49 protein-coding genes (1 of these 49 running past the window's edge) are annotated in these 57,671 nt (G+C 64.1%); 30 read left to right on the top strand and 19 right to left on the bottom strand.

Translation table 11 applies throughout. The features are described 5' to 3' along the window. The 4 genes from alr to argF all read right to left on the bottom strand — a co-directional run. Window positions 1–64, bottom strand: partial view of an alanine racemase gene (gene alr / locus ABF648_RS01640; RefSeq protein ID WP_415630551.1) — the 5' end (the start) only. The gene continues 1,151 nt to the left of window position 1, outside the view; the window shows 64 of its 1,215 coding nt (coding positions 1–64); the start codon lies at window positions 62–64; its stop codon lies beyond the left edge, outside the window. Window positions 65–113: 49 nt separating this feature from the next. Further along, a complete protein-coding gene (locus ABF648_RS01635; RefSeq protein WP_415630550.1) occupies window positions 114–740 on the bottom strand; it encodes a DUF4203 domain-containing protein in 627 nt (208 codons plus the stop codon). Between the two features lie 179 nt (window positions 741–919). Then, window positions 920–1,525: a mismatch-specific DNA-glycosylase gene (locus ABF648_RS01630; protein WP_415630549.1), complete on the bottom strand. Its 606-nt coding sequence runs from the start codon at window positions 1,523–1,525 to the stop codon at window positions 920–922. 4 nt (window positions 1,526–1,529) lie between these two features. Next, window positions 1,530–2,552 (bottom strand): ornithine carbamoyltransferase, encoded by a 1,023-nt coding sequence (gene argF / locus ABF648_RS01625; RefSeq protein WP_415630548.1) that lies wholly within the window; start codon window positions 2,550–2,552, stop codon window positions 1,530–1,532. 71 nt (window positions 2,553–2,623) lie between these two features. Here argF and ABF648_RS01620 point away from each other — a divergent pair, with 71 nt between their 5' ends. The 5 genes from ABF648_RS01620 to ABF648_RS01600 all read left to right on the top strand — a co-directional run bounded on the left by ABF648_RS01620 (window position 2,624) and on the right by ABF648_RS01600 (window position 6,418). After that, entirely contained in the window at window positions 2,624–2,998 is a 375-nt protein-coding gene (locus ABF648_RS01620) for a phage holin family protein (RefSeq protein WP_415630547.1), read from the top strand. Next, on the top strand, window positions 2,995–3,468 hold the full coding sequence (locus ABF648_RS01615) for a low molecular weight protein-tyrosine-phosphatase (RefSeq protein ID WP_415630546.1): 474 nt from the start codon (window positions 2,995–2,997) through the stop codon (window positions 3,466–3,468). The genes ABF648_RS01620 and ABF648_RS01615 overlap by 4 nt, the downstream gene beginning before the upstream one ends. 81 nt (window positions 3,469–3,549) lie before the next feature. Continuing rightward, entirely contained in the window at window positions 3,550–4,296 is a 747-nt protein-coding gene (locus tag ABF648_RS01610) for a hypothetical protein (RefSeq protein WP_415630545.1), read from the top strand. A 17-nt stretch (window positions 4,297–4,313) separates the two neighbouring features. Continuing rightward, the gene (locus tag ABF648_RS01605) at window positions 4,314–5,000 is read left to right on the top strand and encodes a response regulator transcription factor (RefSeq protein ID WP_415630544.1); all 687 of its coding nucleotides are present in this window, start codon (window positions 4,314–4,316) and stop codon (window positions 4,998–5,000) included. Continuing rightward, window positions 4,997–6,418, top strand: coding sequence for a sensor histidine kinase (locus ABF648_RS01600; protein ID WP_415630543.1), 1,422 nt, complete (start codon window positions 4,997–4,999; stop codon window positions 6,416–6,418). Before ABF648_RS01605 ends, ABF648_RS01600 begins: the two co-directional genes overlap by 4 nt. A gap of 138 nt (window positions 6,419–6,556) precedes the next feature. Here the strand turns inward: ABF648_RS01600 and ABF648_RS01595 are convergent, their stop codons facing one another. Beyond that, on the bottom strand, window positions 6,557–7,411 hold the full coding sequence (locus ABF648_RS01595; RefSeq protein WP_415630542.1) for a CHAD domain-containing protein: 855 nt from the start codon (window positions 7,409–7,411) through the stop codon (window positions 6,557–6,559). Window positions 7,412–7,597: 186 nt separating this feature from the next. On the opposite strand from ABF648_RS01595, the gene modA reads away from it, so the two are divergent. From modA to ABF648_RS01580, 3 genes are read left to right on the top strand one after another with little or no spacing between them, the layout of a single operon-like run. Continuing rightward, entirely contained in the window at window positions 7,598–8,434 is an 837-nt protein-coding gene (gene modA, locus ABF648_RS01590) for a molybdate ABC transporter substrate-binding protein (protein ID WP_415630541.1), read from the top strand. A gap of 3 nt (window positions 8,435–8,437) precedes the next feature. Further along, a complete protein-coding gene (locus ABF648_RS01585) occupies window positions 8,438–9,343 on the top strand; it encodes an ABC transporter permease (protein WP_415630540.1) in 906 nt (301 codons plus the stop codon). Further along, the gene (locus ABF648_RS01580; protein WP_415630539.1) at window positions 9,340–10,425 is read left to right on the top strand and encodes a sulfate/molybdate ABC transporter ATP-binding protein; all 1,086 of its coding nucleotides are present in this window, start codon (window positions 9,340–9,342) and stop codon (window positions 10,423–10,425) included. Before ABF648_RS01585 ends, ABF648_RS01580 begins: the two co-directional genes overlap by 4 nt. A 49-nt stretch (window positions 10,426–10,474) precedes the next feature. On the opposite strand, the gene ABF648_RS01575 is transcribed toward ABF648_RS01580, so the two are convergent. After that, window positions 10,475–10,636 carry a hypothetical protein gene (locus ABF648_RS01575; RefSeq protein ID WP_415630538.1) on the bottom strand — a complete coding sequence of 54 codons (162 nt, stop codon included), beginning with the start codon at window positions 10,634–10,636 and terminating at the stop codon, window positions 10,475–10,477. Window positions 10,637–10,948: 312 nt separating this feature from the next. On the opposite strand from ABF648_RS01575, the gene ABF648_RS01570 reads away from it, so the two are divergent. Together ABF648_RS01570 and ABF648_RS01565 are read left to right on the top strand one after the other, a co-directional pair. Then, window positions 10,949–11,344 (top strand): PTS lactose/cellobiose transporter subunit IIA, encoded by a 396-nt coding sequence (locus tag ABF648_RS01570; RefSeq protein ID WP_415630537.1) that lies wholly within the window; start codon window positions 10,949–10,951, stop codon window positions 11,342–11,344. A 2-nt stretch (window positions 11,345–11,346) separates the two neighbouring features. Beyond that, a complete protein-coding gene (locus tag ABF648_RS01565) occupies window positions 11,347–11,661 on the top strand; it encodes a PTS sugar transporter subunit IIB (protein ID WP_415630536.1) in 315 nt (104 codons plus the stop codon). A 149-nt stretch (window positions 11,662–11,810) separates the two neighbouring features. Here ABF648_RS01565 and amrS read toward each other — a convergent pair whose 3' ends face one another. From amrS to amrB, 3 genes are read right to left on the bottom strand one after another with little or no spacing between them, the layout of a single operon-like run. After that, complete coding sequence (amrS, locus tag ABF648_RS01560) at window positions 11,811–12,890, bottom strand: AmmeMemoRadiSam system radical SAM enzyme (RefSeq protein WP_415630535.1); 1,080 nt, start codon at window positions 12,888–12,890, stop codon at window positions 11,811–11,813. Then, complete coding sequence (gene amrA, locus ABF648_RS01555; RefSeq protein ID WP_415630534.1) at window positions 12,890–13,582, bottom strand: AmmeMemoRadiSam system protein A; 693 nt, start codon at window positions 13,580–13,582, stop codon at window positions 12,890–12,892. The genes amrS and amrA overlap by 1 nt, the downstream gene beginning before the upstream one ends. Further along, window positions 13,579–14,376 carry an AmmeMemoRadiSam system protein B gene (gene amrB / locus ABF648_RS01550; RefSeq protein WP_415630533.1) on the bottom strand — a complete coding sequence of 266 codons (798 nt, stop codon included), beginning with the start codon at window positions 14,374–14,376 and terminating at the stop codon, window positions 13,579–13,581. The genes amrA and amrB overlap by 4 nt, the downstream gene beginning before the upstream one ends. Before the next feature lie 342 nt (window positions 14,377–14,718). On the opposite strand from amrB, the gene malQ reads away from it, so the two are divergent. Together malQ and ABF648_RS01540 are read left to right on the top strand one after the other, a co-directional pair. Further along, window positions 14,719–16,659, top strand: coding sequence for a 4-alpha-glucanotransferase (gene malQ, locus ABF648_RS01545; RefSeq protein ID WP_415630532.1), 1,941 nt, complete (start codon window positions 14,719–14,721; stop codon window positions 16,657–16,659). An 80-nt stretch (window positions 16,660–16,739) separates the two neighbouring features. Next, window positions 16,740–17,636 (top strand): SDR family oxidoreductase, encoded by an 897-nt coding sequence (locus ABF648_RS01540; protein WP_415630531.1) that lies wholly within the window; start codon window positions 16,740–16,742, stop codon window positions 17,634–17,636. 76 nt (window positions 17,637–17,712) lie between these two features. Here ABF648_RS01540 and ABF648_RS01535 read toward each other — a convergent pair whose 3' ends face one another. The 6 genes from ABF648_RS01535 to ABF648_RS01510 all read right to left on the bottom strand — a co-directional run bounded on the left by ABF648_RS01535 (window position 17,713) and on the right by ABF648_RS01510 (window position 24,788). Beyond that, on the bottom strand, window positions 17,713–19,122 hold the full coding sequence (locus ABF648_RS01535) for an NAD(P)(+) transhydrogenase (Re/Si-specific) subunit beta (RefSeq protein ID WP_415630530.1): 1,410 nt from the start codon (window positions 19,120–19,122) through the stop codon (window positions 17,713–17,715). A 6-nt stretch (window positions 19,123–19,128) separates the two neighbouring features. Next, window positions 19,129–20,673 (bottom strand): Re/Si-specific NAD(P)(+) transhydrogenase subunit alpha, encoded by a 1,545-nt coding sequence (locus ABF648_RS01530; protein ID WP_415630529.1) that lies wholly within the window; start codon window positions 20,671–20,673, stop codon window positions 19,129–19,131. A gap of 378 nt (window positions 20,674–21,051) precedes the next feature. Then, the gene (locus ABF648_RS01525) at window positions 21,052–22,077 is read right to left on the bottom strand and encodes a sulfate/molybdate ABC transporter ATP-binding protein (protein WP_415630528.1); all 1,026 of its coding nucleotides are present in this window, start codon (window positions 22,075–22,077) and stop codon (window positions 21,052–21,054) included. After that, the gene (locus ABF648_RS01520) at window positions 22,074–22,883 is read right to left on the bottom strand and encodes a sulfate ABC transporter permease (protein ID WP_415630527.1); all 810 of its coding nucleotides are present in this window, start codon (window positions 22,881–22,883) and stop codon (window positions 22,074–22,076) included. Before ABF648_RS01520 ends, ABF648_RS01525 begins: the two co-directional genes overlap by 4 nt. Then, entirely contained in the window at window positions 22,873–23,760 is an 888-nt protein-coding gene (locus tag ABF648_RS01515; protein WP_415630526.1) for an ABC transporter permease, read from the bottom strand. Before ABF648_RS01515 ends, ABF648_RS01520 begins: the two co-directional genes overlap by 11 nt. After that, window positions 23,757–24,788, bottom strand: coding sequence for an extracellular solute-binding protein (locus tag ABF648_RS01510; protein WP_415630525.1), 1,032 nt, complete (start codon window positions 24,786–24,788; stop codon window positions 23,757–23,759). The genes ABF648_RS01515 and ABF648_RS01510 overlap by 4 nt, the downstream gene beginning before the upstream one ends. 820 nt (window positions 24,789–25,608) lie before the next feature. Between ABF648_RS01510 and ABF648_RS01505 the strand changes: the two genes are divergently transcribed. From ABF648_RS01505 to ABF648_RS01490, 4 genes are read left to right on the top strand one after another with little or no spacing between them, the layout of a single operon-like run. Beyond that, window positions 25,609–27,288 (top strand): nitrite/sulfite reductase, encoded by a 1,680-nt coding sequence (locus ABF648_RS01505; RefSeq protein ID WP_415630524.1) that lies wholly within the window; start codon window positions 25,609–25,611, stop codon window positions 27,286–27,288. Then, the gene (locus tag ABF648_RS01500; RefSeq protein WP_415630523.1) at window positions 27,285–28,172 is read left to right on the top strand and encodes a phosphoadenylyl-sulfate reductase; all 888 of its coding nucleotides are present in this window, start codon (window positions 27,285–27,287) and stop codon (window positions 28,170–28,172) included. Before ABF648_RS01505 ends, ABF648_RS01500 begins: the two co-directional genes overlap by 4 nt. Continuing rightward, on the top strand, window positions 28,154–29,083 hold the full coding sequence (gene cysD, locus ABF648_RS01495; protein ID WP_415630522.1) for a sulfate adenylyltransferase subunit CysD: 930 nt from the start codon (window positions 28,154–28,156) through the stop codon (window positions 29,081–29,083). The genes ABF648_RS01500 and cysD overlap by 19 nt, the downstream gene beginning before the upstream one ends. Further along, window positions 29,083–30,435: a sulfate adenylyltransferase subunit 1 gene (locus ABF648_RS01490; RefSeq protein WP_415630521.1), complete on the top strand. Its 1,353-nt coding sequence runs from the start codon at window positions 29,083–29,085 to the stop codon at window positions 30,433–30,435. The genes cysD and ABF648_RS01490 overlap by 1 nt, the downstream gene beginning before the upstream one ends. 107 nt (window positions 30,436–30,542) lie before the next feature. Here the strand turns inward: ABF648_RS01490 and rpiB are convergent, their stop codons facing one another. The 3 genes from rpiB to ABF648_RS01475 form a co-directional block, all read right to left on the bottom strand. Further along, entirely contained in the window at window positions 30,543–31,019 is a 477-nt protein-coding gene (gene rpiB / locus ABF648_RS01485) for a ribose 5-phosphate isomerase B (protein WP_415630520.1), read from the bottom strand. An 86-nt stretch (window positions 31,020–31,105) separates the two neighbouring features. Next, window positions 31,106–31,948, bottom strand: coding sequence for a class I SAM-dependent methyltransferase (locus tag ABF648_RS01480; protein ID WP_415630519.1), 843 nt, complete (start codon window positions 31,946–31,948; stop codon window positions 31,106–31,108). A gap of 21 nt (window positions 31,949–31,969) precedes the next feature. Then, entirely contained in the window at window positions 31,970–32,737 is a 768-nt protein-coding gene (locus tag ABF648_RS01475) for a VIT family protein (RefSeq protein WP_415630518.1), read from the bottom strand. Window positions 32,738–33,473: 736 nt separating this feature from the next. On the opposite strand from ABF648_RS01475, the gene ABF648_RS01470 reads away from it, so the two are divergent. The 6 genes from ABF648_RS01470 to ABF648_RS01445 all read left to right on the top strand — a co-directional run bounded on the left by ABF648_RS01470 (window position 33,474) and on the right by ABF648_RS01445 (window position 43,075). Next, window positions 33,474–34,925, top strand: coding sequence for a hypothetical protein (locus tag ABF648_RS01470; protein ID WP_415630517.1), 1,452 nt, complete (start codon window positions 33,474–33,476; stop codon window positions 34,923–34,925). A gap of 48 nt (window positions 34,926–34,973) precedes the next feature. Further along, window positions 34,974–36,773: a GT4 family glycosyltransferase PelF gene (gene pelF / locus ABF648_RS01465; RefSeq protein WP_415630516.1), complete on the top strand. Its 1,800-nt coding sequence runs from the start codon at window positions 34,974–34,976 to the stop codon at window positions 36,771–36,773. Continuing rightward, window positions 36,770–37,852, top strand: coding sequence for a putative glycoside hydrolase (locus tag ABF648_RS01460; protein ID WP_415630515.1), 1,083 nt, complete (start codon window positions 36,770–36,772; stop codon window positions 37,850–37,852). Before pelF ends, ABF648_RS01460 begins: the two co-directional genes overlap by 4 nt. A gap of 273 nt (window positions 37,853–38,125) precedes the next feature. Continuing rightward, window positions 38,126–39,937 carry a DUF4832 domain-containing protein gene (locus ABF648_RS01455; protein WP_415630514.1) on the top strand — a complete coding sequence of 604 codons (1,812 nt, stop codon included), beginning with the start codon at window positions 38,126–38,128 and terminating at the stop codon, window positions 39,935–39,937. 67 nt (window positions 39,938–40,004) lie between these two features. Next, window positions 40,005–41,438, top strand: a complete 1,434-nt coding sequence (locus tag ABF648_RS01450; protein ID WP_415630513.1) for a DUF4832 domain-containing protein — start codon at window positions 40,005–40,007, stop codon at window positions 41,436–41,438. A gap of 71 nt (window positions 41,439–41,509) precedes the next feature. Further along, window positions 41,510–43,075, top strand: a complete 1,566-nt coding sequence (locus tag ABF648_RS01445; protein WP_415630512.1) for an FAD-binding protein — start codon at window positions 41,510–41,512, stop codon at window positions 43,073–43,075. 28 nt (window positions 43,076–43,103) lie between these two features. Here ABF648_RS01445 and ABF648_RS01440 read toward each other — a convergent pair whose 3' ends face one another. Beyond that, complete coding sequence (locus ABF648_RS01440; protein ID WP_415630511.1) at window positions 43,104–47,600, bottom strand: acyl-CoA dehydratase activase-related protein; 4,497 nt, start codon at window positions 47,598–47,600, stop codon at window positions 43,104–43,106. A 266-nt stretch (window positions 47,601–47,866) separates the two neighbouring features. On the opposite strand from ABF648_RS01440, the gene ABF648_RS01435 reads away from it, so the two are divergent. The 8 genes from ABF648_RS01435 to ABF648_RS01400 all read left to right on the top strand — a co-directional run bounded on the left by ABF648_RS01435 (window position 47,867) and on the right by ABF648_RS01400 (window position 57,488). Then, a complete protein-coding gene (locus ABF648_RS01435) occupies window positions 47,867–49,123 on the top strand; it encodes a cation:proton antiporter (RefSeq protein WP_415630510.1) in 1,257 nt (418 codons plus the stop codon). Window positions 49,124–49,606: 483 nt separating this feature from the next. Beyond that, window positions 49,607–50,980, top strand: coding sequence for an MFS transporter (locus ABF648_RS01430; RefSeq protein ID WP_415630509.1), 1,374 nt, complete (start codon window positions 49,607–49,609; stop codon window positions 50,978–50,980). 75 nt (window positions 50,981–51,055) lie between these two features. Then, complete coding sequence (locus ABF648_RS01425) at window positions 51,056–52,588, top strand: nitrilase-related carbon-nitrogen hydrolase (RefSeq protein ID WP_415630508.1); 1,533 nt, start codon at window positions 51,056–51,058, stop codon at window positions 52,586–52,588. Window position 52,589: 1 nt separating this feature from the next. Continuing rightward, a complete protein-coding gene (locus ABF648_RS01420; protein WP_415630507.1) occupies window positions 52,590–53,291 on the top strand; it encodes a DUF2848 family protein in 702 nt (233 codons plus the stop codon). An 18-nt stretch (window positions 53,292–53,309) separates the two neighbouring features. After that, a complete protein-coding gene (locus tag ABF648_RS01415) occupies window positions 53,310–54,782 on the top strand; it encodes a 4-hydroxyphenylacetate 3-hydroxylase family protein (RefSeq protein ID WP_415630506.1) in 1,473 nt (490 codons plus the stop codon). A gap of 5 nt (window positions 54,783–54,787) precedes the next feature. Then, window positions 54,788–55,135, top strand: coding sequence for a cupin domain-containing protein (locus ABF648_RS01410; RefSeq protein ID WP_415630505.1), 348 nt, complete (start codon window positions 54,788–54,790; stop codon window positions 55,133–55,135). Between the two features lie 6 nt (window positions 55,136–55,141). Next, window positions 55,142–55,663 (top strand): flavin reductase family protein, encoded by a 522-nt coding sequence (locus ABF648_RS01405; protein WP_415630504.1) that lies wholly within the window; start codon window positions 55,142–55,144, stop codon window positions 55,661–55,663. A 427-nt stretch (window positions 55,664–56,090) separates the two neighbouring features. Continuing rightward, window positions 56,091–57,488, top strand: coding sequence for an MFS transporter (locus tag ABF648_RS01400; RefSeq protein ID WP_415630503.1), 1,398 nt, complete (start codon window positions 56,091–56,093; stop codon window positions 57,486–57,488). Window positions 57,489–57,671 lie beyond the last annotated feature (183 nt).

Here is a 57,671-nt window from a genome sequence, read left to right as displayed (position 1 = left end):
TGATGACCCTGGCATTGTGCCGGACCGCATCGAGATCGATGGTCAGGTGCGTGGCGTACAGCATGCGCTCATTCTCCTCCTCACGCGCCCACGGCTCGGTTCCCGCGGGGTGGTCAGCGGCTCCACTGGCTCCGCGCTGACGACCTGGCACCCAGCCTGAGATATCGCGATTGGACGACGATGCCGACCAGACCAAGACCAATCCCAAGAATCCACCACCAGCTCACCAGACGTAGCGAAGAACTCGCAGGAGTCAGCCCCTCGACGACAAGATTTCCGGTCAGCACCCGCACGGCGAAGACGATCAGATCCGCGCCGGCCAGCGAGGTCGCAATGATGATGATCAGGCCGGGAAGATCCAGGGCAATGGCCAGGACGAGCATCACCAGGGCGCCCAGGCATCCGACAGCGATCACTGCCCATTGCTGATCCACCCGCAGGGCGGTCATCAGCAGGGTGCCCATGGCATAGCCGGTGCCAGCCAGGCCGAGGGCGATACCTACTCGGTAGAAGGTGAAAGCCAGCGCGCCCAGCAGGAGGCAACCGATGATCCCACCGATCCAGCCACCGGGGCCGGCGAGGAATTCGGTCTGCGTCAGCTCTGACACCATGCCGGCACCTATCGAGAAGCCGATGAGTGCGCCCAGCGCACTGATGGCGATTCTCATCGCTGGGTATCCGCGCATCACCAGGATGATGCCCACGAGCAGGGACAGGATTCCAACCACGGTGTTGTCCATGTCCACTCCTGAGTTGTGCGCTGTCGAAGACATCGCTGAAAGAACGGCGACGTTGTCCATTATGGCTGCCGGTCCGCAGCAGGAGAGGACGCTTGCATGACACGCACTGTCGGGGCACCGGCAGAATCCGCACTGCCGAGTCACCGGTGAGGGCAGGGGTGGCCCGGCGCCCAGCCCGCTCAGTCAGCCGTCCCAGCTGAGCAAGACAGCACTCCCGCGGCCTGCGCGGCGAGGACGTACGCAGCCGCCAGGCTGGCCACCGTCTCGTGGGCGTTCAGGCCGCTCGGATTGGGGAGCACGAACACCCGGCTGGAACCACTCGCCTCATCCCAGCCGACCTGCTCGGGCTGCTCCCCCACTGCAGCCCTGGGCCTGGCGAAACCGAGCCGGTAGGCGCCCACCCCGAGCACGGCCACCACTGCGGGCTTTCGGTGGGCGATCAGCCGGGTGAGATCCCGAGCACCGGCCCTGACCTCGTCTCGGCCCAGTTCGTCGGCGCGGGCCGTGGCCCGGTGCACGAAATTGCTGATGCCCAGACCCTGTGCCTCGAACTCTGCCGCAGCGTCCGCCGGCCAGCCCGTGGAGGCGTCGATGACATGGGAGACGATACCGGCCTGGGCGAGCGCCGGGTAGAAGCGGTTCCCGGGACGTGCGAAGTGCGCCCCGGCCGCTGCCGACCACAGACTCGGGTTGATCCCGACGAACAGCAGACCCAGGTGCTGCGGCAGCAGGTCGGGCAGAGTGGCACCTCGGTACTGCTCCAGCTCCTGTCTGGTGAAGCCCATGGTCTCAGCCGCGCCGCCCAAGCGTTGCCACCATGACCGCCTTGATGGTGTGCATGCGGTTCTCGGCCTCGTCGAAGATCACCTGGGCGTTCGCCTCGAAGACCTCGTCGGTGATCTCCAGGGCGGTCATGCCGGTGAGTTCATGGATCTGGCGTCCCACCGATGTGCCGAGGTCGTGGAAGGCGGGTAGGCAGTGCATCACCTTGACATCGGGATTTCCGGTGCGGGCCAGCAGCTCCGAGTTCACCTGGTAGGGGCGCAGCAGGTCGATGCGCTCAGTCCAGACGCTCTTGTCCTCCCCCATCGACACCCACACATCGGTGTAGAGGTAGTCCGCATCCTGCACTGCATCCAGGGAGTCGGTGACGGTGATGTGGGCGCCGGTCTGCTCGGCGATCTTCCGGGCCGTCTGCTGCACCTCGGCGGCGCACTGCAAGGATGCCGGCGAGACGATGCGCACATCCATCCCGGACAGCGCTGCGGACACCAGGGTGGAATTCCCCTCGTTGAAACGGGCATCACCCACATAGGCGATCGACAGCTCAGGTAGCGGCTTGCCGGAGTGCTCGCGCATGGTGAGCTGGTCGGCGAGCATCTGAGTGGGGTGCCACTCGTCGGTGAGGCCGTTCCACACCGGGACGCCGGCATTGGCGGCGAGCTCCTCGACGCGCTCCTGGCCGAAGCCGCGGTATTCGATGCCGTCGAACATCCGCCCGAGCACCCGTGCGGTGTCGGCGATGGATTCCTTGTGCCCGAGTTGGGAACCGGAGGGGTCGAGATAGGTGACATGGGCGCCCTGGTCATGGGCGCCCACCTCGAAGGCGCAGCGAGTACGGGTGGAGGTCTTCTCGAAGATCAGGGCGATGTTGAGGCCCGTCAGGGTCTGCTGCTCGGCGCCGGCGCGCTTGGCGGCCTTGAGCTCGGCCGCGAGGTCGAGCAGTCCGGCCCATTCCTGGGGCGCGAAGTCGGCTTCCTTCAGGAAGCTGCGGCCCTGCAGGTCGGGCAGTGCGGCCAAATCAAACGACATCAAATCCTCCATCGACGACAAGGCAGACAGCCTACCGACTTTCCGCCGGACCGAGCTGGCAGTCTGGACGCATGTTCGCACGAACCCTCGTCAATGCCCTTGCAGTGGCCATCGCCACCTGGCTGATATCGGGCATCATCCTTGCGCCCTGGGATCCTCCGGCCAAGCAGGCACTCAGCCTCGTGATCGTCGCGCTGGTGCTCGGCTTTCTCAATTCCTTCGTCAAGCCGATTCTGCACTTGCTCGGATCCTGCCTGATCGTGATCACCTTCGGCCTGTTCCTGTGGGCCATCAACGCGGCGCTGCTCATGCTCACCAGCTCGCTGTGCGGCGTGCTGGGTGTGGGCTGGCAGGTGCTCAACTGGAATTCCGCCTTCGGCGGCTCGCTGATCATCTCGGTGGTCGCGATGGTTCTCGGGCGCTTCCTGCCTGCGAGCATCCGATGAGCACACCGAGCGGGCGGCCCTGGATTGTCTTCGTCTGCTGGGGCAACATCTGCCGCTCCACGATGGCCGAGCAGGTGATGCGGGCGAAGCTCGCTGACGTGGGGCTCGGGGCGAGTGTCGGCTCGGCCGGGGTGAGCAGGGAGGAGCAGGGCAGCCGGCTCGACTCTCGCGCCGCGCAGTGCCTCAGGGCGCACGGCTACGAGATCGGCGATCACCGGGCGCACAAGATCACCTCCGAGGAGCTGTCCGCCGATCTGCTCATCGCCATGGAGGGCATGCACTCCGCACGGCTGCTCTCGATGGGCGCGGACGACTCCAGGGTGCACCTGCTGACCGACTTCATCCCCGGACGCGAGGGCGCTGCCACGCCTGATCCCTGGTACGGCGGACGCGCAGAGTTCGAGGCCACCCTCGCAACGATCGAAGCGGCCGCACCCGGCATCGTGGCGGCTGTGCGCGAGCTGGCCTGACCGGCGGCCCTGGACGCGCTGCAGAATCATTGCCGGGCGCAGCCCCCGACCATGCAAGTACATCCTGGGTAGGCTGGCTCCATGACTCTCTTTCTGGTGGGAGGCGGCCCCTCACAGGCGACGGGGCCGGTGGTCGACCATTTCGTGGCCGCTGCGAAGCAGCGCGGCAACCGCGTCGCCATCGCGATCCTCGGAACGCAGTCAGAGGCGGGCGGCTACCTGAATTTGTACGCAGACCCGATCGTCCAACGCTGGCCCGAGGTCCTCATCGAACCCGTCTGGCTCGTCGACGAGGACGAAGGCCAGATCGTGTGGCCGGCCAATCCTGAGGAGCTGGCCGGGCTGGTGGTCGCCGCGGGGTGGGCACCCGGCTATTTGGACGCCCTCATGCCGCACAAGGACACCATCACCCGGTTGATCCGCGGTGGTACCGCCTATCTCGGCTTCAGTGCCGGTGCCCAGGTGGTGGCGAAGAAGGCCATCGCCGGTGGCTGGCAGTGGCACGGCCGGGCCATCGGACCGGAGCTGGCAGGGGACGGCTCCACAGAACTCATCGTGCGCGAGGGCCTCGGGCTGGTCGGGCCGGCCATCGATGTGCACACCGATTCCCAGCATCTGCTGGAGCGGGCCATCTCCGCGCTGCTGGCAGGCCATGCCAGTTCTGCAGTGACCATCGACGAGGACACCGGTCTCACCGTCGACGTGACGAGCGGCAGCACCGAAATTCTCGGACCGGGGGCGGTGCACTGGCTGACCCGTGATGGTGACGAGGTGCGGGTACGCAGTTCGATGGCCGTCATCCCCGATCAGGCCACTACGGCCTCCTGATGGTGCAAGCTATGTCCATGCAGATCTTGGTGGTTGACGACGACCAGGCGGTGCGCGATTCCTTGGTGCGCTCCCTGCAGTACAGCGGCTACGAGGTTGAGACCGCCGAGGATGGCCTCGCGGCGCTCGCCCAGCTGTCCACCGCACGCCCGGATGCGGTGATCATGGACGTGATGATGCCCCGCCTCGACGGGCTCGAGACCACCAAGATGCTCCGCTCCACCGGCAACGACGTGCCAATCCTCATCCTCACGGCGCGCGATGCGGTAGGTGATCGGGTGGATGGGCTCGACGCCGGAGCAGACGACTACCTCGTCAAGCCGTTCAGTCTGGACGAGCTGCTGGCCAGGCTGCGGGCACTGACCCGGCGGTCCCACCCCGACCAGGAACCGGTCAGCGAGGCGCTCGTCTTCGCAGACCTCAGCCTCGACCCGCAGACCCGCGATGTCACACGCGGCGAGCGGCACATCTCCCTCACCCGCACCGAATTCGCCCTGTTGCAGACCTTCATGACCCATCCCCGGCGGGTGCTCGAACGCAGCTGGCTGCTCAACGAGGTGTGGGGTTTCGACTTCCCCACCACGGCGAACTCCCTCGAGGTCTACATCGGCTACCTGCGGCGCAAGACCGAGCAGGACGGCGAACCCCGCCTCATCCACACCGTGCGTGGTGTGGGCTACGTGCTGCGCGACACGACACCGTGATCGATCTGTTGCACCGGCTGTGGGATTTTCGCCACCGTCGCTCGATCCAGGAACGTCTGGCCTCGCTCAGCGCGGCCGGAGTCGCCATTGCAGTGTTCGTGGTGGGAGTCACGGCCTATTTCGCCACGCAGAGTTCTCTGTACCAGGAGATGGATGACGAGCTGATCGGCGTCGCGGGCCTGATGGTCAACCCCATCGCCTCGGACATCGCCGGGATGGGCGGCCTCAACTCGTCCGCCCTGCAGGCTGCGAATGTGAACATCGTCCTGGTCAAGGCAGACCGCTCCATCGTGAGGCTGCAGAATGCGCAGCTGGACATCGAGCCCGGTGCTCCCGAGATCGCCATCGCGCGGCTCCAATTCGGAACCTCGACCCGCACCGTGGAACTCGGCCCGAATGGCGCCATGTACCGGCTGGTTGCGGTGCCCCTCAAGAGCGAGGACAACGGCTACTACGCACTCGTGCTGGCCCGCCCGCTCTCGCCGCTGCTGTCCACACTCCACCAGTTGCAGATCATCATGATCAGCCTCGGTGCACTGTTCATCGTTGTCGGCGCCGCAGCCGGCCACCGTGTCGGCTCCGCAGTGATGCATCCGTTGAGACGGCTGTCGCTGGCCGTCGCGCATGTCACCGAAACCGACGACCTGGCCCCGATCTGCTCAACCCGGCAGGACGAACTGGGCGATCTGTCGCGCAGCTTCGACACCATGATGCATTCGCTGGCGTCCAGCAGACACCGCCAGCAGCGCCTCATCGCGGACGCAGGCCATGAGCTGCGCACCCCACTCACCTCGATGCGCACCAATGTCGAGCTGCTGGCAGCCGACGAGAAGACGGGCATGCTTCCGGAGGGCGCCCGGGCCGAGATCCTCACCGATGTGGCGGCCCAGCTGGGTGAGTTCACCTCCCTGGTCGGTGACCTCGTGCAGCTCAGCCGCGACGACGTGGTCACCCCGAGCCTGGAACCACTCAACTTCGCTCACGTGGTCAATGCCGCCGTGACAAGGGCGAAGAGACGCGGCAACGGCCTGACCTTCGACGTCGTCACGCGTCCCTTCTATGTGGTCGGCGAGCCGGACACCCTGGAGCGGGCGGTGACCAATCTGCTGGACAATGCGGTCAAGTTCAGCCCCGAGAACGGCACTGTGCACGTGAGACTGGACGACGGCACACTGACCGTCTCAGATGAGGGCCCGGGCATCGCCGAAGACGATCTGCCGCACATCTTCGACCGCTTCTTCCGGTCCAACAAGGCCCGCAACACCCCTGGCACCGGTCTCGGCCTTTCGATCGTCGCCCACACCGTGCAGGCGCACGGCGGGCAGATCAGCGCCGGGAACATGCCCGGCGGTGGTGCCCTGTTCACCATGAAACTGCCTGCGGCCCCGCCGGAGGCTCTGGAGGAGACCCTCACCTGATGCCTGGCCCCATGCTGGAGGGGCACGCCGACATTCACAGGTTCTGACCGCGAGGGGCGAACCATGCCCTGCTCGGTCGTTCTCGGGCTGATGGCGATGGACGCCAGCCAACTTGGCCGACGGGCTGGTCAACTGGGTTCAGGTGCTCTTCTCGTCCCGCCAGAAACGCCCCACCGCGATCATGTCGGCACGCAGGGCATCCGCCGTCGACAGATCCACCTGGTGCTCGAAGCCTTCCGGCAACTGGAAACCCTCATCGACGACGATGGCGCGAGCGGTGGCGATGTCATTGACCGCTCCGAGTTCGTCCTGGAATTGCTTGAACCCTTCGATGATGGCTGCGGCTGACTGCGAATCGGGCCAGAACAATTCCGCGCTCACCTCGCAGGCGTAACGCAGTTTCTTCGCGCGAATCCTCACCTGGTGCAGGGCATGGAAGGACAATGATTCCACGTCGCGCGAATTCTTCAGCCAGCTCTTCCACCAGTCATCCAGTCGATCGACACAGAATTTCTGTGCCCGACGATGCTCCGGCCCCCGCCAGGACTGCTTGCGTACCGCCTTACGTATCGTGTCGAAAGGCTGCGTCCACTCCCGGGTGGGTAACTGCCCGAGCACATCCTGGGCCAATTCTTGTCTGCGTTCCACCAGCAATCGGCGCAGTTCGGCCGCGTCCCTGACCCGGACAGGCGCCTTGCCCTCGGCCATGTGCTCCAGGAAGACGTCCACATCCCGCAGTCGGCCCAGCGGCAGCGCCTGTACCCGGATGTCGCCACGGGCCTGCTCGACTTTGCTCCTGACCAGGGGATTGAGGAAGGACAGCAGGGCGCGCAGCCGCCGCACGGAGACGCGCAGATCGTGCACGGGATCAACGCCCTGGTCCTCGCGGAACTCCGCTGTCCTCTCGTCAATCGCATCCAGCAGCTGCTCCAGTGTGTGGGACACGAAAAACCCGGCGCGCCAGTGATTCTTCTTCGATGTCGCGGCACTCATACACCCAGTGAACCGCACCCGGAGCCGCGCAGAAAGGCCATGCGGTTATTCCCATTCGCCCGATAGCAGAGGTGAAACGCGCCTGCGGAACACTTGTCACCAGTCAACCGAGAATTCGCGAGGAATTGCGTGATGAATCCGAATGAGCGACCCACGAATCTCTCAATTGCCGCTAGCATCCCGGGCATGAAGCAATCCACCACAGTTCGTCGATGCCTTGCCGCAACCGCCTCTGTGCTCCTGCTGCTTTTGGGAGCCTGCGCGCCGTCGACATCACAGAGCTCGAGCACCCCCACGGGTTCTGCCACGGAGACTTCGTCGAGAACTCCCACCCCGAGCGCATCGACTCCACCCGCCACGGGTTCGATCACCGTCCTGGCGCCAGGCACCCTCGCCAACGCCGTTCCGGCGCTCAACGGGTCCTTCACTTCTTCCAACCCGGATGCCACGGTGACGCCCAATCTGGGCCATTCACCGGCGCAGGTCATCGCTCTGCAACAGGGTTCACCTGGGGATGTCTTCATCACCATCGGGGCCGACTCGATGGTCCAGGCGCAGTCGTCCAGCCTGCTGTCCAGCAGTCCGGTGATCTTCGCTCGCAACCGCTTCGTGATCGTGGTGCCCAAGGGCAACCCCAAACACATCACTGCGGTGTCGGACCTGCCGAATGTCACCACGGTGCTCGCCGACACCTCCACCCCTGGCGGCATGATGACCGACCAGCTGCTCAAGAAGGACAACGTCACGGTCAACCCCGTCTCACGTGAGCAGGGCCCGCCGGCCGTCGTGCAGAAGGTCGCCACCGGCAATGCCGATGCGGGACTCGCCTTCGAGACCGACGTGCAGGGCAACGACCAGGTCGAGGGGATCCCGATTCCTGACGATCAGCAGGTTCCGGTGCTGTACGAGGCCGCGACGCTCGCCAAGTCGAACAATCCGAAAGCTGCGCAGGCCTATGTCAACTTCCTGAACAGCGCGGCCGGGCAGCAGGTCCTTCAGGGCATGCAATTCCTCGCTCCCTGATCCATGACCGAACGCGGTGGACGGCGCGACGCTGCAGGCGATGCCCAAGGTGCTGCTGCGGGCGGTGCACAGGATGGCGCTGCGCGCCGGGGTCCGCACCGCGCCAGGCACTCACCGGCTGCAGCGAAAGGACAATCCCTTCCGCTGTGGTCGGTGCTGCTGGGCAGCATTGCCGTCGCCTTCCTGGTCTTCCCGCTGATCGGCCTGCTGGCCAATGTGCACTGGTCACAGGTGCCTGCACAACTCTCCAAACCCACCGTGCGCAGCGCTCTGCTGCTCTCACTGATCTGCCCCACCGGAGCCACCATCCTCGTCGTGATTCTGGGCCTGCCGCTCGCCTGGTTGCTCGCCAGGGGCGAGTTCCCCGGGGTCAAGGTGCTGCGGGCCTTCGTCATGCTGCCGATGATTCTGCCGCCGGTGGTCGGCGGCGTCGCCCTGCTCTATGCCTATGGGCGCGGCGGCCTCATCGGCTCATGGGGTTATCGTCTGCTCGGTATTTCGCTGCCCTATACGACGATGGGTGTCATCGTGGCCTGCTCCTTCGTGGCGATGCCCTTCTTCGTGCTCACCGCCGAGGCCGGCCTCAGTCACGTGGGCATGACCTACGAGGAGGCAGCCCAGACATTGGGGGCGAGCCGATGGCTCATCCTGCGCCGCGTCACGCTGCCGATGCTCGGGCCCTCGCTGGCTGCCGGTGCAACCCTCACCTGGGCGCGCGCACTCGGTGAGTTGGGGGCCACCATCACCTTCGCCGGGAACCTTCCCGGCACCACCCAGACCACGCCACTGGCGATCTTCCTGGCCCTTCAGACCACGCCCGGGGATGCCGTGGTGCTCAGCCTGATGCTGTTCGTCATCTCGCTGCTGGTGCTCATCGTGCTGCGCAAACACCAGGCGGCACCCGCGTGAGCGGGGATCTCAGGGCCGACATCGTGGCTCGCCAGGGCACTTTCACCCTCGATCTCCTGGTCACTCTGGAGGCCAGCCGGGTGTTGGCCGTGGTGGGCCCCAATGGCGCCGGCAAGAGCACCCTGCTGCGCTGCCTGGCGGGCCTTCGCCACATCGACGAGGGCACCATCACCGTTGATGAGGTCACCTGGGACAACGCTGCCACACGGGATTTCACCACACCTGCGCACCGTTCCGTGGGCGTGCTCTTCCAGGACTATCGGCTGTTCCCCACCATGTCGGCACTGGAGAACGTGGCCTTCGGACTGCGCGCCCGCAGGATGGCCAAGCGCGAGGCCGAGGCCGTCGCGCGGGACTGGCTGGAGCGGGTGGGCGTGGCCTCCCGTGCGCAGGCCAGGCCCGATGCGCTGTCCGGTGGCCAGGCCCAGCGGGTAGCGCTGGCCAGAGCTCTGGCGCCGCAGCCCACGGTGCTGCTGCTCGATGAGCCCTTCGCCGCACTGGACGCCCAGGGCAGGCTGGAACTGCGCACCGACCTGAGTGACATCCTCGATGCCTTCAGCGGGCAGGCGGTGGTCGTCACCCACGATCCGAACGACGCGCTGGCGCTCGCCGACGAGCTGCTGGTGCTCTCCGGCGGGAGGGCGGTCGACCGTGGGCCGATGGCAGAGGTGATCCGGCGTCCCCGGTCGCCTTTCATCGCGCGTCTGCTGAGCCTCAACCTGGTGGCCGGGCAGGTTCGCGACGGCCAGGCACAGCTCGGACCATTCAGGCTTCGCGCGCCGGGTGTGCCCGATGGGCCGGTGCTGGGCTGCTGCCAACCCGAGGACGTGCAGGTGCTCGATTCAGCTGCCGAGGAGGCGGCGCCAGCCACCGTGACCCACCTGGTCAGGCAGCGTCATGGTGCGCGCGTCAGCCTTGCTCCTCATCGGGATGGCTCCGGCGATGGCGACGAGACCGGTTTGATCTCCGACATCGCCGCTGCTCCGGAGAATGCGCCCCGGCCCGGCAGCTCGGTGTGGATCCACATCCCACAGCACAGCTGGGATGTCTATCCGGCCCAGCCGGGCGAAGCGGATAGCTGAGACTGCGCAGTCGAGGAGGTCAAGGGGCGCAGCATGCGGACAACTCGGCTCAGCTGCGACGGCTGCGACGCGCGCCAGCGACCGCTGCGGAAAACACGCTGACCACCGCAAGAATTGCCAGTGCAGCCAGTCCCTCACCCCGGCCGCCACGACTTCCCTGCGCGCGGTTGGCGCCTGCACCCCGTCGCGGGGCATTGAACCTGAGGGACATCTGCGCTCCTTGCTGGATCGGCGCGAGTTGAATCGGTGTGGCCGGGCACGTCAAACCCACATCAGGGTACAGCGCGGCAGCCATCCGACTTTCCTCCAGCGAGGGGGAATCGACGGCGGCCCGTGGATGCGGAGTGGTCCGCGATGAGGCTGGCAATCATCAGATCCGCAGGCGGTTGCGGGGCACTCTCGCAAGCTCTTCGTGGGTCGTCAGCGTTCAGCCATCCCGGCTGGGCACGCTTGCCCACGAGAACCGCGTCCCGTCGCCTGCCCGGTCCTGCTACGCCAGACTCCATCCAGTAAAGTCGGGGGCATGGACGAGGGCGTGTCATCTGCCGATTCTGCTGCGGCAGCAGAAAACACACCTTCAGAGGATTTCACGACCTTCTCTTTTCGCATCATTGCACTGGCCGGTGAGGCGCACAGCTTCGCCATGCAGTCGATCAAGGCCGCACGAGCTGGGGATTTCCCCGAGGCAGCCTCACTGCTGGAACATGCCGAGAAGGATTTCTCGGACAGCCACGACATCCAGACCGAGGGGCTCACAGTGCAGGCTCGCGGAGTTCAACTGCCCGTCGACATCCTCCTGGTTCATGCCCAGGACCACCTCACGATGGCGAACATGGCCATTGAGAACGCCCGGGTGTTCATCGACCTGTACCAAAAACTCGCAACCGCAACCGATCACCCGCATCCCATGGAGGAATGACCATGACCAAGATCAAGCTTTTCTGCGCAGCAGGAATTTCGACGGCAATGGTGGTGCGCAGCCTGCGCGAAGCCGCCGAGAAGAAGGGTGTCGACGCCGAGGTGGAGTCTGGCCCGATCTCCAGCATTGGTGCCGAGACCAAGGACAGCCTGGACGTCGCGCTGCTCGGCCCGCAGGTTGGTTACGAGCTGGACCACGCCCGCGAGGTGCTGGAGCCCAAGGGCATCAAGGTGGCGGTCATCCCGATGACCGATTACGGCCTGGTTCGCGGCGAGGCGATCCTGGACCTGGCCACCGGCCTCACCCAGGGCTCCTGAGCCCGCACAGCTGCTGGGGGTGGCCCGTTGCTCCAGGCTTCGGCTTGGTTCCACCGTCGGTACCCCTTGCGCACATCTCATCCTGAAGCGCCCCGGGCATCGCCGCATGTCGGCGCAGCCGGGGCGTTTCTGCTCGTGAAGCCTTCTATTCAGCGCTGGAAGATGCCCGGCAGACGGTAGCCGCAGCGGGTGCAGAGATTGTTTTCGTCAATGTGTTTCGTGCCGATGGCATATCTGTCGCGCTCGATGAGGGTCTGACCGCAAGCCGGGCACCAGGTGCTCTGGCCCTGGGGGTCGTGCACATTTCCGGTGTAGACGAAGTGCAGCCCTTCGGCGAGCGCAATGTCACGAGCTCGCTCCAGGGCGGCCGGCGAGGTGCTCGGTACGTCTCTCATCCGGTGTGAGGGGTGGAAAGCCGAGAAGTGCAGCGGCACCTCCGTGCCGAGTTCGGCGGATATCCAGCGGCACATGGCCGTGAGTTCATGGTCGGAGTCGTTGTGGCCGGGGATCAGCAGCGTGGTCAGTTCAACCCAGGTGCGTCCCGAGGCGACCACCGAGCTGATCGTGTCGAGCACCACCTGCAGCCGCGCCCCTGTGATGCGTCGATAGAAAGCGTCGGAGAAGGCCTTGAGGTCGATGTTGGCGGCGTCCATGCAGCCGAAGAATTCCGCACGCGGTTCCGGGTTGAGGTATCCGGCGGTCACCGCGATGCTCAGCAACCCGGCCTCGTGGGCGGCGTGGGCCACCTCAATGGCGTACTCGGCGAAGATGATGGGGTCGTTGTAGGTGAAGGCGATCGCCTGGCAACCCTCTCTCAATGCGGTCTGGACGATGTGTTCGGGACTTGCTTCAACCTGGAGCGCCACCATCGAGGAAGCGGTGGAGATCTGCCAGTTCTGGCAGAACCGGCAACCGAGGTTACAACCGACGGTGCCGAAACTCAGCACTCTGGTGCCGGGCAGCACGTGGTTGAGCGGCTTCTTCTCGATGGGATCGATACCCAGCCCCGAGACTGGCCCTGCCACGTCGAGCCACAGCTGATCACCGCGCCGGGCGCGCACGAAGCAGAAACCGCGCTGGCCGTCACGCAGCGAACATGCTCGGGGGCACAGATCGCAGCGCAGCCGCCCGTCGGGAAGGCGATGCCACCAGCGGGCCGGCAAGGCATTGGCGGGCGGCGCACTGTCCGTGCCGCCGCCATCTGTGAGATCGACCGGATTCCGGATCATCAAGAGTCCTTGTGATCATGGGCGAGCATGTCCTCGCCTGCCAGATCGGTGTAGGCGGTCACCGTGTAGCGCTCGGCGGTTGTACTGCCGGCCCACCGATCGGCGCGAAGCCCGGCCTTGTGCCGAAGCGCCTGGAGGAATTCGTGTGGATCGGGCAGCTGCTCCCACACCTGGGGGAGGAAGGTGGCGCGATGGTGTCCCTCGCGCAGGATCACCCCGTCTGTGCCGGGACGCAGCGCAGCGATCAGTTCGTCCTCGGTGCGCGCAGGGACGGGTTCGGGTGCGCCGAGCACCGAGACCTCCACCGCGGTGCCGGGGTACTCATCTGCCCCCAGGGGAGGGAAGCGCGGATCCTCGAAGGCCGCATTGTGGGCGTTGCGGGCGACATCTTCTCGCAGTGGCCGGTAGGCGGTCAGCGAGCCGATGCACCCGCGCAGCGCTCCCCCGATGGTCAGCGTGACGAAGCTCGCGCCGTCCCGGTCGAGCCACGCCGGACGGCCAGGCCGGCCTGATCCGACGGTGGTGGCTTCAACGTCACTCGTCACAGCGGGTTCGTGATCGCGCGTCGAAGCGGGGCTGCCCGTCCTCTCGATGCCGAGCTCCTCCTCCAGGGTGCGCCTCGCAATGCCGACGAGAACCGCGCCCGCGTCGCCGGGCAGGGCATCCACCGCCTGGTCGTCGTTCTTGGTCATGAGGCCTCCTGGAAGGCGAAACTGGCGTAGCCGACCACCCGAGCGCGGTCGCCAGCGGTGTCACCACTGTTGCGCGCAGCAAGCAGTGCGGGATGCAGTTCGTGTGCGGCGGCGACGTGCAGCAGGCCGTCCATCGGGTGGCAGCCGCAGGCCTGCTCGGGTTGGACGCTGTCGTCGAAAGCGAGGATCTGGTCGATGGTGCCGGCATCGATACGGCGGGCCTCCTCGTAGCGGTGAAAGTGCGACATGTCGGAGCTGATGATCACGATGGTCTCCGGGCCGCCCCACAGGGCGTTGAGAAGAGCACCGACCTCGGCGGGTGTCGCGCTGCCGACAGCCACCGGCAGCACGCTGGCCTGCGGGCAGACGGTCTGCAGGAAGGGCAGCTGCACCTCCAGGCTGTGCTCGTACTCGTGCACATCCGGCCGGGTGACCACCATCGGCACCGCAGCGGCAGCCTTGGCCAGCTCGGCGTCGACGGTCACCTCGCCGAGTGGGGTCTCGAAGAGGTCGCATCCTGGCAGCGCCATGCCACGGATGCCCACTCGGTGTGTGGGGCCCAGCAGCACGATCATCTCGATGGTGCGGTCCCTGAGCAGGGCGTATCCGGAGGCGGCGGTCGAGCCGGAGTAGACGTAGCCCGCATGCGGCACGATGAGCGCCTTCACCTGAGAGGGATCGAGCTCGGCGGGCGGTGGATCAGCCGCCTCGAAGGCACTTGTCAGGGCCTTTTCCAGCGCCCTGGGCCGTGCCGGGTAGAAGCTTCCCGCCACTGCCGGCGGCCTGCTGGTCATGGTCCTCACATCCTCACCTGCGGGACCGACACTGGCCGGCCCTCCCCACCGATGGTAGGCACACGCCGGTCCCGTCGGCGGTGGATCATCGATGGCGACGCGGTGGGGGAACACGGCAGCGGCATGAAAGGCAGGTCAGCCGCAGGGCGTATGCACATCCCACCGCTGGTACCGGCCCCACCCTGCGTCAACTGGTCGTCATGGTGGAACCCCGGGGTATGGATGTGGCCTCCGCAGCTGCAAAGCATCTGACGCTGCTTCCGGGGACATCCGCACCCCGGTCAGTTCATGGGGTGAAGCCCGATCACAAGGCCTTTCCCGAGCCTCGGTTAACCTGATTGAGTGAGTGCGCAGTATCCCCTGCCAGGCCGTGATGACGGTACCGGCAACCCCGATACGCCCCAGGTGCGCCGCGACGGAACTCTTCAGAACATCTGGCGAACCCAGCTGCTGTCCCGCCTCGCACCGCTGGGTGTGGTCGGCAGTTACATCAACTCGATCGGCCAGATCGTCGAGGCCCAGATCTCCACCCTGCTGAGGGTGGAACGACACTTCACCGTCGACCCTGCAACGGTGCCCGAGACACTCGTGTGTACGCCCGGCCGGTTCCGCCCGCAGCTGTTCGGCACCCTGGTGCTGGAGAACGGCCAGCGTCGCGAAGTCCAGGGCAGGATCAGCGAACCCGGCTATTACTGCCTGATCGACGAGCATGGCGCCCATCACCTCGTCATCTGTACTCCCGACCGCCTGCGGACGCCTGACAAGGGCTGGGGCCTACAAGTGCAGCTGTACGCAGCCCGCTCCAACCAGTCCTGGGGCATCGGCGACTTCCGAGATCTCGCGCTGATCTGCAGGCAGGCCGCCACTCTGGGCGCCGATTGCGTCCAGGTTTCCCCGGTGCACGCGGTCGCGCCGGTCAGCTCGCCGCAGGCCTCGCCCTATTCGCCGGCCAGCCGCAACTTCCTCAACCTGCTGCACGTGGCCCCGGGCGCGGTGCCCGGGGCCGAGCGGATCGACCTCAGCGATCTGTCCGCCGCCGGACGCGAGCTCAACCAGTACCGCATCATCGACAGGCCCGCGGTGTGGTCGCTGAAGAAACAGGCCTTGGAACGCATCTGGCAGCAGGTGCGCAATGACACGAACCCCGAGCTGCGCAGCTACTGCGCCCGCCGGGGCCACGTGCTGCGAACCTTTGCCGCCTGGTGCGCGATCGCCGAGCACCAGGACTCGTCGGACTGGCGCAGCTGGCCTGAGGAGCTGCATCATCCCGGCTCACAGGCGGTGAAGCAGTTCACCCTCGAACACCGCGACCGTGTGCTCTTCTACATCTGGTGCCAATGGGTGGCCGATCTGCAGTACGCCCAGGCCTGCACCAGCGGAGTCGAGGTCATCGCCGATCTGGCGGTCGGATTCGACCTCAACTCGCAGGACGCCTGGGCCTACCAGGACGAGCTCTGCTTCGATTTCGAGATCGGCTGCCCGCCCGACCTGCTCAACCCCGAGGGCCAGCGATGGGGCCTGCCCCCCTTCCAGCCGCAGAAACTCGTCCAGGCCGGCTTCGTCCCCTTCATCGACATGCTGCGCGAGGGACTGGCGCACGCCAAGGCCCTGCGGGTGGATCACGTGATGCAGCTGTGGCGGCTGTACTGGATTCCGGTGGACGGCTCGGCGTCCGAGGGCGTGTACGTGAACTATCCCGTAGACGCCATGCTCGCCATCCTGCGGCTGGAGGCCGCGCGCGCCGGAGCGTGGGTGGTCGGGGAGGACATGGGCACCGTGCCCAGCGGGGTGCAGCACAGCATGCGCGACATCGGACTGCTGGCCAATCGCTCGGCGAGCCGCACCTCGCCTGCCGATTTCCCCGTGCTGTGCGTGGGCACCTCGTCGACCCACGACCAGGTGACGCTGGCCGGCCTGCTCACCGGCTACGACGCGGATCAGCAGCGCAAGATCGGCAAGGACACCGACTGGGAGGCGTTCGAGCAGTCCCGCCGCGGCGTCGCCGAGCTGGCCGGGATCGACCCGGACAAGCCGTCCGAGCGGGTGACCGAGGAGGAGCTGCATCGGGCGGTGCGGGCGAGGTATCAGTCCCTGGCGGACTCACCGAGCATCATTGTGCTGGCCTCGCTGGAGGACGCCTCGCTGGTGCGAGCACGCCCGAACATCCCGAGCATCGTGGGCAGATATCCCAATTGGTCGATCGCGCTGCCCAGGCCGGTCGAGGAGATCATGATCGGGCCGCTCATCCACGATCTCGCGGGGATTCTGGGTGCCCGTCGCTGAAGGTGCGCCCGGGGGTTCTGCAAGGGGACATCATCGCGTGCACCCCTTCGGAAAACACCAAGTTGTGGTTGCCTTGAGCCATGACACGAAGCCAATACACCTTCGAGAACCCCGTGACGCGATACCCGCAGGTGGAAGCCCCTGAGAAGCATGTCCCCGAGCCGGGCACCGACACGGACCTGGAGCCGCACGCAGACCACGGTGAGGAGACCTATCGGGGGTCCGCAAGGCTGCTGAACCGCAAGGCGCTCATCACCGGTGGCGACTCCGGCATCGGCGCGGCGGTGGCGATCGCTTTCGCCCGCGAGGGCGCGGATGTGGCGATCACCTACCTGCCCGACGAAGAGGACGACGCCCAGCACGTGCGCACCCAGATCGAAACCGCCGGGCGCAAGGCCGTGCTGCTCCCCGGTGATCTCACCGACCGGGACTTCTGCACCCAGCTCGTGAACAAGGCGGTGCGCGAGCTCGGCGGTCTCGACATCCTGGTGAACAATGCCGGCAAGCAGTTGTTCTGCGAGTCCATCGAGGACCTTCCCGACGAGCAGTTCGAGCAGACCCTCAACACCAATGTGCTGGCGATGTTCCGGATCACGAAGGCCGCGATCCCCTACCTCGAGCCGGGGTCGACGATCATCAACACCACCTCGGTGCAGGCCTACCAGCCGTCGCCGCTGCTGCTCGACTACGCGACCACCAAGGCGGCCATCAACGCCTTCACCAAAGCGCTCGCCTCCCAGCTGGCCTCCAGGGGCATCCGCGTCAACGCCGTGGCGCCGGGGCCGATCTGGACTCCGCTGCAGCCCAGTGGTGGCCAGCCCCACGAGAAGCTGGCTCACTTCGGCACCCAGACCCCCATCGGACGCAGCGGCCAGCCGGCCGAGCTGGCGCCGGCCTATGTCTTCCTCGCCTCTGCCGAGTCCAGCTATGTGCTGGGCGCGACGATCGCCGTGACCGGTGGCATGCCGACGCCCTGATCACCGGAGCCTTGCACCGAAGCACCTGAACGCACGGGACACGGGAAGAGCACCACATCAACTCAACCCAACAGCATCACTTGGCGGCTTCGAGCGCCGGCAGATTGCTGTTGATGCCGTCCACCGATGCCTTGGCGTCGCCGAAGAGCATCTCGGTGTTGTCGTTGAAGAACAACGGGTTCTGCACACCGGCGTAGCCGGCATTCATCGACCGCTTGAACACGATCACCCGCTTGGCGTCCCACACGTGCAGCACGGGCATGCCCGAGATGGGCGAGCCCGGTTCCATGGCGGCGGGATTCACGGTGTCATTTGCGCCGATGACCAGGGCGACGTCGGTGTCCTTGAAGTCGTCGTTGATCTCGTCCATCTCCATGACGATGTCGTAGGGCACGTGGGCCTCGGCGAGCAGCACATTCATGTGGCCCGGCAGGCGCCCGGCAACCGGGTGAATGGCGAAACGCACCTCGGTGCCCTGGGCCTGCAGCTTCTTGACCAGCTCGGCCACCGGATACTGCGCCTGGGCGACGGCCATGCCGTAGCCGGGAGCGATGACCACCGAGCTGGCATTGCGCAGCTCCTCGGCGGCGCCTGCGGCGTCCACCTCCTGGATGTCACCCTGCGGACCCGAATCGGCGCTGGCAGAAGCCTGACCGAAGCCGCCCAGGATCACCGAGACGAAGGAGCGGTTCATGGCCTTGCACATGATGTAGGACAGGATCGCGCCGGACGCCCCGACGAGCGCCCCGGTGACGATGAGCACCGACAGGCCCAGGCTGAAGCCGCTGAAGGCCGCGGCCCAGCCGGAGTAGCTGTTCAGCATCGAGATGACCACGGGCATGTCCGCCCCGCCGATGGCCGCCACCAGGTGGATGCCGAGCAGCAGCGAGACCACGGTGAGCAGGATCAGCGGCAGCCAACCGCCGCCGTTGGCGAACCAGATGCCACAGGCGATGATGGCGACCAGGCCACCGAGGTTGAGCCAGTTGCGGCCGGGCAGGGTGAGCGGTGCCGACTTGATGTTGCCGGACAGCTTGCCCCAGGCGATGATCGAACCGGTGAAGGTGACGGCGCCGATGAAGATGCCGATCCACATCTCGTACATCGAGAAGGCGTCGGCGTTCGGGTGCTCGATGTAGGCATTGATGCCCACCAGCACTGCGGCCAGACCGACGAAGCTGTGCAGCTGGGCGACCAGCTCGGGCATGCCGGTCATCTCGACCTTGGCGGCCTTGAACAGGCCGATGGAGGCACCGATGATGATGGCGATGACCATGAGGATCCAGGCGATCGGCCTGGTGTCCTGGTGGGCCATCGACACGGCCGAGGCGATGACTGCCAGCGCCATGCCGAGCATGCCGAAGGCGTTGCCACGCCGTGACGTCTCATGCCTGCTGAGCCCGGCCAGCGCCAGGATGAACAGCAGGCCGGAGACGATGAATGTGGCGTTGATGAAATTGCTGACGCTTGCCTGAAGAAGCACCATCGGTGATCACGCCTTCCTGAACATGTTGAGCATCCGGCGCGTCACCGAGAAGCCGCCGAAGATGTTGATCGATGCGATGAGCACACCGAGCGCGGCGATGATCATGATCGCCGGATTGTCCTTGGGCAGCTGCAGCATCGCGCCGACGATGATGATGCCGCTGATGGCATTGGTGACGCTCATCAGTGGCGTGTGCAAGGCATGCGTGACATTCCAGACCACGTAGTAGCCCACCACGACCGCCACCACGAACACCCCGAACAGCTCCAGGAATGAGGACGGTGCGAAGGTGAGCAGCGCGATGAGCACCAGGGCCAGCACGCCGACGATGGCGAACGACACGTACCAGGGCTTCGGCGGTTTCGCGGGTGCCTCGGCTTTCACCGGAGCAGGCGCCGCGGCAGCGACCGGAGCGGCGGACACCTGGATGGGCGGCGGCGGGAAGGTGATCTGACCGTCCTTGGCCACCGTCATGGTGCGCAGCACCTCGTCGTCGAAGTCGACGACCAGGTGGCCATCCTTCTCGGGGGTGGCGAGCTTGAGAAGGTTCACCAGGTTGGTGCTGTACAACTGGCTGGCCTGGCCGGGCAGCCGGCTTGCCATGTCGGTGTAGCCGATGATCGTGACGCCGTTGTCGGTGGTGTACTTCTCGCCCGGGCGGGTGAGCTCGCAGTTGCCGCCACCGAGTGCGGCCAGGTCGACGATGACCGACCCGGGCTTCATGGTGCTGACCATCTCGGCGGTGATCAGCTTCGGGCTGGGGCGTCCGGGAATGGCCGCGGTGGTGACGATGACATCGACCTTCTGGCACTGGTCCGCGTAGAGCTCGGCGGCGCGCTTGTTGAAGTCGTCGCTGGTCTCCTTGGCGTAGCCGTCGGAGCTCACGCCCTGGTCGGCGCCGGCGGCACGCACGTGCACGAAGGTGGCGCCCATCGACTCGACCTGCTCGGCGGTCTCGGGTCGCACATCGGTGGCATACACCTCGGCACCCATCGAGTTGGCCGCGCCGAGTGCGGCAAGACCTGCCACGCCGGTGCCGATCACGAAGATCTTTGCCGGAGGGACCTTGCCCGCCGCGGTGACCTGGCCACCGAAGGTACGTCCGTAGGCATAGGCAGCCTCGACGACCGACCGGTAACCGGAGATGTTGGCGGTGGAGCTCAGCGCGTCCATCGACTGGGCGCGGCTGATGCGGGGCACCATGTCCATACTCATGCCGGTGACACCGGCCTTCTGCAGGGCCTCGACCAGGCCGGGGTTCTCCCGGGGGTGCAGGAAGGTGATGAGGGTGGCGCCCGCGTGCATTGCGGACAGTTCCTCGACGCTGGGCTCGTTGACCGCGAGCACGATGTCGCACCCCCAGACGGTGGCGGTGTCGGCCAGCTGCGCGCCGGCCGCTTCATATTCGTGGTCGGGGAGAGAGGCCCGCTCACCTGCACCGTGCTCGACAACAACCTCGTAGCCCAGTGTGGTGAGTTGGGGCAATGTCTTCGGGGTGGCGGCGACCCGGCGTTCGCCGGGCAGCGATTCCCTCGGAATGCCTATTTTCATGGGGCTGAGATTACCGGCGGCCTCGGACACGCCTCACACCGCCACGGCTGCTCCCTGTGAGACGCTCACCGGAAGCCCGAAATCGCTTGTCGCAGCCCATATTCCGGAGGCCTTCAGTCCTGTGCCCGCCAAGGAGTGAGCCACCCGGTGTGACGTGCCGATCCGTGGCACCTGGTATGAGTTGCGGGCAGGATTGTCAGCCGGAATTCCTCCGCACCGCCGTCCAGACCTTCCATGAGCGCGACTGGTCCAGTCAGAGCGGACAGGAATCGACTGGATTCCGCCCTGGTGGCGACTTTCTGGTCCTGGGGCCACCGCGCGATGGATTTCGCACGCAGTGCGGCGGGCACTTCTTCTGCAGGACCGCCGGAACCTGGCTCAGGCGACCGCCGAGTCAAGTTCTTGCCCGGACTCGGGAACAGCCACCGGCTCCAGCAATGGGATACGGGTGGCCCCCTTCTCAGGCTCCAGCCACACCTGGCCGCCATCCTCAAGGCCCAGAGCCCTGGCGAAAGTCCTTGTCAGGTTGACTGTGACATTCCGGGAGTCATCGACCGCACCCTCGGGGCGCACGCTCAGCCGCACCTCGAAGCCGACCCGCATCGACCGTTCGATGGTGCCAGCCACGGTGCCCGGCACCGGCGAGGTGTGCACCGTGATGTCGTGCGGCCGGATGAGGTGGCTGTCCAGGGTGGTGACCTCGCCGAGGAAGCTCATCACGAACCGGCTGGCCGGCTCGTCGTACAGCTCCACCGGCGAACCCGCCTGCTCCACGCGCCCGTGATTGACCACGATCACCTGGTCGGCGAGTTCGAGCGCCTCTTCCTGGTCGTGCGTCACGAACAAGGTGGTCACGTGCACATGCTCGTGCAGCCGGCGCAGCCACTCGCGCAGCTCCTTGCGCACCTTGGCGTCCAGGGCACCGAAGGGCTCGTCGAGCAGCAGCACCTTGGGCTCGATGGCAAGTGCACGAGCCAGTGCCATGCGCTGGCGCTGGCCGCCGGACAGCTGGGAGGGCAGCCGGTCCGCGAACTGGTCGAGGTGCACCAATTCCAGCAGCTCTTTCACCTTCTGCTCGATCTCATCCTTGGGCTTGTGCCGGATCGACAATCCAAAGGCCACATTCTTGGCCACGGTGAGGTGCTTGAAGGCCGCATAGTGCTGGAACACGAAGCCGATGTTGCGCTTCTGCGCCGGCATGTCGGTGGCGTCCACGCCCTCGATGCTCACTGTGCCGGTGTCGGCCTCCTCGAGACCGGCGATGATACGCAGCAGGGTGGTCTTGCCGCCACCCGAGGGCCCGAGCAAAGCAGTGATCTTGCCCGACGGGATGCTCAGGTTCACGTGTGACAGGGCGACGAAGTCCCCGAAGTTCTTGTTGATGTCCTGGATCTCGATACTCATGCCTTGTCCTCCTTGGGACGAAGAAGTGTGACGACTGTGATGCAGACGACTGCCACCAGGGTGAGCAGCAGGGACACGGTGTACGCGGTCTGCTGCTCGAAGTTCTGGTAGGTGTCCTGCACGACAAGGGTTGAGGTCTGGGTCTGCAGCGAGATATTCCCGGAGACCACTTTGACGGCCCCGAACTCGCCAATCGAACGCGCCAGCGTGAGCACGACGCCGTAGACCACGGCCCACTTGATACCTGGCAGGGTGATCCGCCAGAAAGACTGCCATCCGCTGGCGCCCAGGCTCGTGGCGGCCACCTCCTGGTCGTCGCCTATTTCGGTGAGCACGGGGACGACCTCCCGGATCACCAGCGGCAGTGCCACGAAGGTGGTGGCAAGCACGATGCCCGGTGTGGCGAAGATGATCTGGTAACCGGCCGAGTACAGCCAGCTGCCCACCGGCGAATCACGCGAGTACACGAGCATCAGTGCGAGACCGACGACAGGCGGGGAGACCGACAGCGGCAGGTCGAGCAGCACCGACAGCACCCCCTTGCCCGCGAAGTCATAGCGCACCAGCAGCAACGAGATGCCGACGCCGAAGACCAAGTTGCACAGCACCGACCAGAAGGTCGCCTGAGCGGTGAGCTGAAGGCTGTGCTGCACCTCAGGGCTGGAAAGCGAGGTCATGATGGCCTGCCAACCCGGCGCGAAGGTGCGCTGCGCGACGATGAGGATCGGCCACACGACGAGCAGGGCCACATAGACGATCGCCACCAGCCGAAGCATCCACTTGACTGGACCTGGTTCACGAATCACGACGATCCACCGTTCTGCGTAGCACATCGAGGGCGACGATGACGGCCGCGGCGATGATCAGCATGCCTGTGGCCAGCGCCGCGGCAGAGGCCATGTCGCCATTCTCAATATGAGTCAGCATCCGGACGCTGACCACCTCGGTCTTGTTGGGGAGATTGCCGCTGAGAAGCACCATCGATCCGTATTCGCTGATCCCGCGGGCGAAGGAGAGCGCCGCTCCCGAGGTGATCGCGGGGATGAGGCTGGGCAGCACGATGCGGCTGAAGGTGACGAGGGCACCGGCGCCCAAGCAGGTGGCAGCCTCTTCGACATCGGTTTCCAGCTCCTCCAGCACCGGCTGCACCGACCTCACGACGAAGGGCAGGGTCACGAAGGCGATGGCCAGACCGACCGACCAGCGGGTATTGGCGATGTTGACACCGAGCGGGGAGCTGTTCCCGTACAGGGACAGCAGCACAAGGCCGGCCACGATGGTGGGCAGCGCGAAGGGGACGTCGATGACAATGTTGAGGACCGAGTGTCCCCAGAACCGGTCCCGCACCAACACCCAGGCGATGATCGTCCCGAGGACGACGTTGAGTGCGGTGACCACCAGGGAAACCGTCACGGTGAGCCCGATCGCATTGAGCGTCTGGGCATTGGCGAGGGCGGCGATGAAATTTGCCAGGCCGCCCGCGGCGGATGTGCCGACGACCACTGCGAGCGGGATGAGCACCAGAATGCTGAACCACACCACCGCAATGCCGAGACCCAGGCCTGAGGTCTTGGTCAGCTTGCGACGCGGATTCATGGTGCGCCGACGGGATTTCTTCGTGGGCTGCTGGTCATCATGGAGCGACGGGTCCGGATCCGCCACGACGGCGGCTGTGACACTCATGACTTCCCCGCCTGGGACAGCGCCTGGGTCACAATTCCGGAATCGCCGAAGAACTTGGTGTTGGCCGCCGCCCAGCCACCGAAATCTTTGTCGATCGTGAAGAGGTGCTCGGGTGTGGGATAGGGATTGTTCGCGTCGTTGACCCCCTTGATACCCGTGGGGGCCTTGCCGATGAGCGGACGGAATCCGTACTGGGCGTATATCTGCTGAGCAGGTTCGGAAAGTACGTAATCGAGCCAGGGTTTTGATGGCGCCGAGGAATTCACAGTGACGGCACCGGGATTTTCGATGAGCAGGGTGTCTTCGGGGATCAGATAATCGAAGACCCCCGCCTGCTGCTGGCGGGCATAGATGGCCTCGGTCTCGTAGGAGAGCAGGACATTCCCGGTGCCGCCGGTGAAGGCTGTGGTGGCGTCCCGGCCGCTGCCGGGCAGCGAGACGGTATTCTTCAGCACCTGGTTGAGGAATGTCTTGGCGTCATCTTCGCTGCCCCCCAGGGACGCGATGTGCGCCCAGACGGCGAGGATGTTCCATCGCGCCGAACCGGATGAGCTGGGATTGGGTGTGACGATTTGCACACCGGGCTTGGTGAGATCATCCCAGCCGGTGATGCCCAGCGGATTTCCCGGGCGTACCCCGACGGCCACCAGTGTCGTCGTGACGATTCCCTTGTAGGTGCCCGAATCCCAGTCCTTCGCGACCAGACCCTTGTCCAACAGGCGGGTGACATCGGAGCCGACGGAGAAGTGCACGTAGTCGGCTGCCTGACCGTTGGCAACATTGCGGCTCTGGTCTCCGGAGGCCCCGTAGGAGGTCTGGAAGGAGGTCCCGGAACCGGCACTCGTCTTGTTGAACGCTGCGCTGACCGCCGAGTTGGCAGCGGCTGGAGTGGAGTAGCCGACCAGTTTGACAGTGCCCGACGCCGCGCTGGCGCCGCTTTGGCCCTTCGGGACGTTGGAGCAGGCGGCCAGTCCCACTGCGGGAAGCAGGGCAGCGGTGGTGGTCAGCAGTGAACGCCGAGTGATCATGTATCGATATCCTTTGGAGATGAGCGGAGATTTCTTGGGGGTCAAATTCTCCGTGAAGATTTCTTAGGGGTACTTAACGCGGATTGTGCGCAGATGGCTTCCAGTCCGGACTCAAACTCCTGATGACCGAATTGAATCAAAACTTGTCTGGTCTGGTCATTCCGGAGACGTGAAGACAGGAACCGGATATGGCGCACATGGAAGTGACCGTTGAGGTCAACAGCACGCTGGACACAGACAACACAGCGCGCGGCGCGACACGGGCGCAATTCGCAGCTGTTCAGTCATGGGCTCAACCATAACTCATGACGGCCAGATCGCTAGCAGTGCCCATCTGATGGAGGCACCTGTCAGTGTGTGCTTCCCCTCTGCTGTGGCCGTTCCGAGGTGACGCTGCCGTGGGGTTTCCGGACGAACCGTGCAGGACCACCCCGCGATCGCACGCACGACCAATTCGATGCCCTCGTGGTCGATGCCCTCGTGGCCGACGCGGGATGGACTCCACACGGTGCGGGTAACCGACCACCGTCGTGGGACAGCCATCGGGCACGACCGGATGGATCGCGACCCATGCACACCGCCCACCGTCCTGCCCGCGGACGTCAGCAGAGGCGCCCGAGTCCGCTGCTACAGTGGACGCCGTGTCGTCCGACCAGCAGCCCAGTTTCCAGGGGCCCTCTGTCGCTGGCGGCATGTGTTGTCGCGCTGCTTGATCGCGCGCCCAGCACTTGGATCATTCCCCCCCAACCATGCCGCCGGGCCCGCGCGCCCGGCCGTGTGACCACGCTCCCCGGACGCATGGGCCAAGACCGAGAGCTCAATGATGACCACCATTACTCACAAGAGACGCCCCGAGGGCCAGTGGGCCGTCGACGGCCACGATCCGCTCAACGCCAACGAGGTCTTCAAGGCCGCCGACAACGGGCTTCACGTCCGTGAGCGGGTCCTCACCGAGTACGCGAAAAAGGGCTTCAAGTCCATCCCCGATGACGATCTCAACGGCCGGCTGCGCTGGTGGGGCGTCTACACCCAGCGCAAGCAGGGCATCTCGGGCGGACGCACCGGAACCGTCGCCCCCGAGGACCTCAACGATTCCCACTTCCTGATGCGGGTGCGCATCGACGGCCAGCCCATCACCACCCGCCAGCTGCGGGTGCTGGCCGGCATCTCCACAGAGTTCGCCCGCGGCTCCGCCGACATCACCGATCGGCAGAACCTCCAGCTGCACTGGATCGACATCGAATCGATCCCCGAGATCTGGCGCCGCCTCGAGGCCGTCGGCCTCACCACCGTGCAGGCCTGCGGCGACACTCCGCGCAGCTTCCTCGTCTCCCCGGTCGCCGGTGTCGCGGCCGACGAGATCATCGATCCGCTCCCGGTCGCCAAAGCGATCCGCGAGCGCTACATCGGGCGCGAGGAGATCTCGAATCTGCCGCGCAAGTTCAAGACTGCGATGACCGGCTCCCCGAGCCTGGACGTCCTGCACGAGATCAATGACATCTCGTTCGTCGGCGTGGTGCACCCCGAACTCGGCCCTGGCTTCGATCTTTGGGCCGGTGGCGCGCTCTCGGTGGCCCCGAAGCTGGGCAAGCGGCTCGGCGCCTTCGTCACCCAGGAGCAGGCCCCCGAGGTCTGGTTCGCGATGATCCGGCTGTTCCGCGAGTACGGCTACCGCCGGCTGCGCGCCAAGGCCCGGCTGAAGTTCCTGATGGCCGACTGGGGCCCTGAGAAGTTCCGCCAGGTCCTGCAGGACGAGTTCCTCGGCTACCAGCTGCCCGATGGCCCAGCACCCGCCCAGCCCACCGGGCCGAGCGACCACATCGGCGTCCACGACCAGAAGAACGGCAAGAAGTTCGTCGGCTTCGCCCCTGTCGTGGGCCGGCTGAGTGGCGGGATGCTCGGTGACATCGCCACGGCCGCCGAGGCCGCCGGCTCGCACCGCGTGACCTTCACCCCGCAGCAGAAGCTTGTCGTGCTGGACGTCTACAAGACCAAGGTGAACAAGCTGCTGTCCACCATGGAAGACATCGGCCTCACCGCGAACCCGGGGCCGTTCCGCCGCGCCACGCTGGCCTGCACCGGCCTGGAGTACTGCAAGTTCGCCTTCGTCGAGACCAAGGCACTGGCCCGCAGGACCATCGAGGACTTGGACAGGCGGTTCGAGGGTGTGGAGCTGCCCGCCCCGATCACGCTGAACATCAACGGCTGCCCCAACTCCTGCGCACGCATCCAGATCGCGGACATCGGCCTCAAGGGACAGGTGGCACCAGACGACGCGGGCAAGACCCAGTTCTACTTCCAGGTGCACCTGGGTGGTGGCCTCGAGTCGCTGGATCGCGGCGAGGCGGGTCTCGGGCGCACCCTGCGGGGCCTGAAGATCTCCGTCAAGGAGCTGCCTGACTATGTGGAACGCGTCACCAGGAGCTTCCTGGCAGAGCGCAGCAGCGATGAGACATTTGCCCAGTGGGTTCAGAGAGCAGAGGAGGACAGCCTGCGATGAGCGACACGAGTGCACGGACCGCGAGCCCGGAGGCGCCGACCGGACAGTCGGCCGGTCCCAGCCCAGCTGAGCAGCTGGCGGCCCAGCGAGAGGCGGCCAAGCAGCGGATCGCCAACCGCGCGGCAGCCAAGAAACAGGCCGAGGCCGGGAAACCCGAGAGCCGTTTCGAGAGCCATGGCCCCGGCCGGCGCCGGTCCGCAGCCGAATTGAAGTACATCGCCGATGAGGCCGCCGTCGCGCTCGCCGATGCCTCTGCCGAGGACGTCGCGCTCTGGGCACACGAGCAGTTCGGTGAGGCCATGATCGTGGCCTGTTCGATGGCCGGCGACACGGTGCTGCCGCACCTGATCGCGCAGTACTCCCCAGGCGTCGACGTGCTGTTCCTCAACACCGGCTACCACTTCGCCGAGACCATCGGCACGCGCGACGCGCTGGAAGCCGCGGTCGACGTGAACATCATCGATGCACTGCCCGAGCTGAGCGTCGCCGAGCAGGACGCCGAGTACGGCGAGAAGCTGTATGCGCGCAATCCCACGCTGTGCTGCAAGATGCGCAAGGTCGAACCGATCAACCGCGAGTTGGCCGGCTACGAGGCCTGGGTCACCGGCATCCGTCGCGAGGACAACGCCTTTCGCTCCCACGCACAGCTGGTCGAGTGGGACGAGACGCACCAGATGGTCAAGCTCAATCCGCTTGCCGCCTGGAGCTTCGACGACATGACCAGGTACGCGTCCGAGCACCAGGTGCCCGTCAACCTGCTGCTGACCGAGGGCTACCCGTCGATCGGCTGCGAGCCCTGCACCAAGCCGGTCGCCCCCGGCGAAGACCCCCGCTCCGGCCGTTGGGCGGGCGTAGCCAAGACAGAATGCGGGATCCACCTGTGACCACAACATTGAATACCAAACCGCTCACCCACCTCGCAGTCCTCGAGGGCGAGGCCATCCACATCATCCGCGAGGCGGTGGGCGAGTTGGAGAGGCCTGTCCTGCTGTTCAGCGGCGGCAAGGACTCGGTCGTCATGCTGCACCTGGCATGCAAGGCCTTCTGGCCGGGCAGGGTGCCCTTCCCGCTGCTGCACGTGGACACCGGCCACAACTTTCCCGAGGTGCTCGACTACCGAGACGCTGTCGTCCGGAAGCTGGGCCTCAAGCTCGTGGTGGCCAAGGTGCAGGACTACATCGACGACGGTCGTCTGCAGGAGCGCGCCGACGGCACCCGCAACCCGCTGCAGACCCAGCCACTGCTGGACGCCATCGCCGAAAACCGCTTCGACGCCGTCTTCGGCGGTGGTCGCCGCGACGAGGAGAAGGCTCGCGCCAAGGAGCGCGTGGTGAGTCTGCGTGACGAGTTCGGCCAGTGGGATCCGCGGAATCAGCGTCCCGAGTTGTGGAATCTGTACAATCCGCGGCACCGCGTCGGCGAGCACGTGCGGGTGTTCCCGTTGTCGAACTGGACAGAGCTCGACGTGTGGAACTACATCGCTGCGGAGAACATCCAGTTGCCGAGCCTGTACTTCTCGCACGACCGCGAGGTCTTCGAGCGCAATGGCATGCTGCTGCCGGTCTCGCCAGTCACCCAGCCCTGCGACTGCGAAGAGGTCGTGACCCGCCGGGTGCGCTACCGCACCATCGGCGACATGTCCTGCACCGGGGCCGTGGAGTCCGATGCCGAGACCATCGACGACGTGCTCGCCGATGTCGCCACCACGACCATCACCGAGCGGGGTGCCACCCGCGCCGACGACAAGCTGTCCGAGGCCGCCATGGAGGACCGCAAGAAAGAGGGCTACTTCTGATGAGCACCGACACCGTTCCCGACTCCGTCGCTGCCGCCCTGCAACCCCGGGTGCTGCTGCACCTGGCCACCGCCGGGTCCGTCGACGACGGAAAGTCCACCCTTGTCGGACGCCTGTTGGCCGATTCGAAGTCGATCCTGGCCGACCAGCTCGCCGATGTCGAGCGGGTGTCGAAAGCCCGCGGTCTGGGTCATGTCGACCTGGCGCTGCTCACCGACGGCCTGCGCGCCGAGCGCGAGCAGGGCATCACCATCGACGTCGCCTACCGCTACTTCTCCACCGCCGAGCGCTCCTACATCCTGGCCGACTGCCCGGGGCATGTGCAGTACACGCGCAACACGGTGACCGGCTCATCGACCGCCGATGTGCTCGTGCTGCTGATCGACGCTCGCCACGGCGTGTTGGAGCAGACCCGCCGTCATCTGGCAGTCGCCGCGCTTCTGCGAGTGCCGCAGGTGATCGTGGCCATCAACAAGATCGACCTCGTCGACTTCGACCAGAGCGTTTACGACGCCATCTCGCAGGACGTACGCCAGGTTGCCACCGAGCTGGGCATCAGCAGCATTGTGACCATCCCCACCGCGGCACTCGGCGGTGACAATGTGGTGCACGTGTCGGCGAACATGCCCTGGTACCAGGGGCCGAGCCTGCTGGAACTACTCGATTCGCTGGTTCCTGTGAACGACGACATCGAGGGTTTCCGCTTCCCGGTGCAGCTGGTGCTGCGTCCGCAGTCCGGCGCCATCGACCCCAGCTATGCCGAGTACCGCGGCTATGCAGGGCAGGTTTCGGCCGGCCGAGTTCGTGTCGGCGACGAGGTGGTGGTGCTGCCCAAGGGCCTGCACTCCACTGTGGTCGGCATCGACCTCGCCGCCGAGCAGCTGGACGAGGCGGTGGCCGGGCAGTCGGTGTCCCTGCGGCTGGCTGATGAGATCGACGCGCCGCGCGGCACGCTCATCTCGTCCGCTGCCGATGCGCCGAAACCGGTGAAGAATGTCGACGCGATGCTGTGCTGGGTGGGCGAGCAACCGCTGAAGCCCGGTGCGCGGGTGCTGCTGAAGCATGGCACCACCACGGTCAAGGCGATTGTGTCCGAGCTCACCGCGAAACTGGAGCTGGAGACCATGAGCCCGGCGCCGAGCGACACCTTGGAGCTGAACGACATCGGCCGGGTGAGTATCCGCCTGGCCGGGCCCGTGATGGCCGAGAGCTACCAGAAGACCCGCCGCGGGGGTGCATTCGTTCTCGTGGATCCCCAGTCGGGGTGGACCCTTGCCGCCGGCATGGTGCAGGGCGATGAGGGTTTCGGCGGCACTTTCGCCGCTGAGCCCTCAGACGACTGGAGTTTCTGAGTTCCTGTTACGCGGTGGACGCGGGTGGGGCCCAGGGGGCCCTGCCCGCGTTTTCGCATGTGGGTGTCAGGCGTCCGGCGCGAAACCGCGCGGAATCCATCCCAGGATCAGCACTCGGCCGGAGTGGCCGGCCCCTCCTCGGCCCTCGCAGCGTCGAGGTCGTTCAGCATGGCGACGCGCTCGGCGTGGCGTCCCCCGGCGAATTCGGCATTCAGATAGGAGTCGACGATGTCCTCGGCAAGCCCCGGCCCGACCACGCGTCCACCGAGCGCGATCGCATTCGCCTCGTTGTGGGAACGCGCCATGTGCGCGGAGTACACGTCGGACACGATGGCGCACCGCACACCGGGCACCTTGTTCGCGGCGATGCCGATACCGATGCCGGTGCCGCACACCAGGATGGCGACCGCGGCTTCCCCGGCCACAACCTTGCGTGCGGCAGCCGCACCATAGGTGGGGTAGTCGGTGCTCTCGCGGCTGTGAGTACCCACATCGATCACGTCATGGCCGAGCTGCGCGACGTGCTCCTTCAGAATTTCCTTCAGTTCGAAACCAGCATGGTCACTGCCCATGGCGATCCGCATGCATCCCCCTCAAATAAGCCCGAACCATTGTTGCGCGTCGGCTTGGCTGACCGCGAATCGGAACCGGTCAAAAGATGATCATTTGCTCATGAGAGCGCGGCGCCCGGTGTCGCTGGGTCGTCCCACACCGCTAGCCAGCGCCACATGCGCACTCGCTGAAAGCTCGCCCCGGGCAACGCCGCCTGGACAGTTGCTCGTGTGGTGGACCAGTTCAACTCGGCGGGTTCCTTGAGGGTATCGGGTTCCCAGCGCTTCATGCGGGTACGCATCCAGGTGTTGACCACCAGGTCTCGCAGGTCGGCGGCGACGTCCTGGGGACGCCAGTCCCAATGCGCCAGGCCGAGTATCACGATGCGGCCTCCGGGGCGGAGCACTCTGTGCATTTCGGTGAGCGCCAGCCGAGCGTTCATGTGATGCAGGGCAGCCACGCAGACCACGGCGTCGATGCACCCCGCCGGATAGGGAATCTGCTGGCCGTCGGCAAGCACGAAGTGAGTTCCTGGCGAGTCCTTGGGCAGCACCGACGCATCCATGTCGAGACCGATCACCTCATGCCGGAAGGTACTGCCACCGGGCGCAGCAGCAGCTCGGTCATGTCCAGTGCCTTGAACAGGCTGGGTTGCGTCGTGGACATCGAGAGGGCTGTCAGTTTCAACTGGTGCCAGATTCTGGGCCGCTCCGGCCCCGCCGTCTCTGCTGGGAATCTCCTGGTCATCCGAAGGGCCAGTCCCAGGGGCCCCAGACGACGATCCGCCACCAGCAGCACCCTGCGCGACGCCGGTGTCCCCCGTCGCCAAATAGCGCGCCAGCGTGCCCTCGCCGCAGCCCACGTCCAGTACCAGGTGGCGGCCCTCCACCAGCTCCGCGATGCGCGGGTAGTAGTGGGTGTTGTGGTTCCAGCGCTGCGCGAAGGGATGTGGATCACTCATCACGGCTCACCACCACACACGTCATGCGACGCCCCGGCCAATGAGGGTGCCGATTCCGAAGGTGACGCCCATGGCCACGAAACCGCCGACAACATTGCGGATCGTGGCAGCCCGAGCAGGCGAATGCCCCAGTTTCGAACTCACGATTCCCGTGACCGCCAGCGCAATCGCCACGGCGACCACCGTCGCCCACAGCCGTGCCCATGGCGGCGACAACAGGATGAAGACCAGCGGCACCAGGGCACCCACCGAGAAACTCACCACGCTGGCGAGGGCAGCTTGCCATGGGTTCGCGAGCTCCTCCATGTCGATACCGAGCTCCACCTCGGCGTGGGCTGCCAGTGCATCGCGCGCGGTCAATTCCTCGGCGACCTTCGTCGCGAGCTCGTGGGACAGACCCTTTTCCTCGTACATCCCGGTCAACTCGGCCAGTTCACCCTCCGGGTCCGTGGCGAGTTCCTGCTTCTCGGTGGTGATCATGGCGCGCTCCGAGTCGCGCTGGGTGCTCACCGATATGTACTCCCCAGCACCCATGCTCAACGCACCGGACACGAGTCCCGCGACGCCGGCAACCAGGATGACCTGCACGTTGGTGCTGGCGCCTGCAACGCCCATCACGAGACCTGCCGTCGACACGATGCCGTCGTTGGCGCCGAGCACCCCTGCCCGCAGCCAGTTCAGCGTGTTGGCCGAAGTTTGGTCGGCATCCTCCGGGTGCGGTATGTGGCGCGTGCTCGCGCCCTGCTTCCTGTCAGCCTGCTTCCTGTCAGCGCCGTCTTCGGTCATCATCCATCCTCACCAACATCGTCATGGGAAGCCAGGTGGCGAACCCGAAAGTGCATCAGGGCGATCCCATGGCTCCCGGCATCTGGCCTGCTGCTGAGGCGCTCCGCCGAACAATTGTGCCATCCTGGATCGCTGGTCCTTCACCGTGGGATGCCGGGCGGGAACTTCGATTGTGCCTTCCCGGAGCTGATATGGCGACGACGATGCGAGCGGCCATCTGGTGCGCACATCTGCTGAGCTGGTGACCGACCCGCAGAGCGGCGAACCGGAGATGACCTCCTGTGCAAAAGGCCGTGCAACAGCACCTGCGTGAGGGCTGACAACCATTTCTGAACCAATAATTGACATATGCCAGATATCAGGCACGATTACCGCTACCATCAGCGGGCTCTTCCTTCAACCAGGACGGCGAGAATCAGTTCGCAACAACTGCATACCAGGGAGTTCCTCTGGCAAGGGCGGATACCTTCCTTCCAGGAACATCATCTGATGGCCGCGCTGCCTGATTGGCGCAAACCACACGCCGCTGGTTTCAGAGACTTGCCAGCCACCTGAGCCCCGTCCGGGTCCTGGAATGGTCCTACCTCTACGTAGGTTCCGCACCTGCAAGACTTCTGTTCTATGGTGGTTGGTGCAGTGACGCCTTGGAGGTGTCCTGCGCCACTGAGGCGGCGCAGGCTCACTGTGCAGAACCAGCGGCACCTCGATTGTCGAAGCCGCCCGCCCCAAGGAGTTACACGTGACATCCGGACAAATTAAACCAATTAAACCGTCATCCGGACAAATCATCACGATCAAACGCACCCACCCAATGCTGTGGGTGGTATCAGCGGTAGCAATCGCACTTCTTGCGTTGGCTCCAGACATCCACTTGTCCAAGCCGTACCTCATCGCTGCCATGGCAGTCGTGATCGGCATCACTGTTTTGATGCTGGTGAGGGGACGATATGACGCGGCACCATTTCATGCCGGGGCCCCTGATGCACTGCGCGGCATCGGAGGCCTCTTGGCGAAGATGTCGCCCACTGTCTTGTTGATGATTGTCTTCCCGCTTGTCATCACGCGTATTGATGCGCAGGATGTGAATTCGGTCCAAGCTGGAAGTGTTTTCCTGGCTGTATCCGTCACCGTGCCATGGATGAGTCAGGCCGTCTGTGTTGCGTTCTACAGATACTTCTGGGATCTCAAGGACCAGCGTGATCCGCATCTGGTTGCAGGGCGGGTCCTCGCATTGTGGCCCAACATCGTTTTGGCAACGCTGCCGGTGGCCGCGATCTTCATGGTGGTCGTCGAAGCCATCACCCACTGGCCACCAGCGGCATTTCTCTACGTGATGTTCGGCATTATCGCCCACGCATTCTTCGCACAGTCGCAAGTCGTCATCAATCAGGCTCGGCTCGATGTCATGCTGGTGGTTTCCTGGGCCGCTTATGCAGCAGTCATCTTCATCGCACCTCAGCTCTGGCTGCTGGCACCGATCGCAGGCACCATCCCAAATGTGGCCATCCTGCTCGCCGTGAGTTCAGATGTGCACTGGCACCGGCCGTCGGCCAAGGAATTCCGAGGATACATAACCGACACTGCGCGTGGCTTCCTCACCGGATCGGTCCTGTGGGCGGACAAGGTCGTGGTCCTCCTCATGACGCAATCCGCCATGGGCATCTTTGACATGTATCTGGCTCTGGTCCCTGCCGTACTCGCGTACAGCTACTACTTTGCACAACTCGCCCCAAATCTTGATCTTGCCGTGGAGCAGGCCAGTGGTGCGGTGCAGAGAAGCGGGACCAAGGAGTTGCGCAGGCAGGCGAATCTCGTCTCTGATGTGGTGGGCCACGCAATTGCCCGCACGTTGGCGGTTGCCGCTGTCGCAGCACTTGGCCTGCACCTGTTGCTCCAGGTGATTGGCGGGCCCCAGCTGCCCCTTGGTCTCTACATCGGGCCGATCGCGGCCCTGGTCGTGACAATCCTTTGCTATCACCTTGAATACATCCAGCATCGCGGTTGGGCCTGTTGGCTCGCCGGCATCCATCTGCTGGCCGTGTTCGCCTTGCTCGTCCCCCCGGTGAGTTCGACCATTTGGTTCGTCATTGCTGTGGATGTCGTGTTGTCCATAGTCGGTTACATCCGCACACGTCAAGTCTGGGGGAGCATTCCCTATCAGATGTTCTGGCGATTCGCCATGCAATGGTGAGCGCCGCCTGTCCCAGCGCTCTGAATCTTTACCGGCAAGGAGAATCAAGTGACTTACAGCCGCACTGAATTCTGCGACGTGGACGTGTGCATTGTCATGGAGTCCACTTACCCATACCTGAAGGGTGGGGTGTCCGCTGTCGTCCATGACATCATCAGCATGAATCCCGACATCACTTTCGGGATCATCCACATCACGTGGGATGAGAACTCACCACTGAAGGATCTGTACGAGGTCCCGGAGAATGTGAAGTGGGTGAAGGTTCACTTCCAGAGCTTTCAAACCAATCGGAAAGCGTTGCTGTCCCTCGGCCCTCGTGACCTACCAACCGGCTCACGCGCGCGACGCGACCTCGCCAATCGCCTTCTCGACGCATTGGCCGCCGTCCAGCAAGACGATGTTGAACCCTTGTGGTCTCTGTATGACGATGGCGTGAACCCCCGGACGAGGAAATTCCGCATCTGGCCATTGCTGGGCACCAAAGAATTCATGGATGTGGTCATCGATCGCTGGAATGCCCTGGGAATGTCATTGTCGGACTGCTTCTGGGTGCTACGCGACTTCTTCTCCTTGGCCTATGCCATTTTGGACCATGATTTCCCGAAGGCGAAGGTTTACCACGCACACACCACTGGCTATGCGGCAGCGACCGCTGCAGCCGCAGCGCGCCAGAATGGCACTCATTTCCTGCTGACCGAACACAACCTCTACATTCGCGACACCGTCAACGAGCTCCTCGACCGCAACATGGCGCTGCCGTTGCTACGGGAGGACTACAAGATCTTCGAGGCCACGCCCAAGCAGCGCGCCTGGATGACCTGGTGGATCGAGATGGGGCCGTTCTGCTACCCGAAGGCCGAGATCATCACCTACCTGTACCCGCTGGCGTTGAGCGAAGCCCGGGCCCTCGGGTCCCCCACCGAACGCGCGATCGTACTGCCGAACGGTATGCCTCTTGCCGAGTTCGAGCCCCGCTATGAGATCCGGAAGGAAATCACTGCCGAGATCGTTGCGCACGGCAAGCAGACGTGGAAGCTGTGCTCTATCGTGCGGATCGTGCCCATCAAGGGCGTGTTGGACCTCATCCATGCGGCGAAGGTCATGATTGACTCGGGCTTCACCAACTTCACCCTCGACGTGATGGGCCCCAAGGAACATGTGCCCGAATACACGGCTGAATGCGAGAAACTCATCGTCGATCTCGGGTTGTCGGACTACGTGCACCTCCTGGGCACCGTCAATGTCCGAAAGCTCATCACCTCCTATGACCTGTTGCTCATGGCGAGCTACAACGAGGGTCAGCCGATTGTGGTGCTCGAAGCGATGGCCAGCGGCATTCCCACGGTCGGAACCGAGGTCGGCGGTATGCGCCAGGTTCTTGATGATGTGCTGATCGACCGTGACGGCACACAACTCGGACCTTGCGGCGTGCTCATTGATGCCGGCGACATCAAGGGAATGGCGAGAGAAACGATTTCGCTTGTCAATGACCTGCCGCGTTACGGCCGCTATGTCGAAATGGCTCATCGTCGTGTCCAGTCAAGCTTCCGTCTGGAAGATGTGATGGCGCGTTACCACGCGCTGTACCGGGCAATCGGACGTATGAACGATCCCAGCGATATAGCACAATTCCTCACCGGTGCGGTGGCGCAGTCGGCCTCTGAAGCAAACGCTGACGACTGGATCTCCTCATCCTCCGCTGACGAAGAAGCGTCGAGGGCGACAGCCATTGTTCCCAGAGTTGAATCTGCCCGGACTCGGGAGGACATCTCTCAGGGCCCGGATGGCAAAGCCGCTCGCGCTTCTGATGAATCCTCGGTCCCGCAGCCAGGTCGGGACGCCCTGTGACCCGTCGCTTCACCGCGTGGGTGCGCTACGGCGATGAGCAGATCCGCGAATCTGAGATTCGGTTTGCCGCCGAACACTGCCGCGTCGCAATCCTCCAGCCATGGGAGACTGTCGCAGCCGCTCAGCTGAAGGCCATGGAGCCGGCCGTGACGGTGCTGGCTTACAAGTGCCTGAGTTCTACCCGCTCCTTCGAGCCGGGTCCCGTTCGCAGTTCAGGAGTGGGGTTCGGGGAGGCCGAGAAGATCGGCGAAGACATGTTCGCCCATCGTGAGGGCTCAGCTGGCAAGACCCGGATCGAGTGGAACGGCTACACCGGCCACTGGCAGATGGCGGTGTGGAACCAGCGATATCGCGACTGCTGGATCCGCAATGTTGTCCGCGAGATCTCTGTGGGACCGTTCGACGGAGTGATGGCCGACAACGACGTCTTCGAGGACTACTACGGAATCCTTCCTCTTGAAGGAGGATACGGAATGCCCGAGGTTCGTGAAGCCTTGGACGAGTTCATCACGCAAGCCGGAGCTGCACTCAACGCGGTTGACAAGATCCTCGTGCCGAACATTGCCGAATCCCGGCGTGAATCCGGCCGTTGGGATCGTCATGCACGATTCGGCGGTGGATTTGAAGAAGTGTGGCTCGCTGCAAGCGCGAATGAACCATTCCCCGCCGAAGTGTGCCATGCGCAGATGTCGCAACTCAACGGCCCTGGCCTCTCCATCATGCGGACTGCTGCCGACGAGACCAACGAGCGCGATCGTTTTCTGACCGCACTGGCTGCGGGTTGGATATTCAGCGGTGGAGGCGACTTTGCCGTCACTGCGACGGACCACGACAGCTACGACGGAGCTCCTTGGCAGCCGGAGGCCGACTGGGATCTCGGTGCGCCGGTCAGCGGCGTCGAGGGAGAGTGCGGATGCTGGTCGCGCACTTTCGAGGATGGCTATGCCGCGGTCAACCTCACCTCCACGCACCACGTCGACCTCACTTTCCCCCCTGAATTCAATGACGGCGCAACGGTCAGATTGCCTCCTCAGCAGTGCATCTTCATGAAGAAACCTCTCGACAACGAATCTTCTTGAACCCGGCTGCGCCCATGACGCTCGGACCGGCGCGGCACACGTGGGGCAACGCTCCGATGTCCTCCGGCGCCCCACGGGACGGCCACCATTGCCCACGTACGTGCACAGCACGCTGGATCCGAACCACCCTGCGGACAGTGACCAACCACCCTGCGGACATTGAACTCAAGCTAAGTTATTCTCAATTATTCTTCAGGTGTATCGCCAGGCTCAGTCATCGCGTGAGATGACCTCCACCCCTCTAACGCAGACCTCCACCACAGGGAGCTCATAGTGCCCAAGCACGCATCGCGTTTGCTCGCCATTGTTCTCGCGCTGTTCGCCATACTCGCTCAGCCCAGCGCTGCGAGAGCCGACCCAGGATCGTGGCAAGCGCTCACCGCCGCATCGGCGCCCACGAGCAACCCATTGAAGGGCTTCATGCCCTTTGCCCCGGAATCGAACTCATCATCTGGGTTGGGGAGCGACGCGCTGCCGTATTCGATGGAATGGTTCTACTTGCCCGTGAACGCAGTGGTGAAGGGCCAGGGCCAATATGACTGGACTGCACTGGACTCTCAGCTCAACGCCATTGCCGGACGTGGGCACCAAGCAGTTTTCCGGTTGTATCTCGATTACCCGGGGCGCGACACGGGCGTACCCCAGTATTTGATAGACGCTGGGATCGACACCAGTCGGCACTACAACGACTATGGGAACAACGGAAAGAGTTTCTCCCCGAATTACGACGATCCTCGCGTGAAGAGCATGATGTTGAATCTCGTGTCCTCGCTGGGACAGCGCTACGACGGCGACCCGAGGATTGGGTTCATCAGCCAGGGCTTGATCGGCTTCTGGGGAGAGGATCACACCTATCCGATGGACGGCTCGGCTTCCCCGGAGAACTGGATGCCTGGGCAGGAAACCCAGTCGGAGGTGATGGAGGCATGGGATGCCGCCTTCCACACCACGCACACCGTGGTGCGCTACCCGGAGTCCTGGAATGCGGGGTCGGCCAGTGGGTACAACGATGATTCTTTCGGCTCGGCCACGTTGACCAGTGCCAGTTGGCACTTCTTGTCGCAGCTGCAGGCTGCAGGCGCAACTGAAAAGTGGGAGGCTGAGCCGATCGGCGGGGAAGTTTATCCCGATATTCAGTCGTGCATGTTTTCATCGGACTGCGCTCCCGATCCAATCCCCACGTCAATTCAGCAAACCCATGTCAGTTGGCTCATCAACCAGCAAGCCTTTGCGCCTGGATATTCCGGCGATGCACGGAACAAGGCTTTGGATTCTCAGGCCGCCATGGGCTATGTCATCCGCCCGACTGAGACGCGTATCAGTGCCGAGGGAGGAACGGCAAGCATCGGGGTTCGTCTCAAGAATGACGGTGTCGCCCCCTTCTATTATTCGTGGCCAATGGAGGTAGCGCTCGTGGACAGCGCCGGGAAAATCTCGGCCAAGAAGACTCTTCCCGGTGATCTGTCAGCAGTGCTTCCCGGTCAAGTCAACGAATTCTCCACCGAGATTTCCCTGAATGGCATTCCCAACGCGTCGTACCACGTGGTGATGCGTGTTGTGAACCCTCTGGAAAATGGGGTTCCGCTCAAATTCGCGGCGGCTGGACAGGACCAGACGCTCACTGGCTGGGACACCCTGGGAACGCTGGCCACCAACAGTGGCAGCGGCAGCACGGAGGCTCAGCCAACCCCTTCGGCTTCAGTCACTCCGTCGAATGACACTTCTACGCCCATTCCCACCGTGACTCCATCTGCAACGACGGCCGCATCCACGGCTCCGATGCCCTCCACCGCCACCGCCACCGCCACCGCCACCACGACTGTCACAATCACTGCCGCACCGCAAACCACCTCTCAACCCGCTTCTCACGACTACAACACGAGTTGGCAGACCACGGACGCCGGCAATACCGTCAATCAGGGCTATGGTTATGGCTACGGCCCGGGCTACAACTACGGATGGGGTCCTGACTACGCATGGGCGTCAGGTGATGGTTGGTCATATGGGCATGGCAATGGGTACTCCTATGCCAACGGGAACGTGAATTGGGATCTGCTGAAGACTATTGGTCATCTTCTTCCCTGACTGAATGTGTGCCCTGATTGGAAGGACGATGGGCACACCGTGAAGCCTTGGCGTATCGTTAACAATCATGGACAGCGACACCGCCTCAGCCGTTGAGAAGACCTCAACAAACCACCAGGTCTCTGCTCGAAGGTGGGTGATATTCGCTATCTTGATAGTTGTCGCTTTAACAAGCGGAATTTTTATCAGCCGATATTTGCCGACAACTTGGACAAATGTTCCCACTGCAGCTCCGCCAGCCGAGACGGCGTTGAAGGGATACATTCCATTTGCTCCGGATCCGAACTCACCACCCGGGTTCAGTGAAGATGCACTTCCCTATTCGATGGAATGGTTCTATCTACCTGTCAATGCCATCGTCAAGGGCGAGAAGCAGTACGACTGGACTGCCCTCGACGCACAACTCAACGCCATCGCCGCCCGAGGACACCAATCCGTATTTCGCCTGTATCTGGACTATCCTGGCCGTGAAACAGGCGTGCCGCAGTATTTGATCGACGAGGGAATCGACACAACCCGGCGCTACGACGATTACAACAACAATGGCATAAGTTTCTCACCCGATTATGATGATCCCCGAATAAAGAACATGATGCTGGACTTGGTCTCCGCGTTGGGGCAACGTTATGATGGCGATCCTCGGATTGGCTTCATCACGCAGGGGCTGATCGGTTTCTGGGGTGAGGGTCATACCTATCCCATGAATGGCTGGGACCTCCCGGAGAATTGGTTGGCCAATCAAGATACTCTGGTTGCTTTGACGAAGCAGTGGGATTCCTCCTTCCACAAGACCCGCACGTTGACTCGCTACCCGGAGACATGGAATGCCCAACTGAACAATGGCTACCACGATGATTCGTTCGGACCGTCCACCTTACCCACCGAGAGTTGGCATTTCCTTTCGATGATGAAGTCAGCCGGGGCCCTTGACAAGTGGCAAACGGCTCCAATCGGCGGCGAGGTCTACCCGGACAGTCAATCGTGCTTGTTTGCGGCGACGAGTTGTGTGCCGTGGATGTCCTATGCAATTCAGCAGTCCCATGTCAGCTGGCTCGTCAACCAGCAAGCTTTTGCCCCAGGAGTGAGCGGTGATTCTCGGCAGAGCGCTCTCGAGTCCGAGGCATCCATGGGCTACATCATGCAGGTAGAAAAGGCCGGCATAAAGACTGAGCTGCAAGGCCCCATCAATGTCGATGTGGTTCTGAAGAACAATGGCGTCGCCCCCTTCTACTACTCATGGCCAATGGACATCGCGCTCCTCAACAAGGCGGGAAATGTCGTGGCCTCAACAGTCGCCAATCGCTCGATCGACAACATCCAGCCTGGTCAGCAGGCCACGGCAGAGGGGACCCTCCAGGTTGAGAAGCTCCCGAAGGACACCTACGAATTGGCAGTGCGGGTGAAGAATCCAGTGAATGGCGGGGTTCCGGTACGGTTCGCCAACCGCGACCAGACGACTGGTTCAGATGGATGGCTCAAGGTGGGTGACTACAAGCGCTGAGGTCGACGGGTTGAGGTGAGCCACTGTGGGATGCTGGGCGGGAACCTCGACTGTGCCTTCCAGGAGCTGATATGGCGACGACGATGCGAGTGGCCCGGCAGATCACCACGCCTGAGCCGGAGTGGACGCGGCGCACCGGCGTCGTGGTGGTCGGTGGCGGCGCTGCAGGCCTCAGCGTGTCGGCCCGGCTGCTGGCCTCCGGGGTGCCCTCGGTGTTGATCAGTCGAGAACGCCTCATCACATCGGCCACCGCCTGGGCAACCTCGCCATTTGACGAGTGGCGCACCCCGCCGGACGTCGAGGCCTTTGTCCGCGAGGGCGCTGGACTGGCCGACCAGACCGCTGCCAAGGATTTCCTCAATGCTGTGCCCCGCGTGCTCGACCAGTTCGACCGCATTGCGGCAGCCATGCCGAGCACCCCTGATCCGCGGCAGGCGGCTGGCATGACGGTGTATCGCACCTTGTCATCGCTGGTTCGCTCCGAGGCCGCCGAGCCCTCGGGCACTCTGGGCATCGACACCGACCGCCGGGCCGTCGATGTGCTGACCGACGAATCCGGCCATGTGGCGGGACTGCGTGTACTCGGCCGCGACGGAGTTGTGGGCGACTACCTGGCGCCCGTCGTGGTGCTGGCCAGTGGCGGTGCCGGCCAGCTGTGGACAGACACCACCACGCCGCGGGCCGCCACCGGCGATGGCCTTGCCATGGCGTTGCGCGCAGGTGCCACCCTGCGAGACCTGGAGTTCGTCTTCTTCACCCCCACCGCGCTCGCCGTCTCGGGCCGGATGGCTCTGCCCGGCGAGCCCCTGGTGGAGCTCGGCTCCACGCTGTGGCGAAACGGCGCGGATCTGGTGGACGGCGACCAGCAGCCGATCTGGTCGGAGTCGCTGCCGCCGCATTCGCCGTGCGAACTGGCTGTCGCGGTGGCCGACGCCCGGGCCGCAAAACATCGCGATATTTATCTGGACACGCGCATTCTCGGCGAGGACGCCTGGGATTCCGATGACTATTTGTCTACCGCCCGGGCCTGCCGAGAGCACGGTGTCGACCCGGCTCATGTGCCGGTGCCCGTCCGGCTGGCCACCCAGACGATGATCGGCGGGATCGCGGTGGATGCCCATGGCGCAACCTCGGTGCCCGGGCTGCGGGCTGCCGGCGAGGCCAGTTGCACGGGAGCGATGGGCGCCGAGGGCCCGGCCAATGTGTCTCTGCTGCAGGCGCTGGTCACCGGTGATGCGGTCGGTGAGGCGCTGGCATCCGGGCAGTTGCCCGCGGCGGGTGAACCTGTGCCGCGCGAACCCGATGGGTGCACCCCGGTGAGCACGCTGCAGGGCATCCACACCGCAGCCGACACCGCCCTCGGCATGGTGCGCGAACACGAGCGGCTGCGCAGCGCCTTCGACTTCCTGTCGCGGCTGCCCGCTGACGATGAGCTCGACGAGCGGAACCTCACGACCACCAATCTTCGCACGGTGGGCGGTGCGATCGCCGCCGCTGCCATCGCCAGGCCAGAAACCCGCGGCTGGCACCGGCGTTCGGATCACCCTGAAGCCAGCGACTCGTGGCGGCGCACCATCAGCATCAGCTGCGATGCCCGTGGTCTGCTCTCCGTGACATCACAGCCCATCGGAGAATGACTGATCCCGGGCGGCCACGGCCGCCCGCCTAACTCAGTCCCCGGGCGGCCACGACCGGTGTCCCGGGGTGAAGCCCGCAGGAGTGCGCGGCCGAACCCGTCCCACCCAGGGGCGAGTCGGTGTCGAAGTCGGTGCTCCACCTGGCAAGACCGGCATCCGAGACATTCTGGAAGGCCGTGGCGATCATCAACTTGATGCGGTTCAGCTGATTCACCTCGGAGGCACCCGGGTCGTAGTCGATCGAGGTGATGTTTGCCTCCGGGTACAGCTCGCGCAGCTGCTTGAACATACCGCGCCCCACCACGTGATTGGGCAGGCAGGCGAACGGCTGGGCGCAGATGATGTTCGGGCACCCGGACTCAATGAGATGCATCATCTCGGCCACCAGCAGCCAGCCCTCGCCGGCCGTGGTACCCAATGAGATCACCTTCTGGGCACGCCTGGCCATCGTCCGGATGTCCTCGGGTGTGTCGAACTTGCCCTTGGCGGCGGCAAGCGCCTTGTTCGCGGTCCTCTGGAAACGCTCGATGTACCACAACGCCATCTTCTTGACGTGGCGTGAGTTCTTGCCGAGCCCGAAGTTGTCCCACTGCCAATCACCGGTGGCCAGGCTCTGCAGGAAGAATCCGAGCAGGCCGGGGAGCACCGCCTCGCAGCCCTCGTCCTCGATGACACCGATGACATTGTTGTTGGCGTCCGGCTGGAATTTCACCAGGATCTCACCGACTACGCCAACTCGCGGTTTACGCGGAATGTCAAGAAGCGGCAGCGCATCGAACTCGGCGACCATGTGGGTGCACAGCCACCCGAAGCTCAACCGGCGCCCCTCGATCTCGGAGCGACTGGGGTGCGCCATGTACTCGCTCACCAGGCTGCTCCAGCGCTCATAGAGAGCCATCGTGGAGCCCTCGTCGCGCTCGTAGGGACGCACCCGCAGCAGCACCTCCTGCAGCAGATCCATCAACACGAGCCCCTGGAAGGCAGAGTGCACGAGCGACCAGGTGAGCTTGAACCCGGGATTGGACTCCAACCCCTGGGCCGACATCGCAAGCACCGGAATGTTCGGATAACCGGCCGACGACAAGCCACGGCGCAGCATGCCGACATAGTTGGTGGCCCGGCACATGCCGCCGGTCTGGGAGATGCCCACCACCGAGTGCTCGGGGTCGGCGTCGCCGTCGACGAACTTGTTGATGAGCTGGCCGATCACCATGATTGCGGGGAAGCAGGCGTCATTGTTGACGTACTTGAGGCCGCATTCGAGGTCCTCGCGGGAGGCATGCTCCAGCACCTGCATGCGGTAGCCGAAGCGCTGGAACAGCGGCTCGATGGCCCGGAAATGCAGCGGCGCCATCTGAGGCACGTAGACGGTGTGGGTGGAGCGCATCTGCTTGGTGTACGCCGGGGTGACGGACGCCGGCACCGTGATCGGCTCATGCCCAGACGAGGCCGCCGCCTGGCCGTCCCCCATATGACCCTCATGGGAAGTATCAACATCTGAGCGGTCGAAGGCCCCAGCCTCCCTGGCCTCGCCAAGACCGGCCGTGTCGACCTCCGCCGACCCGGGCCGTTCCGCGGCAGCCGCCTGCAAGGAGCGCAGCCTGATCTTGGCGGCGCCCAGGTTGGAGACCTCGTCGATCTTCAGCACGGTGTACACATCGTCGCCCTGCTCGAGGATGTCCTGCACCTGGTCGGTGGTCACCGCGTCGAGCCCACAGCCGAACGAGTTCAGCTGCACCAGATTCACATCGGGCATCTCGCGCACCTGGCCTGCAGCCTCGTAGAGGCGGGTGTGGTAGACCCACTGGTCGCGCACCCGAAGCGGTCGCTTGAAACCGGTGGTCTTCATGCCTGCGGTGAGTGCATCCTCGCTGAGCACCACCATGCCGAGCTGGGTGATGGCCTCGGGGATTCCGTGGTTCACCTCGGGGTCCACGTGGTAGGGCCGCCCGGCCAGCACGATGCCGCGCATCGAGTGCTCGCGCATGTACCGCAGCGCCCGATCCCCCTCGGCCTTCACATCGGCATGCACCTTGTCGAGTTCCTCGAAACCGGCCGCCACTGCGGCCTTCGCCTCGACCAGACCGACATGCCAGTCGGCGAAGATCTCCACCAGACGCCGAGCCAGCACGTCGGGCTTGTTGAGGTTGAGGAATGGATCCAGGAAGCGCACTCCCGGCCGGTTCAGGCGCTCCACATTCTTGGCGAGCACCTGCGGATAGAAGGCCACGATGGGGCAGTTGAAGGAGTTGTCAGCCTCCGCGAACTGCCGCTGCTCGTAGCTCACGCACGGCATGAAAATCGTCTCAATGCCGTGGTCGAGCAGCCACTCGATGTGCCCGTGTGCCAACTTGGCGGGGTAACACACGTTTTCAGAGGCGATCGATTCCATACCCGACTCGAACAGCTTGTGGTTCGAGCGCCCCGAGAGCACCACGCTGAAGCCGAGCTTGGTGAGCACGGTGAACCACAGCGGGTAGTCCTCGTACATGCCGAGCGCACGCGGAACACCGATCTGACCGCGGGTGGCCTTCTCCCCCACCAGGCGCCGATAGTTGAAGTAGCGCTTGTACTTGTACTCGTACAGATTCGGCACCTCGGACTTGGCCGGGCGCGGGTCCAGCGAGGCACCGCGTTCGCAGCGATTGCCCGACACATGCCGCGAATCGTCGTCGAAACTGGTGACGGTGAGTTTGCAGCGGTTCTGGCACAGGCGGCACACCCGCTGGCTGCTGCTCCAGCTGAAGTCATCGAGATTGCGCGACATCACTGCCGAGACATCTCCGGGGGCGGCGTGCATCGTGGCGGTGAGCGCGGCACCGTAGGCGCCCATGTGACCGGCGATGGCCGGCCGAGTCACTTCGACGCTGGTCAGCAGTTCGAAGGCGCGCAGCACGGCATCGTTGAGGAAGGTCCCGCCCTGCACCACCACGTGGTCACCGAGTTCCCCGGCGTCGCGCAGCTTCATCACCTTGTAGAGGGCGTTTCGCACCACCGAGTAGGACAGCCCGGCGGAGATGTCGCCGATGCCGGCACCCTCCTTCTGGGCCTGCTTCACCGAGGAGTTCATGAATACCGTGCACCGAGACCCGAGGTCCACTGGCGCATCTGAGGCAGCACCAAGTTGCGCGAACTTGCGCACATCGGTGCCCATGGTTTCGGCAAAGGTCTGCAAGAAGGAGCCGCAACCCGAGGAACAGGCCTCGTTGACGGCGATCGAGTCGACGGCCCCATTGCGAATGCGCAGGAACTTCATGTCCTGCCCGCCGATGTCGACGATGCTGGTCACCTCGGGGCACACGGCGCGGGCGGCACGGTAGTGCGCCATGGTCTCGATCTCACCCTCGTCGGCGTGCAGCGCGGTCTTCACCAAGGCCTCGCCGTAACCGGTGATGCACGTCCGGGCAATGGTGGCGCCCTCGGGCAGTGCGCTGAGCACGGAGCGCGCGATGCCCACGGAAGCGGTCACCGGGTCGCCCTGGTTGGAGCCGTAGCTGGAGTGCACGATGCGGCCCTGCTCGTCGAGCAGCACCGACTTGATGGTGGTGGATCCGGCGTCGATGCCGAGATAGAGCCCGCCGGAGGCCTCCGAGATGTCGGCGGTGGGCACCGGGGTGGCGGCGTGCCGGGTGTCGAACTCGGCGCGCTCGGCCGCGTCCTGGAAGAGCGGACGCATGGTCTTGGACGCCACCGCGATCTGGTTGGCGGAGTCCAGTTCGGCCGCCAGGTGCGGCAGCGACAGCTCGGGGCCGCCTGCCAGGAAAGCCGCACCCATGGCGACATAGAGCTGGCCGGCCTCGGGCGTGACGTACTCATCCACCTTGTCGCCGAGCACCCGCTCGAAGGCGGCGCGCAACTGCGGCAGGAAGTGCAGCGGCCCACCGAGCAGAATGACGCGGCCTCGGATGGGGCGCCCGCAGGCGAGCCCTGCGACGGTCTGTGTGGCAACGGCCTGGAAAACCGAGGCGGCGATGTCGGCGTGAGCCGCACCCTGGTTGAGCAGCGGCTGCACATCGGACTTCGCGAAGACTCCGCAGCGGGAGGCGATCGGGTAGAGATTCTCGTAGTGGGAGGCCAGTTCGTCCATACCCGAGGCGTCGGTGCGCAGCAGCGAGGCCATCTGGTCGATGAAGGCTCCGGTGCCGCCGGCGCAGGTGCCGTTCATGCGCTGCTCGGGGGTGGGGTGCAGGTAGGTGATCTTGGCGTCCTCGCCGCCGAGCTCGATGACGACATCCATGTCGGGGTTCAGTCGCTGGATGGCTGCGGTGGCTGCGATGACTTCCTGGTGGAAGTCGATGCCCATCAGGCGTGCCACGCCGAGCCCGCCCGAACCGGTCATTGCCACCCGGAAGACGTCGTCGGGGAATCGGTCGCGGATGTCGAGCAGGAGCTTCTTCATCTCGCCACGCACATCGGCGTTGTGCCGCCGGTAGTCGCTGAAGACGATCTCCCCGTTGTTCATGACCACGGCTTTCACCGTTGTCGAGCCGACATCAAGACCCAGCTTGAGCACGTCATCGGTCATCGCAGCGACCACCTCCAGGGATCGAGGGTTGAAACGGGACAAAGCAGAATGTCCGTTCTGTTTCTCATCGTAGCTGCGTTTCGGCGTTTCGCGAGTCGGGCGTGAAGTCCATCCGCATGCCGATGCTGCTGGACCAGACGACGCAGGGGGCACACCCACCACGGCCTCGACCCCATCACGGCCTCGACCCCACCACAGGAAATCGCTCCCTGACCGATCCCTCACTCACTCCGTGCCATAATCATCGGGTGCTCCAGCCCCTGCCCATGGTGACAAACGGGGCCGACCTGTCGCTGTTCTGGGTGGTGCTGGCAGCGGTGATCGCTCCACTGATCGCCCGGAACACTCGGACACTGCTGCCTGAGGTGGTGTGCCTGCTCGGTCTGGGCGTGGCCATCGGGCCCTCTGTGCTGGGCCTGGCCAGTCCGGACGGCCTGCCGATGATCAGGCAGCTGGGCCTCGGCCTGTTGTTCCTCGCTGCCGGGTTCGAGATCGACCCGGCAGAGTTGCAGAAACGCCAGCTGCACCGCGCCTCGCTCACCTGGTTGGTGAGCCTCGCGGTTGGTGTGGCCCTCGCGCTGCTCGTGCTGCATCCTGGGTCGTGGCTCAGCGCGACGGCACACGGGATCGCGTTCAGCTCCACAGCCCTGGGCGCGCTGGTGCCGATCCTGCGAGATTCCGGTCTGCTCGACTCGAAGCTGGGACGCGCAGTCCTGGCCCACGGCACGGTCGGCGAGCTCGGCCCGGTGGTGGCGATGGCCCTGCTGCTGTCGGGGAACGGCCCCTGGATCGGGGCGTTGGTTCTCATCGGCTTCGCGCTGCTGACCGTCTTCCTGGCCTGGTCCACGCGCAAACACCAAATGTCCAGGGCCAGGCGCATCGCCGCCCTGCCAAGGGCCGAGGTGGAGCGCCTGCAAGAGTGGTTCGACAAGACCGGCCGGGAAAAGCTCAACGCGATGATTCTGCGCCTGATCATGCTGCTGCTGGTGGGGCTGATGGCTCTGGCAGCGCTCTTCCACATCGACGTGGCGCTGGGCGCATTCATGGCCGGATTGTGCCTCCGCCTGGTCGCAGGCAAGGACACCAAGCCTCTGGACACCCGCATCGGAGTGCTTGCCAACAGCTTCTTCGTGCCGGTGTTCTTCGTGATCAGCGGAATGTCCATCGACCTGGCGGAGGTGGGTGCACACATCTGGATCACGGTGGGCACGCTGGGAGCCGTGCTCCTCACTCGAGGAATACCGGTGTGGTTGGCAGAGCGTTTCACCACCACTGGCTCCGGACTCACCCGGCCGGTACAGCAAGTTCAGCTGGCCCTCTACGCCTCGGCTGGTCTGCCGATCATCGTCGCAGTCACCGAAGTTGCCGTCAACCAGGGGCTGATGGCCAGACCACTGGCGTCATGCCTGGTGGCAGGCGGTGCACTCAGCATGCTGGTGTTCCCGTCGGCCGCGACGCTGCTGGGCAAGCGGGACGAGGCCTGGCAGCCCGTGGCACATCAGGTGAGTGGGACGAGCTCCTGACCTTTGGGGTGCGCACCATCGCCGTCTGAGCCTGGTGGATGTGGAATTGAGCTCTCGAGGAGCCTTCCCAGCCAATCGCTGCACTTCGAACATGACTTCATGATCTGAAGAGATTGTCGACAATCTCAGCTCTCTTGGCCGTACACCCGAGCCCGCCTCTCCGGTAGGGATGCTGATGACTTCTGGGCTCAACTCCACCACCGACGCCTCCAAGCCAACAGATTTCATGATGAAGACTCGCATACTCGCTTGCCATAGCCGTTTCTAGCCGCTTGTAACCGCAGCATTACAGCCCGATTGTGGGCCTGTTTCATCCGTTACAGACTCGTGAACAACTGTCGACAGCCCTGGATGATTGTCGACAGTGTGTCTACATTCTCCATCAAGAGGCTGCGTAACCGAGACCCGAGTTGGCATCTGATCTCAGAACCTCGAACCGGCCGAGGGTAGGCCCCCGGCCGAATTCGCAAGCAAAGGATCCTCATGACATCGACAACACATACGCGATCGTCCAGTATGGGTTTGGTAGCCGCGTCAAGCGTCGCTGGTACGGCCGTGGAATGGTATGACTTCTTCCTCTACGGAACTGCATCGGCTCTGGTTTTCAACCACCTGTTCTTCCCGACCAGCGACCCATTGGTCGGCACGATGCTGGCGCTTGGCACATTCGCCGCCGGCTTCTTGTCGCGTCCGCTCGGCGCCATCTTCTTCGGTCACATGGGTGACAAGCACGGCCGCCGCGCGACGCTGATCACCAGTCTGGTGCTCATGGGCGGAGCAACCCTGCTCATCGCCTTCATCCCGACCTACGCGATGATCGGCATCTTCGCTCCCCTGATCCTGCTCCTCCTCCGGCTCATTCAGGGGTTCGCCCTGGGTGGGGAGTGGAGCGGCGCAGTCCTCCTGGTCGCCGAACACAGCGAAGGAAAGAGCTCGAAGCGTGCCTTCTGGGCATCCTGGCCAAACGTCGGTCCGCCACTCGGCAACCTCATCTCCGCCGGTGTGCTTGCCGTCCTTGCGGTGGCAATGCCGGGATCCGCATTCATGGCGTGGGGATGGCGGATAGCTTTCGCGCTCTCGAGCGTGCTCGTCATCATCGGGCTCCTGCTGCGGCTTTACGTCGAGGAGACACCACTGTTCAAAGACCTTGAGACACACTCCGCACAGGAACAGTCAAAGATCAACAAGGTTCCGCTGATCCCGTTGTTCCGCGACTACTGGCGCCACATTCTCATCGCTATCGGCATGCGGATGGGTGAGAACGCCGGTTTCTATCTCTACTCGCTCTTCATCATCACGTACATGACACAGATTCACCATATGGGTCGAGGCTCGGTGCTCAACGCGGTGATGATCGGACAAGCGGTCGCCATTGTCACCATTCCGCTGTTCGCCCTGCTCGCAGATCGTGTCGGCCGCAAGCCGATCCTGATCGCCGCTTCGATCGCGACCGTCTTCTACGGGTTCGTCTTCTTCTTCCTGCTGAACATGCAGACAATCCCGGCGGTGATCGCCGCTGCGGTCGGTGGATTGTTCATCTTCGGTGTTTACAGTTCATCCATCGGGGCATTCTTCTCTGAGCTGTTTCCCACTCCGGTGCGTTACAGCGGCACGTCGGTTGCCTACAACATCGCTTCCCTCATCGCAGGATCCCTGTCGCCAATCATCGCCCTCGCCCTGTATCGGTCGTTCGGCACCGGCTATGCCATTGCGGTCTACCTGGGATTCATGGCCCTCATCTCGATTGTGGCGATCTCGTGCGCACCCGAGACGAAGGGGCTCACGCTCAAGCAGGTCGATCTGAAGCTCGAGGAGTCGACCCACGAGTTGACCCCGGTTGAGGCCGAAGCCGCCTGACCCAGAACCGACTTGGACACTCGCCCCACACTCGGTTCAGATGCTGCACACACCTGTAGACAGAAGGGTCATCCCATGAGTTCTCTCCCAACGGTCATCCCCTCGACAGCCACAGACATTGCCTATGAATGGCTTCGTAATTTCGTCTCCAAACTGCCGTGGAACGAGGAGGCCAACCTCAGTGAAAATCAAGTGGCAGAGGAATCAGGAACGTCCCGGACTGCGGCTCGCGAGGCCCTCCTGCGTCTCGACGCGATCGGCATCATCCGAAGAGTGCCGAATCGGGGAGCACAAGTACCGGCTCTCTCGATCGCCGATGTCCGCACGATGATGGAGACCAGACTCGTCATCGAGGAATGGGCTGTCCGGAAGTGTGCACTCTCCGGAACCGGGAGCAATGCGCTCACCGCATTGACGAAGCAGCAGAAAGAGGTGTCGGCCGATCCCATCGCCTTCATGAAATTCGATCTCGAATTCCACAAACTGATCGTGCATTCCGCGAACAATCCGACTCTCGAGCGCGTGTACTGCTCACAGAGGGACCAGCAGCTGCGTCTGGGGATCAACGCGCTGAGCCATTCGGTCTCGCGCGCCGAGCAGGTGGTGGAAGAACACAAGACGATCATGCGGTGCATCCTCGCGGGGGATGCCGATGGCGCCGCGCTGGCGACCCGGCGGCACCTCGAATCGACGAATCGAGCGTTCCTCCAGAAGACGCAGGTCGAGGAACCTCTGCTGACCGGTGCGGGGAGCAGGCGTCTTGCCACCACACCGCTCCCCGCGCCGGCCGTGGGGGTGGAACGCACCACGCTTCGCACGGCGCTCGTCCAAGTCGCGAGCCCAGACACCGAGACGAAGGCCGAACGCATCACACGCGTCTCAGGCATGCTCGACGCCCTCAATGACGTTGACCTGGTGGTGCTCCCCGAGCTCTGGAACACAGGATACTTCCACTTCGACCACTACCAGGAGGACGCCGAGCCGCTCAGCGGGCCGACCGTGGCGATGTGCGCAGCATTCGCCCGGTCACACGGCTGCTATGTGCACATGGGAAGTTTCGTCGAGCGCACTGCCGAAGGACTGATTCGGAACACATCAGTGCTTCTCGACCGCGCCGGCAGCATCGCCCACCGCTACAGCAAGATTCATCTCTTCGGCAATGGTTCGGAAGAGACCGAAGTCCTGACGCCTGGCGATGAACTCACCATCGCCCAACTCCCCTTCGCCCGGTTCACCAGCACCACGTGCTTCGACCTGCGCTTCCCCGGACTCTGGGACCAGATCGGAAAACGCGGCGCCGAACTCGTCATCGTTCCCGCGGCGTGGCCCAAGGCAAGACTCGACCACTGGAACATGTTCTCCCAGGTCCGCGCAGCGGAAAGTGAACTCATCCTCGTCGCCTGCAATGCCTCCGGTGTGCAGCGAGGTGAGGAGCTCGGGGGGAACAGCCGGATCATCGGCCCCAACGGCGAGATCGTCGCTACCGCCGGCAGCGGGGAGGAACCGCTCTACGCCTCGATCGATCTTCAACTCATCGACGACCGCCGCAATGCCTTCCCGGTTCTGAACGACCGGCTCACCAACTACGACAATTTGAAAGAAGACTGACGTGAGCACCATTCCACGAGCCGAGCGGAAGAGTACCCCTCAAGGAACCGGCGCACTCTCGTTCCACGTGATCAACACCGGGGACGACATCGCGGTTCCCATCGAAAATGCATTCGTCGCCGGCTACACCGGTCGCGACCCGGAAGCCGTCCAGGCACACATTTCCGAGCTGCAGAAGATCGGGGTCGCCCCGCCGCCCGAAGTGCCGATGTACTACCGGATGGCCCCGTCGCTGTTCAGCACAGCAGATGCCTTCGAATCGAAGACCAGCCATGTGACCTCCGGCGAGGTTGAGCCGCTGTACGTGCTCATCGGCGATGAGTTCTACGTGGGCGTCGGGTCGGATCACACCGACCGCGAACTGGAGACCGTCGACATCGCCGAATCGAAGCTCACCTGCCCCAAGCCGGTGGGCACCGATCTGGTCTCAATGGGAGATGTCAACCAGGTCTCGCTGGATTCCTGCCAGGTGCGCTGCTGGGTGGACGACGTGCTGTACCAATCGGGAACCCTGAACGAAATCCTCTCGCCTGCCGACGCGCTCGGACCACTGCGCGAGAAATTCCCCACCGTCCACACGCTCATTTGTCTGGGGGGCACCGTCCCCTTGCTCAACGGAAAATTCCAACGCGGGACCCGCTGGAAGCTCAGCCTCGAATTCGAGGACGGGCGCTCGATTTCCCACAGTTACTCGATGAAGTAGAAAAGAAGGGCACACAAAATGCGAAGCGGGAAAGAATATCTCGACTCTCTCGATGACGGCAGAACCGTCATCATCGACGGTGAGCCCGTTGAGAATGTGCGTGAGCACCCTGCCTTCAAGGGCCTCACAAGATCAGTGGCCGCGCTGTTCGACATTTCAGCAGATCCCGACAACGGATTCCAGGTCTACAACGAAGAAATCGGCAAAAATGTGAACCGTCTCTTCTATGCCCCGAAGTCTCGGGAAGAACTCACCGAGCGCAGGAAAGTCATTGAGAAGTGGGCGGAGTATTCGCACGGTTGGCTGGGTCGAACCCCTGACCACGTCTCGAGCTTCCTGGCCGGGTTCGCTGCGAGATCGGATCTGTACGGGCAGGAGGACGGGCACGACTACGCGGCCAATGTCCTCACGTATCAGGCTGAGGCAGCAGCCAACGACTGGTACATCACCTACGCGATCGTTCCGCCGCAGATCTCTCGCGCGACGACCGCCTCAGGCTGGGAGGGCGAGTTCCTCCAGGTCGGCGTTGTGAAGGAAACCGAGGAAGGCCTGATCGTCCGGGGCTCGCAGATGCTGGCCACTGCATCACCTGTCACCGACGAGATCCTCGTCACCTGCATCAAGCCGCTCAGCCCGGACGATTCAGATGTGGCCCTCAGCTTCGCGCTGCCGATCGCGACCACGGGGCTCAAGCTCTACTCGCGCCGTCCGTATGCGCCTGCCGCGACCAGTTCGTTCGACTACCCGCTTACCACCCGCTTCGATGAATCCGACTGCCTCGTGGTCTTCGATGACGTCCTCGTCCCCTGGGACCGGGTCTTCATCAATCAGAACGTCGAGAAGACCAAGCTGCAGTTCTTCGACACCCCCGCGCATGTGCTCGGCAACTGGCAGGCACAGATCCGTCTCGCCACGAAGTTGAAGTTCATCGCTGCGGTCGCTCACAAGGCCACCCAGATCAACCAGACGAACCGGATCCCGGGAGTACGCGAGAAGCTCGGAGAACTGGCGGCGCTGGCCACCTCGGTCGAGTCGGCAGTACTCGCCTCCGAGTACACCGCGGAGATCGACAAGTCCGGCACCTGCGTTCCCGGGGCGAAGGCGCTGTACTCGTCGATGGGCCTGCAGTCAGAGGTCTACCCCCGTGTCATCAACATCCTTCGAGACCTGGTGGGTGGTGGTGTGCTGCAACTGCCCTCGAGCGTCAAGGATCTTGAGAGCGATTTCACCAAGGACGATGTCGCCCGATATGTGCAATCGCCGGGGACTCCCAGCACGGAACGCGTCAAGCTGTTCAAACTCGCCTGGGACATTCTCGGCTCTGAATTCGGCGGCCGCCACCAGCAGTACGAGATGTTCTATGCCGGTGCTCCCTTCATCGTCAAGGGCGTCTACGCCTACCAGAACTTCGACTATCCAGCAGCGGTCGCTGATCTGGACGATTTCCTCAACAGCTATGGTCCCGACGGACCGATCTCGGAAGAAGGTTGATGACAATGGGGAAGACAGAACACGAGTTCACCCAGTGGTCCGACTTCGAATTCCAGCCATGTGACCCGCCCATCGACGGACTGAGTGAAGCGATCCTTTCGCGTGATGACGAAACAGGCGCGATTACACGTATCCTCAAATTCGAACCAGGGACGACCACGGCACCGAATGGTGTGCTCACCCATGATTTCTGGGAGGAAGTCTTCATCTTCGAGGGCGAATTCGTCGACGAGCGGCTGCACCAGCAGTTCTTCGCCGGCTCATTCGCGACCCGTCCGCCGGGCATGGAACATGGTCCTTGGTACTCGAAGACCGGCGCGAAAATGTTCGAAGTTCGTTACTACCCGAAGTAGGCGAAAATGAAAACCTTGGCACTTGTCGAGCCCGATGCATTGCACATGCGCAATGCCATGGGGCGGTTCGTGACTGGCGTGGCCGTGGTCACCGCCGCCGGCAGTGAGCACCCCGAGGGAATGACGATCAACTCGATGACCTCGATCACGCTGGATCCGGCGGTCCTGATGATCTCGCTGCACCACCAGACGCGCACCCACGATGCGATCATGGCTTCGGGCAGATTCGGACTGTCGATCCTCGGGGTGAAACAGGAGAGTGTCGCGCGCCGGTTCGCCTCGCACGATGAGGACAAGTTCGCCAACGAGGTGTTCGACCACACCGAATCGGGCATTCCACTCATCGCGCGGGCCCTCGTACAAACCGATTGCACTGTTCTGCAGCATGCGTCGCTGGGAGACCACGAGGTCTTCTTCGGCCATGTGGAAAAACTGCGATATCGCAACGGTGAACCACTGGTGTTCAACGCCGGGCATTTCGGCAGCTACCACGATTTCGGCCACGACGAGATGCACTGGAGATTCTGACTGAAAACCTGAACGGGCCTCGCGGCATGCCTTGGGCATTGCGCTGCGGGGCCCGTTCGCATGTCTGGAGGATTGCGAGAACCCGAGAGGAGGACGACGATGCTGCACTCCGCGTCGTGCGCATGGCCCCAGAGACACGGGTGCACAGGCGTTGGCCCGTCAAGTCACTCACGGCCTGTGCTTGTCCAGGGCTGAAGGCCATGCCCGCACCGCACAGTGCTAGCCTGACGCTTTCGAGCGAAACGTCATCCCCACGGATGTGCTGCGCCCGAGGCGAAGATCGCCACACCGCAAGACGCAGGAGTCGTCGCCGCCTCCTGTGTCCCACACCACAGCTCTGACGTGCCAGTCCATGGGTCACAAAGCATCGTGCTCAGACCTGGTCAGTCAATGTTCATAGCGACTCCCTCTCCAAGAAAGGAATGACGTGTCCACATCTGCCTCCTCAGGCCAGATCCAGCCCGTACCCACCACAACCGATCCTGCAGTGGTGCGCCGCTATGCGCTGGCCGGCGGCATCGGCACCATGCTCGAGCAGTTCGACTTCGCAGCCTACGGCCTGGCCTCCGCGCTGGTGCTGGGAACCGTCTTCTTCCCCAAGGTCGACCCTCTCGCGGGCGCCCTGTACGCGTTCGCGGCCTACGCCGTCGGATTCTTCGCCCGGCCGCTCGGCGGCATCATCTTCTCCCACTTCGGGGAACGCCACGGCCGCAAGTGGGTGCTCGTGGTCACTCTGTTCATCATGGGCTCGGCGACATTCCTCATCGGCTGCCTGCCCGGTTACAACACCATCGGCGTCTTCGCTCCGGCGCTACTCGTGGCGCTGCGGCTCCTGCAGGGCCTCGGCGCGGGTGCCGAACAGGCCGGCGGCGCCACACTGCTCACCGAATCCGCACCGCACGGCAAGCGCGGCCGTCTCGCATCCTTCGTCATGGTCGGCGCCGCAGCCGGCACCGCCTTCGGCACCCTGCTGTTCGCGCTGCTTCAGTTCGTGTTCGGCCAGCAGGCCTTCGTCCACTGGGCATGGCGCATGGTCTTCTGGATGTCCGCAATTGTCACCATCTCCGCGTTCATCATGCGTCGCAAGCTCGACGAGTCGCCGGTCTTCGAAGAGATGAAGCGCAACGCCGAGAACCGCAAGGCTCAGGCTGCGCCGCTGAAGGTTGCCGTGCACAAGGGCTGGCCTCGCATTCTGCAGGTGTTCTTCATGAACTGGGGCCAGAACACCCAGAGCTACATCGTGCAGACCTTCTTCGTCACCTTCGTCACCACGATGGTCTTCCTGCCCGGCACCGCCATGCACTTCCCGAAGGGCACCATCACCAACATCCAGCTCATCGGCGCGCTGTTCGGAATGTTCACCGCCTTCATGTGGGGCAGGGTGTCTGACAAGCTCGGACGCAAGCGCCCCTACCTGGTGGTCGCCGGCCTGTGCGTCGTACTGCCCTTCGTGTACTTCCCGATCATGGAAACCGGCAAGACTTGGCTGGTGCTCATCGCCGTGCTGCTGGGCTACCTCACCGCCGCATATGGGGCTGTGGGCATCCAGATGTCCTTCTTCCCCGAGCTGTTCGGCAGCCGCTACCGCTACGCCGGCATGACCCTGGCCCGCGAGCTGTCAACCCCCATCGGCGGCGGCATCGCACCCTTCGTCTGCACCGCCCTGCTCGCCAGGTTCCACATGTGGCTTCCGCTGGCCATCTACATGGCCGTCGCCGGCATCATCGCCTTCGCCTCAGCATGCACCGTGCCCGAGACCGCCAACCGCGACCTCACCCTGCTCAACGACGCCAAGCCCGGAGAGGCCCAGCTCGTCAAGGCATGATGTAGAACCTGGCATCCTGCTTCTGCTGCTGCCCACTGGGTTGGGTTGCACGGTTTCCGGATGACGCCAGTCGAGGGGGGGGGGCCGGGCAAACCCACCCCCCCCAATTTTGTGCCCCCACCGAGAGTACAACCCCACCCCGGCAGGGGGGGCGAGGGATTGCGGTTGAACCGATCGAGTGTA

Origin of the sequence: Propionibacterium sp., from assembly GCF_047719395.1 — a bacterium.
GTDB lineage: Bacteria > Actinomycetota > Actinomycetes > Propionibacteriales > Propionibacteriaceae > Propionibacterium.
The sequence above is the reverse complement of the archived record's forward strand: the minus strand, read 5'-3'. Positions and strand labels throughout refer to the sequence as shown.

Coding starts and splice junctions, on each gene's coding strand:
- ABF648_RS01630 (WP_415630549.1), bottom strand. CDS start 1,525: ATGGGCTTCACCAGACAGGAGCTGGAGCAGTACCGAGGTGCCACTCTG.
- amrB (WP_415630533.1), bottom strand. CDS start 14,376: ATGACCAGCAGGCCGCCGGCAGTGGCGGGAAGCTTCTACCCGGCACGG.
- ABF648_RS01500 (WP_415630523.1), top strand. CDS start 27,285: ATGAGCGACACGAGTGCACGGACCGCGAGCCCGGAGGCGCCGACCGGA.
- modA (WP_415630541.1), top strand. CDS start 7,598: ATGAAGCAATCCACCACAGTTCGTCGATGCCTTGCCGCAACCGCCTCT.
- ABF648_RS01620 (WP_415630547.1), top strand. CDS start 2,624: ATGTTCGCACGAACCCTCGTCAATGCCCTTGCAGTGGCCATCGCCACC.
- ABF648_RS01450 (WP_415630513.1), top strand. CDS start 40,005: ATGGACAGCGACACCGCCTCAGCCGTTGAGAAGACCTCAACAAACCAC.
- ABF648_RS01515 (WP_415630526.1), bottom strand. CDS start 23,760: ATGAGTGTCACAGCCGCCGTCGTGGCGGATCCGGACCCGTCGCTCCAT.
- ABF648_RS01505 (WP_415630524.1), top strand. CDS start 25,609: ATGATGACCACCATTACTCACAAGAGACGCCCCGAGGGCCAGTGGGCC.
- ABF648_RS01565 (WP_415630536.1), top strand. CDS start 11,347: ATGACCAAGATCAAGCTTTTCTGCGCAGCAGGAATTTCGACGGCAATG.
- ABF648_RS01415 (WP_415630506.1), top strand. CDS start 53,310: ATGCGAAGCGGGAAAGAATATCTCGACTCTCTCGATGACGGCAGAACC.
- amrS (WP_415630535.1), bottom strand. CDS start 12,890: ATGATCCGGAATCCGGTCGATCTCACAGATGGCGGCGGCACGGACAGT.
- ABF648_RS01525 (WP_415630528.1), bottom strand. CDS start 22,077: ATGAGTATCGAGATCCAGGACATCAACAAGAACTTCGGGGACTTCGTC.
- ABF648_RS01605 (WP_415630544.1), top strand. CDS start 4,314: ATGCAGATCTTGGTGGTTGACGACGACCAGGCGGTGCGCGATTCCTTG.
- ABF648_RS01615 (WP_415630546.1), top strand. CDS start 2,995: ATGAGCACACCGAGCGGGCGGCCCTGGATTGTCTTCGTCTGCTGGGGC.
- ABF648_RS01435 (WP_415630510.1), top strand. CDS start 47,867: ATGGTGACAAACGGGGCCGACCTGTCGCTGTTCTGGGTGGTGCTGGCA.
- ABF648_RS01480 (WP_415630519.1), bottom strand. CDS start 31,948: ATGAGTGATCCACATCCCTTCGCGCAGCGCTGGAACCACAACACCCAC.
- ABF648_RS01440 (WP_415630511.1), bottom strand. CDS start 47,600: ATGACCGATGACGTGCTCAAGCTGGGTCTTGATGTCGGCTCGACAACG.
- ABF648_RS01475 (WP_415630518.1), bottom strand. CDS start 32,737: ATGATGACCGAAGACGGCGCTGACAGGAAGCAGGCTGACAGGAAGCAG.
- ABF648_RS01405 (WP_415630504.1), top strand. CDS start 55,142: ATGAAAACCTTGGCACTTGTCGAGCCCGATGCATTGCACATGCGCAAT.
- rpiB (WP_415630520.1), bottom strand. CDS start 31,019: ATGCGGATCGCCATGGGCAGTGACCATGCTGGTTTCGAACTGAAGGAA.
- ABF648_RS01510 (WP_415630525.1), bottom strand. CDS start 24,788: ATGATCACTCGGCGTTCACTGCTGACCACCACCGCTGCCCTGCTTCCC.
- ABF648_RS01430 (WP_415630509.1), top strand. CDS start 49,607: ATGACATCGACAACACATACGCGATCGTCCAGTATGGGTTTGGTAGCC.
- ABF648_RS01425 (WP_415630508.1), top strand. CDS start 51,056: ATGAGTTCTCTCCCAACGGTCATCCCCTCGACAGCCACAGACATTGCC.
- amrA (WP_415630534.1), bottom strand. CDS start 13,582: ATGACCAAGAACGACGACCAGGCGGTGGATGCCCTGCCCGGCGACGCG.
- ABF648_RS01410 (WP_415630505.1), top strand. CDS start 54,788: ATGGGGAAGACAGAACACGAGTTCACCCAGTGGTCCGACTTCGAATTC.
- argF (WP_415630548.1), bottom strand. CDS start 2,552: ATGTCGTTTGATTTGGCCGCACTGCCCGACCTGCAGGGCCGCAGCTTC.
- cysD (WP_415630522.1), top strand. CDS start 28,154: ATGCGGGATCCACCTGTGACCACAACATTGAATACCAAACCGCTCACC.
- ABF648_RS01445 (WP_415630512.1), top strand. CDS start 41,510: ATGGCGACGACGATGCGAGTGGCCCGGCAGATCACCACGCCTGAGCCG.
- ABF648_RS01535 (WP_415630530.1), bottom strand. CDS start 19,122: ATGGTGCTTCTTCAGGCAAGCGTCAGCAATTTCATCAACGCCACATTC.
- ABF648_RS01530 (WP_415630529.1), bottom strand. CDS start 20,673: ATGAAAATAGGCATTCCGAGGGAATCGCTGCCCGGCGAACGCCGGGTC.
- ABF648_RS01540 (WP_415630531.1), top strand. CDS start 16,740: ATGACACGAAGCCAATACACCTTCGAGAACCCCGTGACGCGATACCCG.
- ABF648_RS01585 (WP_415630540.1), top strand. CDS start 8,438: ATGACCGAACGCGGTGGACGGCGCGACGCTGCAGGCGATGCCCAAGGT.
- ABF648_RS01575 (WP_415630538.1), bottom strand. CDS start 10,636: ATGTCCCTCAGGTTCAATGCCCCGCGACGGGGTGCAGGCGCCAACCGC.
- ABF648_RS01570 (WP_415630537.1), top strand. CDS start 10,949: ATGGACGAGGGCGTGTCATCTGCCGATTCTGCTGCGGCAGCAGAAAAC.
- ABF648_RS01490 (WP_415630521.1), top strand. CDS start 29,083: ATGAGCACCGACACCGTTCCCGACTCCGTCGCTGCCGCCCTGCAACCC.
- ABF648_RS01595 (WP_415630542.1), bottom strand. CDS start 7,411: ATGAGTGCCGCGACATCGAAGAAGAATCACTGGCGCGCCGGGTTTTTC.
- ABF648_RS01635 (WP_415630550.1), bottom strand. CDS start 740: ATGGACAACACCGTGGTTGGAATCCTGTCCCTGCTCGTGGGCATCATC.
- ABF648_RS01610 (WP_415630545.1), top strand. CDS start 3,550: ATGACTCTCTTTCTGGTGGGAGGCGGCCCCTCACAGGCGACGGGGCCG.